Source organism: Clostridium amazonense (assembly GCF_056431285.1).
In genome coordinates, this window is sequence record NZ_JBWKMH010000031.1 from 278,027 (window position 1) to 335,697 (window position 57,671).

Consider the following 57,671-nt stretch of genomic DNA (forward strand, 5'->3'; position numbering starts at 1 on the left):
ATATCAATATTTCCATATAGGAGTGAAGCTAAAAGGTTAGAACACAAAGTTGAGAATACACAAAAACGACTAAGGTATGCAAAAAAGGTAGAAAATAATATAGGTGAAAAAATTAGTAATTTAGATTCGCTAAAAAAACAGCTAGATAAAGCTGCAAAAAAAGTTCCTACAGAAGCTAGAACTCCAGAAATAGGTTATGATATAAAAAAATTAGCAAAAAAATTTGATTTAGAATTAAATGATATAAGTTTTGGAGAAGAAAATACAACATCTAAAGATGAAGTAAATGAAGTATCAAATCAAATAAAAGATGTAGCAGATAAGATAAATGAAACAACAAAAAATAATAGTGAGACAAAAGTTCAAGATGAAAGCGAAACAATAAGCAAAGTACCTGTAAGCTTTAACATTTTAGGTGACTATGGTGAAATACTTGATTTTGTAAAAGCATTAGAAGAGCAGGAGAGATTATGTAAAGTTAGAGGAATAGCATTGTCTAATGATAAAAAATATAACATTAGTATGACTGTAGACTTTTTCTTCAGTGAATTAGATTATGATAGTGAAAAAGCAAGCTATGAATTTAATGAAGGTGATTATGGAAAAGAAAATATGTTTAAATAAATGTATAGTTGGTGGTAGGTGTGAAGTATAAAAAATCAGGTTTTACGTTAATAGAAATTATAATATCACTAGCAATAGTTATGATAACTTTTACTGCAGTAACTAGTATTTATAATGCTGTTAATAAAAATGTAGTACTAGAAAAAAGAAGGCAACACACTTCTATGTATAATAATACAATAGTTCAATCTATTCAAAATAAAGGAATAGAGTATGTAAGAAATATTAAGGATAAGAATTTAATCTATATTTACTTTGATAATAATAATGAATTATTAAGTATTATAGATGATTTAGAAAATAAGGGTAAAAAATTGGAATTTAATATTAATGAAGATAAAGAAATTTTTGAAAAACTTAAAAGCAATAAAAATGAAAAAAATTATGGTGCATGTATAAAAATAAAAGAAAATAGGAAAAGTGAAAATAATTTTTTTGAAAGCTATACATTAAATATCATAGTTTGGGATTTAAATTTAGATTTTACTCAAAGTGGACAATCTATGTCAACGTTTGAAATAGGTAGGTAAGATTTATGAAAAAGAAAGGAATGACATTAGTAGAAGTTATTATAAGTATGTCATTGTTAGCCATATGCATTTTAATGTTTTCTCTAATATTAAGATCTAATATGAAATTATTTAATATTATTGGAGGAAAATATGAAGTTAATAATAGTGCTAAATTAGCATCAAATAATATTTTAAGTACCTTAAAATACTGTGATGAAATAATAACAAGGAATGATATATTAAATAATGATGAATATAAAAATTTAGATTTCACTAAAAATACACCGAACTCTAATATGGTCTTTTACTTAGAAACAAGTTATTTAAGTGAAGTTGAAAAAAATAATGAAGAGAAGCAATTAAGATTTGTGTATGTTTTGAAAGATGATGAAAAATATAAAAATGTAAGAAATCTTTATAGATATCAACTTAAATCATTTGATAATAAAATTTTTGTATTAAATTCAAAAGCAAGAGTTATTAATGAATATGAGTTTTCTAATTACTTTAAATTAGGGGTAGATGGAAACATACAATATAAAAATAATCAAGCTATGGTCAATGACAATAAAGTTGTTGAAGTTTTAGGTGAGCTTGATAAAAAAGGAATAAATTCCATAAATCCAATTTTTAAACCTGTTATATTCAAGCCTCACATGAGTGAGGAAACAATGGTTATATATAAAGTTAATAATGGCAAAGAAGGCAGAGAAAGTTTTGAAATAGCAAAAGTAAAGGAACAATCATTAGAAATGTACAGCCAATATAATAAGCTTGAAGAAAGTTCTGTAGAAGAAATACTAATAGCTAATAATATAAAAAATGTAGAGATTAATATTAATAGTGGAGAAGCAAAAGTAGTGGTTACTGCAGGATGCAGAGAAAAAGATAAAGAAGTACAATTACTAAACAAAGTATCTATAGATAGATTTAGGAGGGATGAATAATGCGAAAAAGAAATGGTTCTGCATTAATAACCTCGTTAATAACAGTTATGATTATAGTAGTATTGGCATCATCACTTTTATCTCTAAGTTTTTCAAGTTATAAAAACACAAAGCATATTGAGGAAAATAGAAGTTTAAAGCTTATAGCACAATCAGGAATTGAAAAGTCATATGTTGCTATGAAAAACTATATAGTTGATAAACCAGAAATATTATTAAATCCTAAGAGTTTTAATCCTTCAGCAATTGGGAAAAATGGAGTTTTAACTTTTGATGAAGAAGATGGAAATATAACAAATATAGTGAAACTAGAAAGTTCACATGATAAGGTTATAACTGATTTAGAAACTGGTAAAAAATATTATTATATAAAAGTTGAATCTATTGCTAAAAACAATGAAACAGAAGAAGAAACAAAAATCATTCAATATATAGATAGGGTGGAACTTTATAATCCTTATTTTTCAAGAATGTTTAATAGTGCATTTACAGCAATATCACCATTGAATGAAAATAAAAGTTGCATAAGAAAAGACACTGGTACAAGTATAAAAAAATTTGATAAAACTTTAAATTTATATAAACAAAATAATACACAGTTATCAGGTAATATATATATTCAAGATAGTGAAATAAAATTTAAACCTGAGTACAAAAAGAATGTAAATAATGGTCTAGACTCAAAAATAAAATTTTCAGATGTAGATTTATATTTAAAAGGAAAACAATTAGATATAGATGATAGTTATGAAGTTAGTGATTTAATTAATGGAATTGCATATGAAGATAATGTCAAAACAGAAGAAAATAGACTAGGCTTTACTCAAATAAATTTAAAAGAACTTTATAATCTAAAATTTGAAGAGGTATTAAAAAAAGGATATAGAGATTATGAGGGACCAAAAGTTTTAGGTAGCAGTGATATACAAGTTTTTGATACTGATTATGAATATGTGCCATATGTACCATTTAAAATTACAGATAAAAAAGATGATAATGCAAAGAAAAAAGAGTATTTAGATATAAAAAATCCATATGTACCTAAGGATTTTGTTAAAGTTGAAAAGGATGGTAAAAACTTATTAATAAAATATAGAGCTAAGACTGAGGGGAATCAAACTATTGATTTTAATAAGCTCATAAATGGTGGAGACGCAAAGGAACCGTATAAAAAATTTGCAGGAATAATTGATGACAATCCTAAGAATAACGATGGAATATATGAACATGCAGTAGAGGAACTTAAATCAATGGGATATAAAAAGAACTATATGGAAGCATATGGACAAATATATAAAATAATATTAATTGATGGAGATTTAATAATACCATCTAACAAAATAGAAAGCTTTATAAATTATGTTGTATATTGCACAGGAACAGTTACATTTGAGGGGGAAAGTTCCTTTTATAATTCATCAGTATTTGCTAAAGATATAATATTTAAAGGTGATGAAAAAACTTCATTTCAATTTAATGGAGTAAACAGTAGTGAATCTACAAAGCATATAGTTAACAATTTAAAATATAATGTTCAAGAATTTACACCAGAATTTAAAGGTATGATTCATAAGTTTTTAATACAGAGTTTAGAAGGATATGCAGAGGCACTTGAATTTAATGTTATAAAAACAGAAGAGTAGCTTTATGAGGATATGGAGTAAATATAAGTGTATAAAAAGAGGGAAACTGCTAATTTTAGTTTCCTTCTATTTTATGTTATATGAACAATTTAGAGTTTTATAAAGAGAGGGTAATGGTATGGGGAAAAAGACAATAAAAAAGCAAATGGTAAAGGGGATACTAGGAACTTTTATCATTATAATAATAGCTGTTATTGTAATGGTTAATTTAACTGCTAATAGAATATTAGGTGACAATACTAAAAATAACTTAGAGGCTATAACAAATCAAATAGGAGAAACCATAGAGGAAAAAAACAAATCAAATGTAAATATAATTAAGTTACTAAGTGAACTAAGTTTAATAAAGAATGATCAGGTAAAAGTAGAAGAAAAGTTAAATGGATTAGAAAAATTTAAAGAGGAGTATGGTATAGAATCCATATCAATAGTTGATAAAAATGGAATAATACATTCTAAAGATAAATTAGATGGGAAAAATGTAAAAAGTGATGACTTCTTTAAAGATACTATGGAGGGAAACTTAAATATATCATCCACAGCATACTCTGATGAATTGGGAAAATACATAGTAAATTATAGTAATCCCATTAAAAATGATAAAGGTATTGTAGGGGCTTTAGTAATATCTCAAAATGCAGAAAGTATGTCAGAAGATCTTGCTAAAATAAAATATGTTAAAGATGGCAGTGTTAATATTATAAATAGAGATGGAGATATAATTTTAAGTAGTAATTTTGAAGTTGTAAAAAATGAACATAAGCAATTAACAGAAAAAATGAAGAAACTTGTATCATTGAAAAAAGAAGATGAAAATAGCAAAAGTGGTGGCGGAGAATATGAAATAGATGGTGAAAAATTATGCTTTGGATATTCTACTATAGATGGAACTGATGGGTGGACTATTTGTGTAAATAAAGGTTATGGTCAAATATTAAGAGGTTTAATTAATATGAGAAAAGTTCTATTAGTTATAACTTTAATTGCTATTATTTTAGGAACTAGTACAAGCCTTTATATTGCAAGACAATTTAATAATTATGTAAAGAGAGTAAAAGAAGAACTTGAAAGCATGGCAAGTAATGATTTTACTTTAAAAGAAAGAAAGTTTAAGAAAAGAGATGTAGTAGAAATAGAAGAAATATCTGCTGCTATAGATAACAGTAAAAAATCTGTTAGTAATATAATAAATACAATATCAGAAAGTTCTAATGTTATAAATAGACAAGCCAAGGGACTAAGTGAAGTATCCAATCAAATGTTAGAGGGTTCAGAAAATATAGCTTTATCTGTTCAAGAAGCAGCTAGAGGAAATGATTCTCAAAGTAGTGAACTAATAAGAGTTAATGAGACAATGAAAATATTTGAAGACAATATAATATCTATGAACAACGATGTAAATGTAATAGTATCAGGAAGTGAAGAAATAGAAATTCAAGTTGAAGAAAGCAATAAGGATATGATAGACTTAATGAATTCTATGCAAGACTTTAGCAGTAAATTTGATGAATTTAATACAGTTATAAATGAGGTAAATAGTAGAGTAAACTCAGTAATTGACATAACTACAGTTATAAATGAAATTGCAGAACAAACAAATTTATTAGCTTTAAATGCTGCAATTGAAGCAGCAAGAGCAGGGGACGCAGGTAGAGGATTTAGTGTTGTTGCCGAGGAAATAAGAAAACTTGCAGAACAAAGCAAAGAATCTGCAGTAGAGATAAAAAAAGTTATAGATGATGTACTTGGAGAAAGCAAAATTATGTATGATAGCACACAAGATATGAATAAAGATATGAATTCACAAAAAGAAAATGTAGATAAAGCTATAATATCATTTAAAAATATAGATAAGTTTATAGATGATATTATACCTAGAATGAAGAATATAAGTAATGTTTCTATAGATATAAGGAAGAAAAGTGAAGAAATTGGAAGTGATATAGAAAGTTCTACGGCAGTATCAGAAGAGATATCAGCATCAACAGAGGAACTAAATAGTTCATGTGAAGAAGTTTCAGAAGCTGTTAAAATTTTGTTTGACCTGACTGAAAATTTGAAAGGTGAAATATCAAGGTTTGAAGTGGAAAAAATAAACTAATTAAAAAAAGTTTGAATTAGTTGTTGACAAACTATGAATTTTTAAATAGAATAATTGGTAATAGTTAAAGAAACACAAATAAAAAAACATAATAATTAACTCATATATACCTTGAATATGGCAAGGAGTATCTACCAGAAACCAATATGAAAATTTCTGACTATGAGTAAAATATGCTTTTAAATTGCAAAATATAAAGCTAATTTTACTTATATCCATATATAGTAAAATTAGCTATTTTTTCATATTTAAGTACTTTTTAGTAAAACTACAAAGTACATACATAAAATCAATACAATAAAATGTTGAAAAGCACATAAATAAAATAATTTAAAATTATTTTAACTTTAAAAAGAAATGAACAATTTGAAAGTTATTAATTTATAAATGATTTTATAAAGTTATTCATTTCAATTAAGTGTCGGTAATATATAAAGGGTTATTAAAAGTATTTAAAAAGGAGTGGAAGTATAAATGGCAATAATATTAAAACAAGCATACACATTTGATGATGTGTTATTAGTTCCAAATAAATCAGAGGTTTTACCAAAGGACGTTAGTTTGGCAACAAACCTTACAAAAACAATAAAATTAAACATTCCACTTATGAGTGCTGGAATGGATACTGTTACAGAAGCAAAAATGGCAATTGCAATGTCTAGAGAAGGCGGTATAGGTATTATACACAAAAATATGTCTATAGAAGAGCAAGCCTTAGAAGTAGAAACAGTAAAAAGACAAGAAAATGGAGTTATAACAAATCCATTCTTTTTATATCCAGAAAACACTTTAGAAGAAGCAGACAAAGTAATGGCAAGATATAGAATATCAGGAGTTCCAATAGTTAAAGAAGATAAAACATTAGTTGGTATAATAACAAATAGAGACATGCTATTTGAAAAAGATTTTTCAAGAAAAATAGAAGAAGTTATGACAAAAGAAAATTTAATAACTGCTAAAGAAAATACTACATTAGAAGAAGCAAAACAAATATTAAAAGATCATAAAATAGAAAAATTACCACTAGTTGATGATAACTTTAAACTAAAGGGATTAATAACTATAAAAGATATAGAGAAAGTTAGAATATTTCCAAATGCAGCTAAAGATGAAAAAGGAAGACTTTTATGCGGAGCAGCTGTTGGTGTAACAAAAGACATGATGGTAAGAGTAGATGCATTAGTTAAAGCTGAAGTTGATGTTATAACAATAGATACTGCTCATGGACATTCTAAAGGTGTTATAGATGCAGTTAAGGAAGTAAAGACTAAATATCCAAACCTTCAAGTAATTGCTGGTAATGTAGCTACAGCAGAAGCAACAAAAGAACTTATAGAAGCTGGAGCTGATTGTATAAAGGTTGGAATAGGACCAGGATCTATCTGTACAACTAGAGTTGTTGCAGGTGTTGGAGTTCCACAATTAACAGCAGTTATGGATTGTGCAGAAGCAGCTAATGAATATGGTGTTCCGGTTATTGCAGATGGTGGACTTAAATATTCAGGAGATATAGTTAAGGCACTAGCAGCTGGAGCTAAAGTTTGTATGATGGGTTCAATGTTTGCAGGTTGTGAAGAAGCTCCTGGAGATACTGAAATATATCAAGGAAGAAAATACAAAGTTTATAGAGGTATGGGATCTCTTGCAGCAATGGCAGCAGGAAGTAAAGATAGATACTTCCAAGAAGATAGTAAGAAATTAGTTCCAGAAGGTGTAGAAGGAAGATTACCATTCAAAGGAGCAGTTGTAGATACAATATTCCAATTAGTTGGAGGTATACGTTCAGGAATGGGTTATTTAGGATCAGCAACATTAACTCAATTATTTGAAACTGCTAGATTTGTAGTTCAAACTTCAAATGGATTAAAAGAAAGTCATCCACATGATATTTCAATTACCAAAGAAGCGCCAAATTATAGTGTGAATTAATAAATAAATTAGCAAATATGTTTATGGTTAGAATAAAAATTTTATCCCACATAAAGTCGTACATTCTAACCATAAATTTATAAATAAAGTAAATATCGAATTATTAAACTTTTAAAAAAGTTTATATTTGTATATAATATATATGGAATATGCTACATTAAATATTGCTAAGATATTTAATAAAGAGAATTCCCAATGGAATTAATGAAGGGAGTAATGTAATGAATAGAGAATTAGTATTAGTTGTAGATTTTGGTGGACAATATAATCAACTTATAGCTAGAAGAGTAAGAGAAAATAAAGTTTATTGTGAAATAATACCTTACAGTACTTCGGCAGAAGAGATAAAGGCTAAAAATCCAAAAGGAATAATATTCACTGGTGGACCAAATAGCGTTTATGGAGAAGGTGCCCCAAGAATAGATGAAAAAATATTTGAACTTAACATACCTATACTAGGAATATGCTACGGAGCACAGCTTATGGCACATACACTAGGAGGAAATGTTAAAACAGCAGATATTAGAGAGTATGGAAAAACAGATGTAAATCTTGAGACAAATAATGAATTATTTGTTGGAATAGAAGAAAAACAATGTTGGATGAGTCACACTGACTTTATAGAGAGAGCACCAGAAAGCTTTAAGGTAATAGGACATACATCACAATGTCCAGTAGCTGCAATGTGTAACGAAGAGAAAAATCTTTATGCAGTTCAGTTCCACCCAGAAGTAGAGCATACTCTATTTGGTGCAAAAATGTTAACAAACTTCCTTTATAATGTTTGTAACGTAAAGGGTGATTGGTCAATGTCATCTTTTGCAGAGCAAAAAATAAAAGAAATAAAAGAAAAAGTTGGAGATAAAAAAGTATTATGTGCATTATCAGGTGGTGTTGATTCATCTGTAGCAGCAGTACTTGTACATAAAGCAGTAGGCAAACAACTTACTTGTGTTTTTGTAGATCATGGTCTTTTAAGAAAAGATGAAGGTGATCAAGTTGAAGAAATCTTTAGAAAAGGTTTTGATATGAACTTAATAAGAGTTAATGCTCAAGACAGATTCTTAGGAAAACTTAAAGGTGTAAGTGACCCTGAAAGAAAGAGAAAAATAATTGGAGAAGAGTTTATAAGAGTATTTGAAGAAGAATCAAATAAACTTGGAGAAATAGATTTCTTAGTTCAAGGAACTATATATGCTGACGTTGTAGAAAGTGGAACAAACACATCAGCAACAATAAAAAGTCACCACAATGTTGGAGGACTACCAGAAGATGTTAAATTCGAACTTATAGAACCACTAAGAGAATTATTTAAAGATGAAGTTAGAGCTGTTGGAGAAGAGTTAGGAATTCCACATCATTTAGTGTGGAGACAACCATTCCCAGGACCAGGACTTGCAATAAGAGTTTTAGGTGAAGTAACAGAAGATAAATTACACATAGTAAGAGAAGCAGATGCAATATTTAGAGAAGAAGTTGCACTAAATGGATTGGAAGGTAAGATATGGCAATATTTTGCTTGTTTACCTAACATACAATCTGTAGGTGTTATGGGAGATGAAAGAACATACTGTCATACAATTGCTTTAAGAGCAGTAACATCATCAGATGGAATGACATCAGATTGGGCTAGAGTACCATATGATGTATTAGATAAGGTTTCAAGAAGAATTGTTAATGAAGTTAAAGGAGTAAACAGAATTGTTTATGATATAACTTCTAAACCACCATCAACTATAGAGTGGGAATAAAATAGTCATATCAAATTAGTGTATTAACTATTTTATGATATAAGAGAATAATTTAAAAATTAAATGGATAGTAATATTTGAAAGAGTCCTTATGATATGTTTAAATGATTAAATGTATTATAAGGGCTTTTATTTAGTTGAAATGTAGTTAAAAAAATATTCATATTACTTAATTATATTAAAAGAGATTATGTTTATAAGATTACTAATCAAATTTATGAATATTTTCAAGCAAACATGTAAATAATATAAAAGAAATAAGTTGAAAAATAAAAGAACTAACTCCTATTATTAAATATTTATAAAACTAATCCCTTAAGAAGCCTCGTGTATAAATACACGAGGTTTTTTAAAGTTAAAATATAAATTTTAACAATATTAAAAAAATACTAATAAAACTGGAATAATATTAATATTTTTAAAATACAGGTAAAAAATATTAAATAATTTGTAAAAAAATCGATAATTAAATTAATAAATAATAAGAAGTGAGGACGCTTATGGAAAAGATAAAGGTGAAATTAAAAAAGTGTAAATTATCTAGTGATGGGAAAGCAATAACTAAACAATCAATATCTAAAAAATTAGTAACTATATTTACATCAATAATAATGGTTATAAGTATAAGTATGGCATGGATTGCTATATCAATCTCTGATAAGTCACATATAAATATGGCTAATCAAGATTATGAAAAATTATTAGTTGGTGCTAGTAGTGTTGTTAGAGAAAAAATAAATAATAAACTTAATGTTTTACAAAATTTATCACTTGATGATGATTTAAAGGACAAAAATACAAGTAAACAACATAAAGTTGAGATATTAGAAAAGTATGCTGAAAAAAATAATTTCATAAGATTGGGAATTACAGATACTAATGGAGATTTGTTATTTTTAGACAGTAAGGTTGATATATCAAAAAGAGAATATTTTAAAGATGTATTAAACGGGGAAGCAAGTGCTAGTGATCCAATGAAAAGTGTGAATAAATCAGATAATGGAGCAATGGTAATAGTATATGCTAGTCCAATAATGGAAGGTAATCAAGTTGTTGGAGCAATTGTTGGAGTTGCAGCTGCAAATGAGTATAGTGACATTGTAACACAAACTAATGTTGGAAAATCAGGAAGTATAACTATTTTTGATAAAAATGGAATTATTGTAGCTAATAAAGATGGTGAAGGTGTAGGAGAACCTGGAATTGTTAAAGGTTCAGCAGAAGAAGGTATGAAACTTGATGTAGAGATAGGTGAGAAAATCCTTGCTGGTGAACATGGATATGGAACATATAAAAATAGTAATAATAAGCAAATGTTTACTGTGTATGGTCCTATGGAAGGAACAACTTGGTATGTATCGTTGCAAATAGAAAAAGATGAAATTTTACATGGAATAAAGGTTATGAGAAATGCTATGGGAATAATAGCTATAATTTTCTTAATAACAGGAGTACTAATTGTATATAATCAAACAAAAAAAATGAGTGCTGTACTAAATAAAACAGTTTTACATTTAGATAATATAGCTGATGGAGATATGACTTTAAATTTTGATGAAAAAATATTAAAAAGACAAGATGAATTTGGCGATATGACAAGAGCTATGGAAAAAATGCAGAAGTCTATTAGTGGAATGATAGAAAATATAAATGGAAATACACTTAAAATAGAGAATCATGCATCAAATTTAGCACAGTTATCTAATGAGATGACAACATCATCTAATACTGTTGCAAATGCAATTCAAGATGTAGCTAAGGGAACAGATAATCAGTCAAATGATATAAATAACATAGTAGATGTACTTACTGAGTTCAATGAAAAAATAGAAGAAGTTATGACATCAACTAATGAAATTGGCGATGAAAGTAGAAAAATACATACTTTATCTAATGAAAGTAATGAAGAGATGGAAAGTGTATCAATTTCAGTTAAGAATGTAACTGTATCCTTTGAAGAATTAGTTGAAAAAGTGAACAATGTAGAAGGCAATGTTAATAAAATAAATGAAATTACAGTAATTATAAATGGAATAGCAGAGCAGACCAATTTATTAGCATTAAATGCAGCAATAGAAGCAGCAAGAGTTGGTGAAGCTGGAAAAGGATTTGCTGTAGTTGCTGATGAAATAAGAAAACTAGCAGAACAAAGTAAAATTTCAGCAGCAGATATAAATACATTACTTACTACGGTATTCAATGAAACAACTGCTATGGTTGGAATGACAGAAGTGGTTCAAGATGAAATAAAATCACAAGAAGAAATAATAAATAAAGCAATAGTATCTTTTGATAAAATAAATAATGCTGTAGAAGAAATGAAGCCTAAAATAGAAAAGAATATGGAAATAGGACAAGCAATCTTAGAAGATAAAGATGATATTATGGTTAAAATTCAAAATGCATCAGCTGTTTCAGAAGAAGTTTCAGCATCAGCTGAAGAAATTTCAGCTATAAGTGAAGAAATGGATGCATCTACTTCGGAAGTAGCTGAACATTCAAAAGTATTAGCAGAAATGACAAAAGAAATGAAAGCAGAAGTAGAAAGATTTAAGATTTAAACATTATATTTTGATTAACATTTCAGTTAGCAAAAGAGTGATTCCGAATTGGAATCACTCTTTTATATTATTTAAAATATAATATAAGTTATGGACAAGGATATAAGTTAAATTAAAAAAATTATGAGAATTCATTTATTAAATTATAGTTTACTTAATTTGGAAAATGCAAAATTAGAAAGCTAAACTGATTGAAGGATTTAAATATAGAATATTATGTAGAAATATGAAGTAATATATTATATAATTAACGATGAATGAAAAATAATTGAATATGGATAGACTTGGTTTTGAAAAATTAAAAAGGAAGTTGAATGAGATTTTCACACAGGACCGCTACTGTAATTAGGGAATACTAATTTAATTAATCCACTGAAGTGAATTTGGGAAGGAAAATTAGTATAATGATCTATAAGTCAGGAGACTTGCCAAGATTCTATAATGATACTCTTCGGTACAGAGAGATATATCATTCCTTAGAGTGTCCTTATATCCGTTAAAATTATAGTATTTTTTTATATAACGGGAGGATAAAATGAATAGATTTAATCAAAAAAAATTAACAAAACTTATGGCATTAGTATTAAGTGCTACTATCACTTTAGGATTAGTAGGATGTGGTACTAACAATTCTAAAGACACATCAAATGCATCAAATACAAAAGTATCAGCTGAAAAAGAAGCTGATAAAAAATCAAATTATCCAGTAACTATTAAAAATTATAAATATAGCAAAGAGCCAGTAGAAATGACTTTTGAAAAAGCACCAGAAAAAGTTGTTGCAGTATATCAAAATTCTATTGAAACTTTATTAGCATTAGGCTTAGAAGATAAAATAGTAGCAGCAGCAGGACTTGATCATCCTGTAAAACCAGAATATGAAGAGGCTTTCAAAAAAATTAATTATTTAGAAGAATTTACTCCATCAAAAGAAAATATTGTTATGCAAAAACCTGATTTTATATTAGGATGGTATTCATTATTTGATGAAAAGAGATTAGGAGAAGTAGATTACTGGCAACAGAATGGAACGAATACATATATGTCCTTAAATAGTGGAGTTTTAGAAAAAAGCACTATGCAAAATGAAATTGATGATATATTAAATATTGGAAAAATATTTAATGTAGAAGACAGAGCTCAAAAATTAGTTGATGAAATAACTAATAAGGTAGAAGAAGTATCAAAATCAGTTAAAGATAAAGAAAAAGTTAAAACAATGGTAATTGAATTTGGAAAAGATAATATACGTGTTTATGGGGAAAATACGTTAGCTGGAGATATGATTAATAAATTAGGTGCAGAACTTGTAAAAACAGAAGGTAAATCTATTGGAGCTGAAGACTTAATTTCTGCAAATCCAGATTGTATATTTGTAAGCTACATGGATAGAGGAGATGAAAATGTTCCAAAAGAAGCAGTAAATAAAATATTAGAAAATCCTGCATATGCAAGTTTAAGTGCAGTTAAAAATAAGAGAATTTATGCAATACCATTAGGTGATATGTATTCTAGTGGAATTAGAACTATAGATGGAATAAATGCTTTTGCTAAAGGATTATATCCTGACTTAGCAAAATAGGAGAAGTAAATGAGCAGAAAAACTTATGTAAGAGATAAGAAAAATGGCTTATTAAAAGGAACACCTATATATATAGGTGTTTCTATTATACTGTTAGTCATATTAATATTTTCAATTGGTTATGCAGTAACTTTAGGTTCTGCAAATATAAGTATAAAAGAAGTTTATAAGATAATATTTTATGAATTATTTCATATAGGAGATGGAAGTGTATTAGGTAGTGGACCTATACATGATGTTGTTTGGCTTATAAGACTTCCAAGAATAATTTTAGCAGTTGCAGTTGGAATGGGACTTGCTGTAGTTGGTATAGTAATGCAAGCAGTTGTAAAAAATCCATTAGCAGATCCATATATACTTGGAATATCATCAGGAGCATCTCTTGGAGCAACTATGGCAGTGCTTTTAGGTGTAGGAACTGCATTTGGTAGTAATGCTATAGGGATTTGTGGATTTATAGGAGCATTTTTGATATCAATATTAGTATTATTGTTATCTAACATTGGAGGCCCAACTAATTCTACAAAATTATTGTTAGGAGGGATGGCACTAAGTGCTGTTTGTAGTGCATTTTCTAATTTAATAGTATATATATCTAATAATGCAGAGGGTATGAAAACTATAACGTTTTGGCTTATGGGAAGTTTAGCAGGGGCAAAATGGAGTGACATAATATTTATTATACCTATAATATTAATAGGAACTATATTTTTTATAACACAAAGTAGAACTTTAAATTTAATGTTATTAGGTGATGAAGTATCTATAACGCTTGGAACAAATTTACATATATATAGACATGTTTATTTAATTATAACATCATTAATGATTGGAGTATTAGTTTATTCATCAGGAATGATAGGATTTGTAGGTTTAATTATTCCACACCTTGTTAGAATGATATTTGGAACTGATCATAAAAAAATAATTCCAATAGCAGCTATAGTAGGTGCAATATTTTTAACATGGGCAGATGTTTTATCAAGAATAATAGTTAAAGGAGCTGAAATACCAATAGGTATATTAATATCAGCCATAGGTGCTCCATGTTTTATTTGGTTAATGATAAAAAGAACTTATGGATTTGGAGGCAATAACCAATGAATATAAGAACAGAAGATATTAAAGTAAACATAGGAAGTTTAGATATTCTAAAAGGAATAGATATAAATGTTGATAACAAAGAGTTTGTTGGAATTATAGGGCCAAATGGAAGTGGTAAGTCAACATTTTTAAAATGTATATATAGAATATTAAAGCCAAGTAGCGGAATTGTGAAGTTAGATGATAAAAGCATAAAGGACTTAACAATAAAAGAAACTGCTAGAAAAATGGCTGTAGTTGCACAACATAATCACTATAATTTTGATTTTTCGGTAAAGGAAATCGTTCTTATGGGAAGATCACCACATAAAAAAGCTATGGAAAGAGATAATGAAGAAGATTATAAGATTATGGAAGACTCATTAAAAAGAGTAGATATGCTATCTTTTAAAGATAGGAGTTTTTCAACATTATCTGGTGGAGAACAACAAAGAATAATTCTTGCAAGAGCATTAGCACAAAAAACAGATTGTTTAATATTAGATGAACCAACAAATCATTTAGATATAAAATATCAACTTCAATTAATGTCTATTGTGAAAAGTTTAAATGTTGAAGTTATATCAGCAATTCATGATTTAAACATAGCAGCCATGTACTGTGATAAAATATATGTTTTAAAAAATGGTGAAGTAGTAGCATATGGAAATCCGAAGGAAATATTAACACCCAAGCTTATAAAAGAAGTTTATGAAGTTGATGCAATAGTTAATGAAAATAGTGAATATGGTACTATTAATATTATATATAAGCCAACGATATAAAATAAATAAACTTATAAAAAGATAGTTATTATATTATCTTTTTATAAGTTTTATTTTTTATCTATATTAGCTTAATTTATAAAAATTAAGGTATCAAACTATATAAGTAAAATATTTCATAAGTAAAATAAAAATGTATATTTACAATATTATTCCAGAACTTAAAGCAGCACTACCTAATAAAGCTGAAAGACCACACATAACTAAAGCTTCTAAGACGAATTTTGAAATCTTCTTTAAAATCATATATAACAACTCCTTTCTTAAATATCATACTTACATTTTATATAATAAATGTTTCAATTTGAAGACAATTTTTTAAAATTAAGCTATAATTATTTAAAATTATTTCCATATAAAAGGAAAAGTATACAAAATCAAAATATATTCCAAGATAATTTTGAAGATGAGATTAAATTTAAATATGAAATGAGAATAATGTTATTCCAAGAAACAGTAATTATTTAAAACGTTATTCATAAAAATTTCAAAGAAACTCTAATAAATTTGCTATTTTATTTCCAAGACTAAACGGCTATAAGTGAACTAAATTAAGAGCTATGTAATTAAATTTTAGTCTATTTTTCATAACTCTTCGTCAGTAATTCACATTAATAAAATGCCATTATTGATGCGAATTACTTCCTTGATTTATAAAAAATATACATTAAATTTTCAATTACATATTTCTAAATTTAGTTCACACGACGTCCTGTCTAGGCAGTCGCTGAACCCGTCCTTGGGTTCAGGTCTTGAAAATAAAAAACAAATTAATAAGATTTTCTAAATCAATTTTTAAAGAAATACTAATTTAAATAATCCCTGTTTCTTGATAAAAGAAAAAAGTTTTTCAATTGATAAATATATTATTTAAAATTTGAACTTGGAACCCTATATAGGGTTTCAAGCTGAAAAATACAATTATTTTTTCAGTTGGAATTCTAATTAATTTAATTGAAAATGGAAAGTTGAAAGTGAATGTAAAAATTGGATTTCTAATTTTAAAGAATGATTTTTTATATGTTTCTATTTTTAGAGATTAGGAACAAAGTGAGTAATATCAACAATAACTTTTCATTCTTCACTCTTACTTTTTAGTTGGTTTCAAATATAAAAATAGGAATATCATGTAATTTAAGTAGTATTTTTGATAAAAATGTTATTTTAAATTTGAACTTGGAACCCTATATAATAATTAATTAAAATAATAGTAAATCAATTGGCTGAAAAATATATAATAATATTAGGGAAATACTATTATATGTAAAAAAAAGGAATTACAATAATGAGGAACAAATTTAATAAGACAATATAAATTGTATTTGCTTATGTTTTTTTATGAAAATTGGAGTGAATATTATGAGAAAAACAAAAAGTGGAAATAAAAAAAATGGATATAAAAGTTCAATATCGAAACGTCTAATAATAAGTTTTACACTTATTATAGCAGTTATCAGTATAAGTTTAACTTCTTTAGTACTTGTTATATCTAAAAAAGCAATGATGGAATCTATAGGAGAAAACTATACTAAAATATTAAAATTATCTAGTGATATGGTAAATGAACAAATGATAAAGAAAATGAATACAATTGAAAATTTAGCTATGGATGAGGAAATTTCAGATTCCAAAATAGATAACAAATTTAAAGCTGAAATTTTACAAAAATATGCAAAGAATAATGGATTTATAAGAGTTGGAGTATCTGACTTGAATGGAAAGACAACGTTCAATGACTTTGAAGCTAATATTCAAAGTAGTGATTATTTAAAAAATGCACTTGATGGGAAAACTGTTATGAGTAATCCAATAGAAAATTTAAATTTGAAAGATAGTGAAAAATTAGTTGTAGTATATGCTACTCCTATTAAGGAAAATAATAAAATAATTGGAGCTATAATTGCTGTTACAGATACTAAAAAGTTATCAGATATAGCAAATTCAATAGAAATAGGTTCAACTGGAGAGATAATGATTTTTGATAATGATGGAAAACTTATAGCTCAAAATAATAAAAACAAATCAGAAATATTAATAAATAATATAAAAGAAGAAGCTAAAAAAAGTAATAACTATACAGAAATTTACAATAAGGTAATATCTAATGAAAATGGATATGTAAGAGCAAAAATTGATAATAATAAGGTTTTTGTAGCTTATGGACCTATAAAGAATACTGATTGGCATATGATAATTGGTATTGAAGAAGTTGAAATTTTAGCTAATATAGTTATGATGAGAAATATGATGGGTATACTTTTAATAAGTTTACTAGCGATAGGAGTTTTAACTATATTTGTACAAACTAAAAGAATGACTAATTCGTTAGTAAAAACAGAAAAACATTTGGATGTAATTGCAAATGGAGATATGACAAAAGAAGTTGATTTAGAAATATTAGAAAGAAGAGATGAACTAGGAAGCATAGGAAAATCATTGCAAGTGATGCAAAAATCTATTATAGAAATAGTAAGTGGTGTTAGAGGAGTAAGTATAGATGTAAATAAATACTCTGATAACTTAGCAAGCTTAGCTGAAGAAATGTCCTCATCAGCAGATACTGTTGCAGGATCAATTCAAGATGTAGCCAAAGGAACAGATGATCAATCAAGAGAAATAGTTCAAATAGTTGAGATATTGAATTATTTTAATGAACAATTAGAAGAAGTGAAAAATATTACTAATGATGTAGCAACTGAAAATCAAAATATATATTTAATGTCTAAAGATAGTAATTTAGATATGGAAAAAGTGGTTAAATCAGTTGAGAATGTAAAGCAATCATTTAGGAACTTAGAAGTTAAAGTAAATTTAGTAAGTGAAAATATAAATAAAATAGGAGTTATAACAAATGCAATAAATGATATAGCAGAGCAAACTAATTTATTAGCATTAAATGCAGCAATAGAAGCTGCAAGAGCTGGTGATGTTGGTAGAGGATTTGCAGTTGTAGCAGAGGAAATAAGAAAACTTGCTGAAGAATCAAAATCATCTTCTAAGAATATAACACTACTTTTAGATAAAATATCAAAAGGAACTATAGATATGGTTAAAACTACAGCAGTAGTAAAAGAAGAGGTAAGTATACAAATTGAAACAGTTGGTAATGCAATAAACTCATTTAGCGATATAAATAGTGCAGTTGAAAAAATGAAACCTAAGATAGAAAGAAATATTCAAGTTGAAATGGAGATACAAAAGGGAAAAGATGAAATAATAACAAGGATACAAAATGCTTCAGCTGTATCAGAGGAAGTTTCAGCATCAGCAGAGGAAATTGCAGCGATATCAGAAGAAATGAATGCATCATCTCAAAATGTAGCAGAATCAGCTAGAGAGCTTTTAAATATGATGAAAATATTAAAGGAAAATATAGAAAAATTTAAAATAGATTAATTAAAATGTTAGCCCTGTCAAATTTAGTTGACAGGGTTTTAAATTTGTTGTTTAATTATTATTAATTTAAATATAAGTAAAAAAATATATATTTTATAGTAAAAAGTTAAAAATATAAAAATAACTAAAAATTATGAAAATAATATCGAATATTATAATAAGTATTATATAGTTGAATTTTAAAATATATGAAAACAATCTCATATTTAATCTTATTCACTTAATAAAATAAGGTTAAAGCTAAAATATAATGTTGATCAAAATTGATTTAAATTTTAAAATATATAAGTTTTTCAATGAAAAATTAAAAGAAATGGTTATAAAAAGGAGGCAAGTTATGAAGGGGAAAAAAGATAAGAATATAAAATTTAAAGTAAGGAAAAATTCAATATCAAGTAAACTAATTGCAACATTTACTGCAATAATAGTTGTCATAAGTCTAATATTGTCATTTATAGCTATTTATATATCAGATAAAGGTATGGTAACTATGGTAAATGAAGATTATCAAAAGATATTAAATAGTTCTAGTGATTTAGTTATAGAAAAAATACTTAATAAAATTACAATATTAGACAATCTATCTTTAGCCAAAGAAGTTACAGACCCTAAATTAACACCAGAAGAAAAGGTTAAACAACTAGAGAAATATTCAGATTCTAATGGATTTATGAGAATTGGAATAGCGGATGTTGATGGTAATCTAGTTTTTCCAGATAGTATAGTAAATATAAAAGATAGGGATTATTTTAAAATGGCATTAGAAGGAACATCTACAGCAAATGATCCAATAAAAAGTGTTAATGAAGTAGATAATGGTATTATGATTATTCCATATGCAAGTCCAATAGTGGAAAATAAAAAAGTTGTAGGAGTTATAGTTGGAATAGCATCATCAGATGAATTTAGTCATATTATAGAAAAGATACAAATAGGAAAAACAGGCAGGGTAGCTATGTATGATTCGAAAGGAACAACTATAGCTAGTGATGACAAAAATGAAGAAATTGGTGTAGCAAATTTATCAGATAAAACTGGTAAGTTTAGTTCAGAATATGAAGAAATAATACAAAAAATGTTAAATGGGAAAAGTGGATTTGGAAGATTTAAAGAAGATGGTAAGAAAAATATTATTGTTTATAAAATGATAGAAGATGCAGATTGGATAATGTCAATAAAAATAGAAGAGTCTGAAATATTAGCAGTAAGTAAAGTAATGAAAAATACAATGGTAATATCATTAGTTGTGTGTTTAGTAATAGCAATTATTTTGATATATAGACAAACTAGTAAAATGACTAAGGTTTTAGATGATAGTGTAGAACATTTGAAATATATATCTAAAGGCGACATGACAATAAAGTTAGAAAAAAACTTATTATCTAGAAAAGATGAATTTGGAGATATGTCTAGAGCTATGAATGAAATGCAATCATCGATTAGTGATATGATTAATAGGACTAAAGAAAGTACATTGGAGCTAGAAGAACAAGCAGTAGGACTTTCTCATTTATCTAGTGAGATGGCTAGTTCATCAGATACGGTAGCAAATTCAATTCAAGATGTTGCAAAAGGTACAGGTGAGCAGTCAGAAGATATAAATAATATAGTAGACATATTATCTGAGTTTAATAATCAAGTAGAAGAAGTTATGAACTCAACAAATGAAATTGGAGATGAAAGTAATAATATACATCTGTTATCAAAAGAAAGCAATGAGGAGATGGAAAGTGTATCAACTTCAGTTAAAAATGTAAATGTATCATTTAGTGAGTTAGTTGAAAAAGTAAATAATGTAGAAGGTAATGTTAATAAGATAAATGAAATTACAGTAATTATAAATGGAATAGCAGAGCAAACGAATTTATTAGCATTAAATGCAGCAATAGAAGCTGCAAGAGTTGGAGAGGCAGGAAAAGGATTTGCGGTAGTTGCAGATGAAATAAGAAAACTTGCAGAACAAAGTAAAGTTTCAGCAGCAGATATAAATACATTACTTACTACTGTATTCAATGAAACAACTGCTATGGTTGGAATGACAGAAGTGGTTCAAGAGGAAATAAAATCACAAGAAGAAATAATAAATAAAGCAATAACATCGTTTGATAAAATAAATAATGCAGTAGAAGGTATGAAACCTAAAATAGAAAAAAATATAAATATAGGACAAGCTATTTTAAACGGAAAAGATGAAATTATGGATAGAATTCAGAGCGCGTCTTCTGTATCAGAAGAAGTTTCTGCATCTGCAGAAGAGATAGCAGCAATAAGTGAAGAAATGAATGCATCCACAGATGAGGTATCAGAACACTCTAAAATTCTTGCTAACATGACAAAGGGAATAAAGGAAGAATTAGATAGATTTAACGTGTAGGTCATAAAAGAAACTTTAAGTGAAATTTTTACTTAAAGTTTCTTTATTTATAGGAAAAGAAGTTGAAAAGTACAATTATTTTTGTTTAATTTGGGAATTCTAATTAATTTAATGGAAAGTTGAAAGTTGAAAATTGAAAATGAATGTAAAAATTAGATTTCCAATTTTAAAGAATGATTTTTTATTAAATTTGCAGAGCAAATTATTTGAAAACAATATAAAAACGTAGTTTTTAAGCATTTCTATTTTTAGATATTAGGAACAAAGTGAGTAATATCAACTATAACTTTTCACTTTTCACTCTTAACTCTTACTTGGTTCCAAATATAAAAATAAAAATGAACTGTAAGCTTAATAGTATCATTTGATAAAGAGATTATTTTGAATATTAACTTGGAACCCTATATAGGAATACAAGTCTAAACTTTAAGTTATTCATGTTTCAGTTGAGAAAGAGCAATTTGAAGTGTTATACAAAATTAACAATTAACGATGAACAATTAACAATGAATGATAAAACTGAAGTCTCAGTTTATTTGAATCAATTTTTATGATAATTTGATAAGCAAATTAGTTTGAAAACAATATAAAAACATAGTTTTTATGCAATTCTATTCATAAATATTAAGAACGAAGTGAATAATATTAACCATCATTGTTAATCGTTAACTGTTAATTGTTAATTGGTTCCAAGCATGATAATAGAATAAACTGTAAGCTTAATAATATCACTTGATAAAGGTGCTATTTAAAATTTGAACTTGGAACCCTATATGATATACTAAAAAAGATTTAAGTATAATTTGCACTAATTTAGTCATTGTAAATTAGTTAGAAATATTATTTTACGTATTGAGGAGTAAAAATATGAAAATTTTAGTAGATGCAGATGCTTGTCCAGGAAAGAAAATAATAGAAGAATTATCTAAGGAATATAATGTACAACTTATATTCTATTGTGATTTAAATCATAGGCTAGAACCAAGTTATGGTGAGGTTGTATATATGGATAGTGGGTTTCAAAGTGTGGATATGAAAATAGCCAATGAGTGTAAAAAAAGTGATATTGTTATTACACAAGATTATGGTGTTGCAGCAATGGTGCTGGCTAAAAATGCATTTGCAATAAATCCTAAAGGAAATATTTACACAAACGAAAACATAGATAAGTTATTATTTGAAAGGCATATAAGTTCAAAAGTTAGAAGAGGTGGAGGCAGAACAGCGAATCATAAAAAAAGAACAGAAGAAGATGATAAAAGGCTTTATAATAGTTTAAAAAGTATTTTAGAAAAAGCAAATTAAATTTGTCTTCTTTTTGATATTTATAGAAATTTATGTTCTATTTTATAAAAAATCAGCGAGAAAATAAACTTTTCTATTTTTTGGAATTATAGTATAATAAATTATAATATTACATGAAAATATAAATTTTTTATTTATATTTTATGAGAGAACTAGAAATTAGAAGTAAGTAACAATATTGAGGAGGAAACGTAATAGATGAATGAAATGAATATTATTACAAATTTAGAAAGTCCTCAAGAAAAAGGCAAAGATATAACTATTAGTATAGAAAATGAAGTAGAAAAAAATTTGACATATAAATTTTTAATAGGCAATGATGGAATGTGGGAAACCATAAAAGGGTTTAGCATTGATAATTTTGCAGTTTGGAAACCTATTATGGATGGAAAATACATAATAATGGTACAGGCTAAAGTTCAAGGAAGTAAAAAACCTTTTGATTATATGTCAAGGAGTGACTTTATAGTAGGAAAAAGAGAAGAAAAATTAATAAAGTCCATTGAAGTAGATAAAAATGAAGTGAAAGTTGGAGAAAAAGTAACAGTAACAGCAAATTCTAATTCAGCATCTATTATGTATAGATATTGGATAAAAGAAAATTCAAAGTGGATTTTAATTAAGGACTACACCGTAGACAATAGTTTATCTTATACACCTAAGTTTAAGGGTGATATGGAGTTTCTTGTGGAATGTAAAAGTATATACTCTAGCAATTTATTTGATGACTTTAATTCTATAAATTTTACGGTATTACCAATATCAAAGTTAGAAATAAAATCTTTAAAATGTATATCACCAGATCTTTTAGTGGATGAAGAACTTACTTTTGAAGTTGAAGCAGACTTTGATGAAAGTAGGGTTATACTATATAAGTTTTTAAAGTTTGATGATATGGGTAACGTTACATGTCTTCAAGATTATTCAACTAGACGGTTAGTAAGTTATAGAGAAAATCATAAGGGTGAATATAAAATATTATGTCTTGTAAAAGATATGTATTCACCAAATGAATATGATGATAGAGCATTAATTCATTATAAAGTATATCCATATAAACCAATTGAACTTTTAAGTTTTACAACGGATTTGAGTTCTCCACAAGTAATAAATAGCAAGATAAATTTAAAAGTAGTTGCATCTGGCGGGAGAGATTTATTATATAAATTTATTGTAGATGGAAATGAAAATTATACTACAAAATTCACCAAAGAAAATAATTTTTTATGGGAGCCAACAAAATCTGGTGAATATAATCTAGAGGTTTATATTAAGGATAGACAATGTGAAGAGAAGTATGAAGTAAAAGATTGCATAAAATTTAAAATAGAAGAAGATTATATAGATAATATAAAAATAGAAGAGATTATTTTAGATAAAAAAAATCAATTACTCATAAATGAACCGGTTGAAATAAGAGCTATTGCTAGTGGTGGAACAAGTTTAAAATATAGTTTTGTAGTTAAAAAAGATGATAAAGTAACAGAAAAAATTGATTATAGCGATAGTAATACTGTATATTTTGCACCAGAAGAAGTTGGAAAATATGAAATAGATATTAGAGTTAGAGATTCAAGATCTAAAAGAGAGTACGATGTTCATGCAATGACATATATTGATTGTTATGAATATATACCTGCTAAAATTGATTATGTCTTAACAGATAGTAAATCAAAGTATTTAATTGGTGATGAGATAACATTAGAATGTATTTGTGAAAATACATTAAATACACTTATAAAGTATAATATAAAAATAAATAATCATGATGTTGAAAAAAGCGAATATTTTGAAGAAAAAAAATTTAAATTTATACCACGTTGTGGAGGTAAATATATAGTAGATATTATGGCTAAAAATAAAGCTAGTACGGATGAATATGATTATAAAAAAACAATGATATTTAATGTACTAGAAGGAAATCCAATTTCAAATTGTAGCATAGGTTATGATAAGGATATTTTTAAATGCAATGAGGGTATAAATTTTAAAGTGAATTGTGATGGTGGAAAAGACGTTATATATGAATTTTATTTAATGGAAAAAGGTGAATGGAATTTAATACAAAGATATAGTAAAAAAGATTATTACACATTTATTCCATTTAAAAAAGGATTTTATAAAATCTTAGCATTAGTAAAAAGTACAAATAAAAAGATAGCATATGAGGATTATGATTTATTAGAATTTAAAGTCAATCAATAAAATACAGATAGATTAGTTAAGGCATATAGTTATTTATTTAGAGTTATAGAAAAAAAGCATGTGAAAACATGCTTTTTTATTTTGTATAGAATCGATTAAAAAACACAAAATTCCATATATTTAATAAATTACATATTGATATGTATAAAGATTAGAAAAAAAATGTCGAAGTTTATATAAGGAATATATTATAATTAATTTAGTAATAGTATCATGTAAAATGACTAAAATATATATAATTTTTTTTATATGGAGGTGCAATTAAATGCCAAATGGTGTAAATGGAACAAGTAATGACGGGCTAAGTTCAATGATGCAAATGATGATGGTAAGCAAAATGATGCAAGGCGGCAATAGTGAAAGTGGTGGAAGCTATAATATAGCATTTGCTAGTTTGCTAAGTGCCATGAAAGAAAAGAATTTAGCAGAAAATAAATATGAACATAATTTAAGTAATAATGGAAATAGTGGTTTAAACAATATCATGAATATGGTTTTAAGACCAAACTATAATTTAGAAGATATATTAAGTGGTAATAGTAATTTAAATTTAAATAGTGATAATAAAACTATAGAAAATGAAATAAAAAAGGCCTCTCAAAAATATGGAGTAGATGAAAAGATTATAAGAACTATAATAAAAATAGAATCAAACTTTAATCCTAATGTTACTTCATCTGCAGGAGCAAAAGGCCTTATGCAATTAATGCCAGAAAATATAAATCACTATGGTGTTAATAATCCTTATGATATAGCTGAAAACATAGATGCAGGGACAAGACATATAAAAGATTATATTCAAATGTACAATGGAAATTTACAAATGGCATTAGCTGCGTATAATTGTGGACCGGGAACAATGTCAACAAGAGGAGTTACTAGTATAAGTGATTTTCATAAATTGCCATTAGAAACTCAAAATTACATACAAAAAGTTAAAAAATATTTAGGATAGTTAATAAATGAGAGATGTAAATCTCTCTATTTTTTTGTTTTATGTTAATTTATAGCAATATAGATAAATTAAGAAAAACTTACATAAAAAACATAATATACATTCAAAAGAAAGAATAAAAAGTAAAGATGGAATTTTTAGAAAAATTTAAAAACAAATTGACTTTTTATCTGAAAATTATTATAATATTAATTAAATAAGAAAAAAGAAAGAAAAATCATCAAAAACACAAAAGAAAAAAGTAGAAAAAACTCGAAATGATATTATAAGATAATAAGAGTAAAAATCGGAATTATCAATTAATTAGATTTTAAAATAGTCTAATATTCAATAGCAATTTTATTAACAACATATACGATAGCTAAGCAATAGATTTAAAAGGACAAGCTATTAAACTTTTATTATGTTAAAATGTATATCATTTATATAAAATGCTTTATGTGTTTGAGATTGAACAATTCTTTCAGGATGAAAGGAGTGTCTTTATGAAAAAGAAAAAGTTTCAATTTCCTTCTGCCTATACTATATTGTTAACGTTAACACTAGTTATAGGTATATTAACTCATTTTGTGCCTGAGGTTATACCAGCTAAAGTATCAGATGTAGTATTAGCACCTATGAATGGTATGGTTGGTGTAAGAGATGATGCTGTTCATTCAGCAGTGCAAGAGGCTATGCAAAATGAAGGTACAGAAAAAGCACTTGAAGTTTTAAGAGAATCAGAAAACCAGTACATAAACATGTATAATGCCGGATCATTAAAAGGAGCAATAGATGTTGCGTTATGTACTATAATTATAGGTGGTTTCCTAGGTGTTGTAACTAGAACAGGAGTTCTAGATGCAGGGGTAGGGGCAATAGTAAAAAAACTAAAAGGAAAAGAAATATACTTAATACCAGTAATAATGATTTTATTATCAATTGGTGGTACTGCATGGGGAATGTGTGAGGATAGTTTAGCATTCTATGTAATTATTACAGCAACCATGATAATGGCTGGATTTGATAGTGTAACATCTGTTGCAGCTATGATATTAGGTGCAGGAACAGGAGTTTTAGGATCAACAATAAATCCATTCTGTATAGGTGCAGCAGTTGCAGGTGCAGAAGCTGTTGGAGTATCAATAAACCAAGGAACAGTAATAGGACTTGGAATAGCATTATGGTTTACAACATTAGCAATATCAATATTCTTTGTAATGAGATATGCTAAAAAAGTAAAAGCTGATCCAACTAAATCATTAATGACTGAAGAAGAACGTAAATTAGCTAAAGATCACTTTGTAAAAGAGCAAACAGAAGAACATACATTTACAACAAGAAAGAAAATATGCTTAGCATTATTTGGTTTAACTTTCTTAGTAATGGTTATTGGTGTAGTTCCATGGGAGAATTTTGGAATCAACTTCCTTGCTGAAAATACAGGAGCAATAACAGGAACATATTTAGGAGCATGGTACTTTAATGAAATAACTATATGGTTCTTAATAATGTCTATAGTAGTAGGAAAAGTTTATGGATTAAAAGAAAAAGAACTTATATCTGCATTTATGAAAGGTGCAGAAGAAATGATAGGTGTTGCATTAATAGTTGCAGTATCTAGAGGTGTATCTTTCTTAATGACAAACTCAGGACTTGATTTATTTGTTTTAGATAAAGCAGTAGGAGTATTAAATGGAGTATCAGGAATAGCATTTATAAATATAACATATATGATATTTATGGGATTAGGATTCTTAATACCATCTACATCAGGATTAGCATCTGTTACAATGCCAATCTTCGCTCCATTAGCACAAAGATTAGACATAGCACCAGAACTTGTTATATCAGCATTCTCAGCTGGATCAGGTATATTAAACCTTGTAACACCAACATCAGGAGTTATAATGGGTGGACTAGCTATAGCAAAAGTTGAATATTCTACATGGCTTAAATTTGTAGGAAAAGTATTACTTTGTATATTCATAGCAACATGTCTAATTTTATCAGTAGGAATAATGATACTATAAAATAGAAGTTTGAATGATTAGAAGAGAGAAGATAGGAATGAAAGCATAACATTTGTGTTCATTACAAATTTAGAAATAAATTTTTATAAATATCATCTCTCTTCTTTTTATACATAAAATTATAAGAAAAAGTAAGAGTGTGACTAAATATAGTAAATTTCCAAGGAAATATAAGATTTTTAGGGATAAGGAATTAGTATAATAAAAAGGAGAGAAAATAAATGAGTTTAATGGGATTAATGGGTTCTATATTTTTTACATTTATGGCAGTATTGTTATTTGGTAGAAAAAGAGTTGGAAACAGTTATATAAGATATGGAATATTAACATTTATATTTATTTTAAGTTATGGATTAACACCATCAGTTCCAGAAAAAATGCAATCACTTACAATATTTGTTGGATTTTCAACTATGCTTATTTTAATTGGATTAACATTTGGATTGTTTGTTAAATTAATAAATAAAAGTGATAAATCAGCTACAGTGCTATCTATAACAGCATCATTAGTATTGATGATACTAATGTTTAATGCAAGAGGATATTTAAATTATATGTATATCCCAGTATTAATGTATTTAATACAAGGAAAATTTAATGAAAAAATAAAGAAAGATCTTGAAAATGAGAATTTTAATTTAAGTTTTAAAGAAAGAATGAGGAGACAATAATTATGAAAGAGCAGATAAAAGCCAAAGTTCAAGAAAATAAAAATGAGATGATAAATTCTATTTGTGAGAGTGTAAGAATTCCAAGTGTTATAGGAGAATCAATTGATGGATGTCCATTTGGAAAAGATATAAATGATTCATTAGAACATACATTAAATTTATGTAAATCTTTGGGATTTAAAACTTATAGAGATAAAGAAGGTTATTATGGATATGCAGAAATAGGTGAAGGTGAAGAGCTTGTTGGAGTTTTAGGGCATTTAGATGTTGTACCAGCAGGAGATGAGGCAGCTTGGAATGTTAAACCATTTGGCGGTGAAATAATAGATGGAAAATTGTATGGAAGAGGAACTCAAGATGATAAAGGTCCAGTAATAGCTGCAATATATGGATTAAAATCACTTTTAGATTTGGGAATTAAACTTAATAAAAGAGTTAGATTTATATTTGGAACAGATGAAGAAACGCTATGGAGAGACATGGCTAAATATAATGAAAATAATGAGGAAATTCCAAGCTATGGATTTACTCCAGATAGTGTATTCCCATGTGTAAATGCAGAAAAGGGATTATTACAAGCTATATTAAAATCTGAAAAGGGTTCAGCAGTAACACTAAAAGCAGGAGAAGCATTTAATGCAGTTCCAAGTAAAGCTATTTATAATAGTATAAAATTAGAAGATGTTAAAAATGAACTAGATAAATTAGGATTTGAATATAAAGAGGAGAATGGAATAACTGTAATAGGTAAAAGCGTTCACTCACAAGCAAGTGATAAGGGAATTAATCCTATAAGTAGGTTATGTATAGCATTCAAAAATTTAGGTATATCTTCAAATGCTATAGATTTTATAGCAAATGTTATAGGTGAAGATGCAAATGCTAATAACATACTTGCAAATTGTGAAGATGTTTCAGGAAAACTTACATTTAATATAGGAAAAATAGATTTAAATGAAAAGGAAGAAAAAATATACATAGATATAAGAATACCAGTTACTGTTAAAAAAGAAGAATTAGTAAATAATTTAATTGAAAAATCAAAAGAGTTTGGTTTAGAATATGAAGAATATGATTGGACAAACCCAATCTATATAGAAAAAGATCATTTCTTAGTAAAAACGTTAAGAAAAGTTTATGAAGAAGAAACAGGACTAGATTCTACCCCACTATCATCTGGTGGCGCAACATATGCTAGAGCTATAAAAAATTGTGTAGCATTTGGAGCAATTTTCCCATATGGGTTAAAAACTGAACATCAGCCAAATGAATATGTAGTTGTAGATCACATGGTAAAGGCAACTGAAATATACGCATTAGCACTTTATGAATTAACTAGATAACATAATAAATGGGACTATATCAAAAATATTTTTGTTAAAATATAGGGTTCCAAGTTGAAAAATGAAATTACTCAAATATTAAATGAGAATAATGCTAGTAAAGGAAACAGGAATTATTTAAAACGTTATTCATAAAAATTTCAAATAAACTCTAATAAAACACAAATTAATAAGAGTTTCTAAATCAATTTTTAAAGAAATACTAATTTAAATAATTCCTGTTCCTTGATTAAAGAAAAAAGTTTTCAGATTGATAAATGTATTATTTGAAATTGGAACTTGGAACCCTATAGTATATTGAAATCCAAACTAGAAACAGGCTATTGGTATTTAAAGTTTACCAATAGCCTTATATTTTTCATTAATTTATTAACTAAGTCATTTTGATATAACTCCTTTATTATAAATTTAAATAAAAATTTGAATTCTAATTACTAAATTGGTAAAATCTAAACTTAGAGTGAAAAATAAAAGGTATATAGGAAATCAAGTTTAAAAATTGAGTTATGCATTTAAAAAATGTAAAATTAGGATTATTAATTAATAAGTGTATAAAGTAAAACATTAGCTTGAAAACTTATATGAAAGGAGTATGTTATGGAAAGATTAGATAAAGTTCTTGCTAATTTAGGATATGGTAGTAGAAAAGAAGTGAAAGCTCTTTGTAAAAAAGAAGAGGTAATAGTAAATGGTGTACCAGTAAAAGATAGTAGTATGAAGGTTGATACAGAAAATGATGTTATAGAAGTTAAGGGTGAGGTTTTAAATTATAGGGAATTTATATATTTACTTATGAATAAGCCAGATGGTGTTGTAAGTGCAACTTTTGATAATTATGATGAGACTGTTATTGATTTGTTAGATGAAGAATATAAGGCATTTAAGCCATTTCCAGTTGGAAGATTAGATAAAGATACAGTGGGCTTACTTCTTATTACAAATGATGGAGAATTAAATCATAAATTAATAGCCCCTAAAAATCATGTAGATAAGGTTTATTATGCAGAGATAGATAAATGTGTTACTAAAGATGATGCTAAAGCGTTTGAAAGAGGAATAACTTTAGATGATGGTTATTTATGCATGCCAGGAAAGTTAAATATCTTAGAGGCAGATGAAAATGGATCACGTGTAGAAGTTACAATTCAAGAAGGAAAGTTTCATCAAGTTAAGAGAATGTTTGAATCATTAGATAAAAATGTAGTTTATTTAAGAAGAATAAGCTTTGGCCCAATAAAAATAGATGAGTCTTTAGAAGAAGGCGAATTCCGTGAGTTAACAGAGGAAGAAATTAACATATTAATGAATCTAAAATAGAATAATGAAAAAAATGTCGTAAAAGATTAGTTGAAAAATAGAAATAATAGAGAAAATTCTAAAAATTTCACAAATTATCAATAAAATTAGCTTATTTTGTAATTTTTTTAACAATTTTACTTGAATGTAAGTTAAAAATATAATATAATAAAAGTGCAAAATAAATAAAGAGATATATAGCCCCCTTTTTATTTATTTCATAATAGCCCAACCCCAAGGGCTGTTATATATTTATTGCATGTAAATTATATATTTAATTTACTAAAAAACTTCTAGAATTTATTCTAGAAGTTTTTTGTTTTACATTTAGATAAAAAATTAAAATAATATCAATATTTATATACTTTTGTGTGTATAATTAGAATAAGTGAAATTATATTTTATGTTTAAGGATAAGTATGTATGTCCATAATTTTCAATGTATAAATTAAAATGATATTTTGGAACATATATATAAGAAACTAATTTGTATATTAATTTATTTGCACTTTATACTGGAGTTAAGTATAAAGTAATAAAAAAGTAAATTTAAAATAGATTTTATAACATATGATAGAATTGAATAAATTAAAGATAGTATAAGGTTTTGATGTTTTAGTAAAAACATTGTTAAGGAGGAGATTATGAATATAAGAGAAGTTTTGTTAAGCTTCATGAATGAACCAGCGTATAGACCTATGATGGTTCAAGAATTAGCTAAAATTTTTGGTATAACTAAAAGAGATATGAAAGATTTTCAAAAAATAATAGATAGTATGGTTCAAGATGGTCAAATTGCAAGTAATGAATCAGGAAGATATGGAATAACTAGCAACATGGGTTTAGTAACAGGTATATTTCAATCACATCAAAAGGGATTCGGTTTTGTAATATTGGAAGAAGATAAACCAGATATATTTATACCAGCATCAAATGTAAATACAGCAATGAATGGAGATAAAGTATTAGTTAAAATTTTAAAAAATGAAAACAATGGTAAAAAGTGTGAAGGATTTATAGAGAGTATTATTGATAGAAAAAATAAAACAGTTGTAGGATTATATCAAGACAGTAAAAGTTTTGGATTTGTAGTTCCATCAGATAATAAAATGACAAAGGATATATTTATACCAAAGGGAAAAAGAAATGGAGCTAAGACAGGTCAAATAGTTGTAGTAGAAATACTTAAATGGCCAGATGAAAATAAGAAAGCAGAAGGTAAAATTATAGAAGTTTTAGGATATAGTGATGAAAGAGGCGTAGATATCTTAACTGTAATTAGAAAGTTTAATCTTCCAGAAGAATTTCCTTTTGCAGTAGAAAAAGAAGCTGTTGAGATAGATGAAAATATCAATAAAGATGAATATAAGAGAAGAAGAGATTTAAGAGACTTAAAAATAGTTACTATTGATGGTGAGGATGCAAAAGATTTAGATGATGCAGTATCAATAGAAGTTCTTGAGAATGGAAACTATAAATTAGGAGTTCATATTGCTGATGTATCACATTATGTTAAAGAAAATTCTAATTTAGATAAAGAAGCCTTTAAAAGAGGAAATTCAGTATATTTAATTGACAGGGTTATACCTATGTTACCTAGAAAATTATCTAATGGTGTATGTAGTTTAAATCCAAGAGTAGATAGATTAACTTTAAGTTGTGTTATGGAAATAGATCATAATGGAAAAGTTGTTGATCATGAAATATTTGAATCTATAATAAAAACTAATGAGAGAATGACATATACAGATGTAACAAAGATATTAAGAGATAAAGATGAAGAAACTATAAAGAAATATGATTATTTACTTGAAGAGTTTCAAAATATGGAAAAGTTATTTAATATTTTAAATAAGAGAAGAATGGACAGAGGAACTATAGATTTTGAATTTGAAGAAGCAAAAATAATATTAGATGATAAGGGAAAACCTGTAAAGATAGAACCTTATGAAAGAGCTGTATCAAATAGAATTATAGAAGAGTTTATGCTTGTTGCAAATGAAACAGTAGCGGAGCATATGTTTTGGTTAAATGTTCCTTTTGTTTATAGAATTCATGAAGATCCAAATGAAGAAAAGCTTATGAACTTTAATGAATTTGTACACAATCTAGGATGCTTTGTAAAACATACAGGTGAAATTCATCCAAGGGTTCTTCAAGAAATTTTAGAAAAAGTAAAAGGTAAAAAAGAGGAACATGTAGTTAGTAGATTACTGCTTCGTTCCATGATGAAAGCTAGATATGCACCACAATGTACAGGTCACTTTGGATTAGCTGCTAAGTATTATTGTCACTTTACTTCACCAATTAGAAGATATGCAGATTTAACTATTCATAGAATAATTAAAGAATATTTAAATGGTGGAATTAGTGATAAGAGAGAGAAAAAACTTAATAAAATAGTAGATAAAGCATCTAATCAGGCATCAGATACAGAAAGAATAGCAATAGAAGCTGAAAGAGAAGTTGATGACTTAAAGAAAGCTGAATATATGGCAGATAAAATTGGCGAAAAATTTGAAGGGATTATTTCATCAGTTACAAATTTTGGTATATTCATAGAATTACCAAATACAGTAGAAGGTCTTGTTCATATAACTGATTTAAAAGATGATTATTATATATATGATGAAAAAAATATACAACTTATGGGTGAAAGAACTAAAAACATATACAGATTAGGTGATGATGTTAAAGTTGTATGTACTAGAGTTAGTATAGAAAATCGTGAAGTTTACTTTGAAATTGTAGAAGAAAAAGATGATGAAGAAATAGAAGAATAAATATATAAAATAAGGCATAAAATGACTCAAATAGCATTTTATTGCCTTATTTTTTATGTGGGAAATTAATTTTATTTTATATAGCCAATTGTATTTGTTGTGCATATGATAAAGTGTAGCTATATAGAGAAAAAACGATATTCTTGTATAGTTTTGTTTAAATAATAATATTTATGTAAATAAAAATATAAGGTTTGAATTATTATTTTAAACCTTATATTTAGTTAATATAGCTATAAATAAATATAAGATAAGGTGAAATATATGGCTAATAATCTTGTTTTTAATAATGTTGCATCTAGATTAATGGTTTTAGCATATGGTACTGATAATATTGGTGATAGCCATCCATTGTTGACAGATAACAGCGGAGCTTTACAAGTTAATATACAAAACACATCAGTATCAGTAACTGGAACAGTTTCTGTAGATGGAACAATACCTGTTACAGGTAATTTATCAATAACAGGAACAGTGCCAGTAACAGGAACAGTGCAAGTAGCAGAGCTAACACAAGGTACAGTAACAGTATCAGGCGGAAGCATAGTAGTTAGTAATACACCATCAGTGAATGTAGCAAATACAGTACCGGTAACAGGCACAGTACAAGTAGCAGAGTTAACACAAGGTACAGTAACAGTATCAGGTGGAAGTATAGCAATTAGTAATGCTCCATCAGTAAATGTAGCAAATACAGTACCAGTAACAGGCATAGTACAAGTAGCAGAATTAACACAAGGTACAGTAACAGTATCAGGTGGAAGTATAGCAATTAGTAATGCTCCATCAGTAAATGTAACAAATACAATACCAGTAACAGGTACAGTACAAGTAGCAAGCGGAAGCGTAGATATAACAAATACACCATCAGTAAATGTAGATAATACAGTATCAGTAACAGGTATAGTACAAGTATCACAAGTAACACAAGGTACAGTAACAGTAGCAGGTGGAAGTATAGCAATTAGTAATGCTCCATCAGTAAATGTAGCAAATACAGTACCAGTAACAGGCACAGTACAAGTAGCAAGCGGAAGTGTAGATATTACAAATACACCATCAGTAAAAGTAGATAATACAGTATCAGTAACAGGTATAGTACAAGTGTCACAATTAACACAAGGTACAGTAACAGTAGCAGGTGGAACAATAAATATTGGATACACTACAGTAAGTTCAACTATAAGTGTAACAGCAGCAAGTGGAACAGGTACAACTTTAGTTCAAGATGTATCAGCTCTTAATGATTATTCTTATTTTGTTTATAACAAAGGTAGTAATCCAGTAATTCTTCATATTGAAATTTCTCCAACAAACGTAAATGGAAACTATACAGGCTATGACCAAGCAACAGTGACAGTAGCAGGGGGGAGCTCAGCGGTAGTAATACCTTCTACAATATATGGAAACTATGCAAGATTGGCTTATAATGCAGGTCTTTTACCAGTGACATTTGATGTCTATTATGTAGGAAGATAATTAAATTAAGTAATTTTTTTAAGTAGAGAATTTTTAAATTTGGCGTATGAATTGACATTTTATTTTTATAATGACGTATAGAAAACTATACGTCATTTACCAAATTAAAAATGAGATTATTTATAAGTAATATATAAGGGGTATTTGATAATGGAAAAGAAAAAAACTGTAAGTTTAGGTATGATAGTTAAAAATGAAGAAAGATTTTTGCGAAAGTGCTTAGAAAGTGTACAGGATTTAGTTGATGAACTAATAATTGTAGATACGGGTTCAGAAGATAAAACAATAGAAATTGCAGAGTCTTTTAATGCTAAGATATATCATTATAAATGGGATAATAATTTTGCTAATGCAAGAAATGTGTATGTGGAGAATGCTACAAAAGATTGGATATTAGTATTAGATGGTGATGATGTTTTTGAAAGAGAAGATATAGAGAAATTTATAGAGATTGTAAATACATCTGAAAAAGATGGTCACTATTTTAAAACACTAAGTCTTATAAATGAAAATGATAAAAAAAACTTTTCATATAATTTAAATTTAAGACTTTTAAGGAATAATGGAAAGTATAAATATAATGGAGCTATACATGAACAAGTGATTAGTAAAGAAGGAGTCACTGATTATTCTAAATTTGTAAATGAAGATATTAGAATATATCATTTAGGGTATATTCAATCAGTTATAGATGAAAAGCAAAAAAGACAAAGAAATATGACATTAATAAATGAAGAATTAAAAAAAGATCCATTTAATCCTTTTCAAAACTTTAATATGGCAGTTGAATATTATGCAATGATTGACTTAGAAAATGCATTAAAACATTTTAATACTGCATACAATGTCATGAATCCAAGTGAAGGTTATGGCAACAAATTAATATTAAGAAGAATAATGTTATTATTTGATATGAAGAAGTATGAAGAGGCTATTAAAGGCATTGAGGAAGGAATAGGTTTTTTCCCTGATTTTACAGAGTTATATTTTTACAAAGCATTAACACTAGCAAAACAGAAAAAATATACTTTAGCAATTAAAGAATATGAAAAGTGTATAAATATGGGTGAAGCACCAATTCATTTAAGATTTATAAATGGAGCTTCTACATTTAGAGCTTATTATGAATTAGGAAATATTTATTTTAAATTAGAAGATTATGATGAAGCTATAAAAAACTTTGAAAAGTCTTTAGAATCAAATAAGGAAAATTGGGGACAATATTTTAATATTGCAAAATGTTATGATAAAGCACTTGGAAAAGAAAAAACAATAGATAAACTGAAAAGCATTTTTGATTTAAATGATGTAAATAATATGACGTTATTTATAATTATAATTACTGAACTTAAATATTATGAAGAGGCACTACAATATAGTTTAGATCAAAATCAAAAAGTAGCAACAGATATATTAATAGATGTATTATCTAAAATTTTGATATATTTAAATAAACCAGAAAGGGCATATTATCAATTAATAAGAATGCCCAAAGAATCACCTTACTTTAATGATTCAAAAGCATATATAATTCTTATAAAAATTATTACCAATAAGTTAATTTTAGATGAAGACTTTGAAGTAATTAATGATGAAAATAAAAAAGCTGCAATTAAACTTATATATGATTTATGTGCAGGAAATAAGATTGAAAAAGAATTTGATGAACCTATATTAAAGGAAAGTATAAATCTATTACAAGTTTTAATAAGGGCAAATGAATTTGAATTGTTTGAAAAGGCAGTAGAATCATTAAATTATATAAATAGCAAAAATTGTCTATTAGAATTAGCTAAATTATATGAAAGAAATGGATATACACCTATGGCTTTAGAGGAGATTATAAGGTCATTAAAGGAATTTGACAAACTTGATGAAGAGAGTATAGATATTTTATACTTTAATATATAAATTTAACATTATAAAAATATAAGTAATATATGATATTTAAAATATCAAATTATATTTGTTAGGCATATAATAATATATAGTTATATAAAAATATATAGCTATTAAATAATGATATAAGGTGAAGCATATGGCTAATACTATTGTTTTTAATGATGTGGCTTCCAAGTTGATGATTTTAGCAAATGGAATTAATGATAGTGGAGTATCAACACCTATTAAAGTAACAAGTAATGGTATAGTACAAGTAAATGTAAGTAATTCAGCAACAGTTATAGTAGGTGGATATTTTCAAACGTACACCACTTGGGATTTTACTGCAACAAGTAGTGAAGGTGTAGCTGGAACTGTTAATATTGGACAACTTAAAGATTACTCATATTTTGTATATTCTAATATAAATGAAACAGCAACATTAACTATAGAATTGACAGCAGAGCCAGGACTTCCAAATGGAACTTATACAGAAGATTTAAATTCACGAAAAGTATTAATCGATAATGGACAGGGAATACTTGAGTCTAATCTATATGGTGCATATGCAAGAGTTAGATATGAAATTCCAAGCACTGTAAGTTCTGCATTGTTTAGCATTGAATTTGTTGGACGTTCATAAAAAAGGAAAATGCCTATTAAAAAGTTATTATATAATTATTTTGTGACATATAAAATTACGTTTTATATGTCACATGTTATATTTAATATTATGAAACTATGTAGAGTTCTAATTTGAAAAATGAAATTACTCTTATTTAAGTTGAGAATTCTAATTAATTTAATTAAAAATGGAAAATTGAAAGTTGAAAGTGAATGTAAAAATTGGATTTCCAATTTTAAAGAATGATTTTTTATTAAATTTGCAGAGCAAATTAGTTAAAAACAATATAAAAATGGCAATAACCTATAAGATTAATAGTATCATTTGAGAAAGAGATTACTTTGAATTTGAGATTGGAATCATATAAATTAGACTATGTGTTATAATTATATTGTAAATTATAACTTAAAGTTGGAAATGATATAGTATATGAAGTGATTTTTTGTTAAAATATCGTTAATGAGAAATAGAATTTATGTTTTCTTATTTTAGGAAAAAGAAGGTGTAAAAATGGCTAATAAAAGAAAAGAAAATAAAACATTAGTTGAAAATAGAAAAGCAAGGCATGATTATTTTGTTGAAGAAGGAATGGAAGCTGGAATAGAGCTTGTTGGAACAGAAGTTAAATCAATAAGAGCTGGAAAAGCAAATGTTAAAGAATGTTATGCAGAAATTAGAAATGGTGAAGTGTTTATAGTTGGAATGCATATAAGTCCTTATGAACAAGGAAATATTTTTAATGTAGATCCATTAAGAGATAGAAAATTACTTCTACATAAAGAAGAAATAAGAAGGTTATCAGGACTTATTCAACAAGAAGGTCTTACATTAATTCCATTAGCACTTTATTTAAAGGATGGAAGAGTAAAGGTTAATCTTGGAGTGTGTAGAGGTAAAAAGAATTACGATAAGAGAGATGCAATGCTTGAAAAAGCACACAAGAGGGAAATTGATAGACAGTTAAAAGAAAGAATGAGATACTAAGACAAAAAAGCTTTAAAGCATAATAAATGCTTTAAGGCTTTTGTTTACTATTTTATATGAATTAAATGAAATAAAATGTTATCATCACCCCAACCTAAATCAAATGGAACATGATATCTATCAACAGTGTGTGAATTTATTAATGGATAACCATGATTATCAAAATCTGTTATAATAGCTGTATGATCAATGTCATTTCCTTTTGCATATGAGATTACATCACCAGGAGCAAGCTTATTTATAGTTATATCATCATTGGGAGAATAATTATTAACAATGTCTTTAAAAGTTCCTTTTTGTAGTAGTGTTCCTCTACCACCATAAACAAAATAATTTCTAAAGGCATCAGCATTTACCCATGCAGGAGAATAATCAGAATGGATATTGTCTTTAGTTAATGTATACCACGTAAAATCTTTTTTTAAATTTCCAGCGTTTACGTCACCTAAACATTGAGATACATAATTTGTACAATTTCCTCCAGCACCAGTAAAATTAATATATTTATTGTTATATTTATCTGTATTTTGGCTTAATGAGGGTACTCCAGAAAATTTATCAGCATACTCAATAGCTTTTAATCGATTATATGTATCAGTGGAATTAATAACAACATTTTCATAGTTTATATTTGAAAAATCAAATATTTGTTTTGTTGGAGATGGTAGTAATAATTCAGAATAATTTCCATCATAAGATTTTAAGGCATCTTCAAAGCAATCTAAATACCAATCTTTATTGATTATTAAATCATTTTTCGTATTTATAAGATCAATCATATGAAATAAATTTATTCCAAAGATATTCTCAGTAGGGTTTTCATCAGAATCATATACATATTTAAAAATCCATTCTTCATCAACTCTAAAATTCGCCCCAGTAGAAGAAATATTCATGTTTTTAAATATTACATTAGAATTAATACTTGTAAATGTTATGCCCCTTTGAGAAGCCCAATCTCTAAGATATTTTATTCGTCGAACTTCATGGTCAAGAGCATATCGTCCATCCTCAACAGAGGTATTGTATTTTGAAGCAATAGAACTAATGTTACCATTAAAAATAGATTGATTTCTAGAATTAAAGTGATTATTAATATAAGTTTCTATATGTTGAAAAGATGGTGCATTTTGTGCAAAACATACACTTGTATTGCATAAAATTACGGAAATAATAAAAAACACCACAAAGTAAATCCATAAATTAGATAGAAAAAATTTTTTCATAAATCTGCTCCTTCGATAAATTTATAAATATTTTATAAACTTGAAAATAAGATACTTTCTCAAATATTTTAAATAACTTTAAGTATTAATTTAAGAATATCTTAATTAGTAAAATTATAAGTTTAAAATGAAATTTAAAACCTATAGTATAGTATTTGAAGTTTTAAGATTTTTATTAATAATAAATATAAAAAAAAGGATTTCAATTAAAAAATTGAAATCCATTATTTATTATAACAAAGATTTTATAAAATTTTTTGCGTTTAAAATATCAATATCATCAGGATGGGTACTGGCATTTTTATGATTTTCAATTTGAGCTTTGGCATGTTCATCGCTAGGATTTGTTTTAAGTAACTCTTTATATCTTTCAGTTAATTTAGGATTAATTTTTCCTTGACATAAAAAGTGTCCGAGCAATTTATTAGAGTTATCTAAAAGAGATTCCACCTTGAGTTTTATTTTATCATAGTAGGCACCAGAATCTTTAGCCCCTAAAGTGCCAAATAGAATTACATTTTTATTAGTTAAATTTTCTAAAATTAGTTTAGAATTAGTATCACAAAGCCCCTTATCAACCCAATATCCAACTAAGATAGTATCATAATTATCACAGTTAATACTAGAATTTGATTCAAAAATATCTTTTGAGCTAGTTATTTCATCATAAATAGCATAAGCAATTTTTTTTGTATTACCAGTTAATGAAGAATATAAAACTAAACAATTCACTTTATTTCGCCACCTTTATATAATTTTGTTTATTACACTTAATTATAAACTTTTTATATAACATAAAACCTAAAATATCGGCAAGTCCCCAACCAATAGGTATAGACCACCAAATTCCACTTGCCCCTAATGATGTAGAAGAAAGAATATATGCAAGTAATACTCTTGTTCCTAAAGATACTATAGTTAAAATTATAGAGATTTTCAATAGTCCAAGGCCTCTATATAAACCATAAAACATAAACAAAAATCCTATTAAAACATAAAATATTGCAACAACAGATATATATTCTATTCCAAGTGATATAACGGAAGTTTCATGTTTATCAACAAATAATAACATTATTTGCTTTGAAAATACAAGGATTAATGTTGAAGTAATAAAGCAAAATATAATGATAGTTTTAATAGAGCTTTTTACTCCAAGTTTTATTCTGTCAATTTTTTCAGCACCTTTATTTTGAGCAACAAAAGTAGAAAATGCATTTCCAAAATCTTGTACAGGCATATATGCAATAGAATCTATTTTTACTCCTGCTGCAAAAGCTGCCATTACAGTAGAACCAAAGGTATTAACTAGACCTTGTACAATTAGTATCCCAAAATTCATAATGGATTGTTGAAGGGCAGTTAATGTAGAATATTTAATAACTGATTTTAATGTATCTTTATGAACTTTTATACATTTTCTATCAAATCTTAAAAAATCTAATTTTATATAAGTATAAATAATGCTTATAAAATCAGATACAGCTTGTGCAATTACTGTAGCTATAGCAACACCCTTAATTCCTAAATTAAACTTTATAACAAAAAGTAGGTCTAAAACTATGTTGATTATTGAAGCTATGATTAAAAAATATAAGGGGCGTTTAGAATCTCCAATGGCTCTAAGTAGAGATGTAGATAAATTATAGATATATGTAAATATTAATCCAAGTAAAATAATTATTAAATACTCTTTTGAATCATTAATAAGTTCTAAAGGCATATTAAACAATAAAAGAATAGAATCTATGAAATATAAGGAGAGTACCATTAAAAAAATAGTAATACACCCTATAAAAATAAATGATAAAAATGTAGTTTCTTTAAATTTATCAAAATCCTTAGATCCATAAAATTGAGATAGAATAATACCAACACCCATAGATAAACCAATTATAATTGAATTTATAAAGACAATTATAGCAAAAGATGAACCTACTGATGCTAATGCATCTGCTCCTATAAATTTTCCAACTACAATAGAATCAACTAAATTATATACTTGTTGAAATATATTTCCTAGAATCATAGGTAGTGCAAATTTTAAAATTCTTTTATTAATATTTCCTTCTGTCATATCAATCATAAAAATAACCTCACAAATTTATATTAAATTTATTCTATCATACAATATATGTAAAAAGAACAAATGTATTGAAATATAATTAAGATATTAAAAAGGCTTATATTTCAAAAATGTAAGGTAAATTTAATGTTATTGTATCTTTTATTTAAGGTTAAAACTGTATAATTAGAAATAAGAAAGCATTTATAAAAAAATATATAATCTTAAGAATTTCTTAATATTTATATTAATATGTTTTTAAGAATTTATGATTAATATAGATATATAAGGTTTTAATATGGAAAGAAAAATTAAAAATAATGAATAAAATAAAATATTAACTTGAAATTTTATGTAGGAATCCAAATTAAAACTTTAAGTTATTCATGTTTAAGTTGAGAATCTAATTAATTTAATTGAAAATTGAAACTGAATGTAAAAATTGGATTTCCAATTTTAAAGAATGATTTTCTATTAGATTTACAAAGCAAATTATTTAAACACAATATAAAACGTAGTTTTTATGTATTTCTATTTTAAATATTAGGAATGAAATGAGTAATATTAACCATAACTGTCAATTGTAAATTTTCAATTGTCAACTGGTTCCAAATATAAATATAGCAATAAATCGTAAGCTTAGTAGTATCATTTGAGGAAGCTATTATTTTAAATTTTAGCTTGGAACCCTATAATATTGGGGAAAAAGTTAAAATAATTTATAATTTGGAATTTATAGGATATACTATATACTTAAGGTTACATATTATGCAATAAATTCAAATAAGTTATTAACTATAAAATGCAATTAAAAAAAATCTATGAAGTTATTATTTTAGATAGATATTAAACGGATATGGGAATAGAGGTGTTATTATGGAAAGCAATATGAGGATAAAAGGTCTTACCACTGAAGAAGTAAAAATTAGAGTGTGTAAGGGTAATGTAAATACAATACCTAAGCCACCTTCTCGTACATTAGGACAAATTCTTAGAGCCAATATATTTACTAGTTATAATATGATTAATTTAAGTCTTGCAGTAGTAGTGCTTTTAGCAGGATCATTTAAAAATGCTTTTTTTGCAATAATAGTAATTGCAAATATAATAGTTGGAGCATTTCAAGAGTTAAAAGCAAAAAAAATACTTGAAAAATTATCAGTTATAAGTGAAAAAAGGGTTGAAGCATTAAGAAATGATAGTTTAAATGATATAAATGTACAAGAGATAGTTTTAGATGATATTTTAAGATTACGAGCAGGGGAACAAATATTAGTAGACTGTGAAATGGTTAAAGATAATGAAATAGAAGTAGATGAATCTATGATTACTGGTGAAACAGATCCAATACTGAAAACAAAAGGTGACAAATTGTTATCAGGAAGTTTTGTAACATCAGGAATGACGTATGCAAAAGTTATAGCAATTGGTCAAAACACATATGCAGCAAAACTTGCTAATGAAGCTAAAAAGTTTAAAGTTATAAATTCAAAGTTACAAAAAGATATAAATAAGATATTTAAAACTATTATGTGGATTGTGTTTCCAATTGCAATATTACTAATTGGAAGTCAGTTATTAAATGGAAGAGGAAGTTTAGAAGATTCTATAATGGGTGCGGTTTCAGGTGTAATTGGTATGATTCCAGAAGGACTTGTACTATTAACAAGCACAACATTTATGCTTGCAGTTATGAGACTTGCAAAGTGGAAAACTTTAGTTCAAGAATTGCCAGCAACAGAGGTATTAGCAAGGGTAGATGTTTTATGTTTAGATAAAACAGGAACTATAACTAAAGGTGATTTAAAGGTAAGTGAAATTTTAACTATAGGAAAAGAAAAAAAAGAAAAAATAGAAGAGATAATTGCAGCAATTTCACATAGTTTTAATACATCTAATCAAACAGATAAAGCAATTTTAGAGAGATTTAATGATAATCCTCATCTTAAGATAAAAAACAAGATAGCATTTTCATCTAAAAGAAAGTGGAAAGCAATAGAAGTTGAAAATGATGGTGTATGGGTTTTAGGTGCACCTGAAATGATACTTAAAGATAGGTATAGTGAGATAGCAGAAAGTGTTGAAAATGAAGCTAAAAAAGGTAATAGAGTAATTCTTTTAGCTAAGGTTAATGGGGTACTAAGTGATAACTTAGAAGGAGAAGTAACAAAAGAAGCATTAATAGTTATTGAGGATATAATAAGGGAAAATGCAGAGGAAGCTATAAAATATTTCAAGAAACAAGATGTTGGAATAAAGATAATATCAGGAGATAATCCAGTAACAGTATCAGCTATAGCTAAAAAGGTTGGAATTGAAAATGCTGAAAGTTATGTAGATGCAAAAGACTTGCCAGAAGACGAAGAAGAATTTAATAAGATGGTGGAGAAAACTTGTGTTTTTGGAAGAGTAACACCACATCAGAAGAAAAGAATAGTTCTTGGATTAAAGGCTAATAAACACACTGTTGCAATGACAGGTGATGGTGTTAATGATGTTTTAGCATTAAAAGAATCAGATTGTGGAATTGCTATGGCTGAGGGGGCAGATGCAACTAAGTCAGTAGCACAACTTGTTCTTATGAATTCAGATTTTACAGCGCTTCCACATGTAGTTTCAGAAGGAAGACAACTTATAAATAATTTAGAAAAAGTATCAGAATTGTTCTTAACTAAGACAGTATATTTTATAATATTAGCAGTGGTATTTGCTCTTATTAGATTGCCATACCCAATGATACCTATACAAATGACACTTTTAGGTAGTTTAACTATTGGTATACCATCATTCTTTTTATCAATGTCACCAAATAAAGATATGATAAAAGAAGGGTTCTTAAAAAGGGTAATGAAAGTTGCAATTCCAAATGGAGCATTAATAGGAATAAGTACAATAATTATGTTTATTATAGGACATTATACTGGAGCATCACTAGAAGAATGTAGAACACTTGCAGTAGCAACATTTGGTACATTAAGTATGGTTGTTTTATTAAAGGTAGCTACACCACTAAATTTATATAGATTAATTATAGTTGCTTCAATGAGTATATTATTTGCTATATCTTTTATGATACCTTTTGTAAGAAAGTTTTTTGTAATAGATACAATTCAAAGCCGTTATATGCTAATTATTTTTGGAATAGCATCAATCACAACAATAGTAATGATATTAATATCAAAATTTGCAAAAACTACAGTAAGGGAAAAGACAATTTCAAATTGCATAAAAAATAAAAAAGAATTAACAAGAGAAATGTAAGATAGAATAAAGCACATAATTATTTGATGTGCTTTATTTTTTATGTAAAATCCACAAGATTTCAACAACACCTTCTGTGGTAGGGATTTCAACAATACCTTTTGTAGGCGAGGTTTCAACCTTGTAAAACATTATTGTAATTTTAAAATTTAAAAATTATTATATAATTGTAGATAAGTGAGGTGTTTTATGTGGATAAAAAAATTTTAATTGTTGATGATAATGAAGATATTTGCATAACAGTAAAGGAATATTTAGAGCTATATGGTTACTCAGTAGAAACTGCTGAAAGTGCTGTAAAAGCATTAAGTATTATAAACAATCCCTTTGATTTAATTATATTAGATATAATGATGGAAGGGATGGATGGATTAGAACTTTGTAATATGATAAGAGAAAAAATAGCATGTCCAATTATATTTGTTAGTGCAAAAACATTAGAAGAAGATAAAATAGAAGCACTTTCAGTTGGGGGAGATGATTATATTACAAAACCATTCAGTTTAAAAGAATTAAAGGCTAGAGTTGAGTGTCATATAAGAAGAGAGGAAAGAATAAGAAATAAGAAAACTTATATATTAAGTTCTGGCAATGTAGTTATAGATATAAATGCAAAGGAAGTTTTATGTAATAGTGAAAAACTACAATTAACCAAAAATGAATATAAAATAGTAAAACTTTTAATTACTAATAAAAATTTAGTATTTTCAAAGGAAAAGATATTTGAAAATGTTTGGGGGTTAGATTCAGAGAGTTATCTAGACACTGTTACAGAAAGTATAAAAAATATAAGAAAAAAGATAAAAGCTATAGATAAAGATATGTCATATATTACAACTGTTTATGGCTTAGGTTATAAATGGGAGATAAAAAATGAAAAAAAATAAAACACTAAAAAGGCAATTTTATATGTTAGTACTTAAAGTATGTATGTTTACAGCTGTAGCATCTATTGCAACATACATAGCATTATTTTCATGGATAGCTATTGATAATAAAGGGAAATATGCAGATTATTATGTAAGAATTTTAGATGATATAGAAGACAGTATAAAGAATAATGAAAGTGCTATATTAGATGGAAACATAATAGATTTAAATAAATACAATAAAGATGTAAAAGGAGAAGTTGTTGATATAAATGGAAAACATTTATATGGAGAAAATAAAGTTTTAAGAAGTGATACCATAGTTATTAATAATATAAATCAAGAAGAAGTAGTTGATAATTATGTTTATAGATATGTACCAATTAGAAGCGACAATTCAATAAAAGGTGTATATGTGCTAAAAGCTCCTTTTGGATATGTAATTAATAATTTTAGTGATAGGCCAGTAACAACAATTGTATATATGGTTATGTTATTTACTCCATTAATTTATTTTGCACTATTTTTAGTGTTATTTACATCAAAATTGTATAAATATATGGCTAATAATATAAATGTTTTATTAAATGGTGCAGAAAGTGTTTCAAATGGAAACTTCAATTTCGAAATGAAGGGAATAAAGGGTGTTGAATTTAGTAAAATTCAAGATGCTTTTAATGTAATGATAAATACTATAAAAGAAAATATAGATAATTTAACAAAACTTGATAATGAGAGAAGAATGATGGTTTCATCTATAGCTCATGATATAAGAACTCCAATAACAGTTATAAAAACACAGCTTGAACTTGTGGATGATTTAAAGGATAGGAAAGATTTTAACATGAATAAGCATAGTAAAATTATAAATAAAAATTGTGATAGGATGACTATGCTAACTGATAATCTTTCATTATTATATAAAGTTGAAAATACAGATTTTTTATTGAAAAATGAAAATGTAAATTTGAAAAAGTTACTTTATGAAAAAATAACAGAAGTAAAATATGAGGCTAATAAAAATAATATAGAAGTTAATTTAGAAACAAATCTTGAAAAAGACAATTATATGTTAGATGAGTCTATGATAATTAGAGTACTTAATAATATTATTTATAATAGTTTAAGATTTACAAAAAAAGGAGAAATAAATCTTTCAGTATATAGTGAAGGTGATAAAATAAATTTTAAATGTAGCGATACAGGAAGTGGATTTAAACAAAAAGATACTGAAAAATTATTTACTGCATTTTATCAAGATGAAGACTATAAAAATCATTTTGGATTAGGTCTTTATATAGCAAAAAAGATTGTTAATAACTATAATGGACAAATAAAGGCATACAATAATTTGAGTGGTGGAGCAACTGTTGAATTTTATATAAAAGAATTAAATAACATTAAGGTTTAATAGAGGAGAAATTTTTCTTCTCTATTTTTTTTATGAATCTAAAGATATCCTTATAAAATCCTTAGATTTGTTTGTTAGTCTAGATATAGAAAGAAACGAAGGGGAGAATTACAATGAATGAATATTTTTTAGAAACTAAAAATTTAAAAAAACAATTTAAAAAGCAGGTAGCTGTTGATGATATTAATTTAAAAATAAAGGAAGGTACAATTTATGGTTTTTTAGGACCTAATGGTGCAGGAAAATCAACTACACTAAAAATGCTTACAGGACTTTTGTATCCTACATCTGGAGAAATAATTTTTAATGGACATCCATGGAATAGAAAAGATCTTAGAGATATTGGAGCACTTATAGAATCTCCAGCATTTTATGGAAATTTAACAGCAAGAGAAAATTTAAGAGTTCATACAAAACTTTTAAAACTTCCAGAAAGCAGAATAGATGAGGTTTTAGAAATTGTTGATTTAAAAGATACAGGAAAGAAAAAATCATCAGAGTTTTCATTAGGTATGAAACAAAGGCTAGGAATTGCAATAGCACTTTTAAATAATCCAAAACTTCTTATATTAGATGAACCAACTAATGGACTAGATCCTTTAGGTATACAGGATTTAAGAACTCTAATTAAGTCGTTAAAGGAAAGTGGAATAACAATTATATTATCTAGTCACATCTTATCAGAAGTAGAGCAAATAGCAGAATATATAGGAATTATATATAAAGGTAAATTAAAGTACCAAAATAAAATAAATAGAGATGAAGACTTAGAAAAATTATTTATGGAAGTTATATCTGAGTAATATTCATTGAAAGTTGAAAATTAATGTGGATTTTAAAACCTAGAGTTGGAGGAGAAATATGATAAGAATGATAGAAGCGGAGTTTTTAAAGTATAAAAATACATTTGCAAAAAAACTTGTATTTATAGCACCTATGTATGTTTTAATTTATTCAATATGGATGAATATGTATTTTTATCAGAATGTTATAAATTGGTGGAGCCTTGCTATAATGCCATTTACAATAGCAATTTTATGTGCACTTTCAGTAATTAGAGAAAAGAAAGCAGGTCAGTATAGAACATTAAAGTCTAAAGATATAAATATTAAAAATATGTGGATTTCCAAGGTAATAGCAATTGGAAGCTATACATTTTTATCTTCGTTAATGTTTATAGCAAATATATTAATAGTGAGATTAATATTTTCGGGATTAAAGTTAGATATGATAAGTGTAATTTCAGGCGTTTTAGTTATATGGATTACAACACTTTTATTAATACCAATATGTTTATTTGTGGCAGAAAAGTTCGGAACATTTTTTGCTATTGCAATAAGTGGATTAGGCGTAATTGTAGAGGTAATTGTCACAATAGGTGATAAGTGGTTTTTATGGCCATGGAGTTTAAGTATGAGGCTTATGTGTCCAATAGTTAAAATACATCCTAATGGTTGTTTATTGGAAAATGGTGATAAACTTTTAAATCCATCAGTAATACCAGTAGGGATTATAGTAGGACTTTTAGGATTTTTAGTTTTAACAATATTAACTTCAATTTGGTTTGCGAAAAAGGAGGAAAAATAAAATGCTTCAAGCAGAATGGATGAAGACTAAAAGAACAGCATTTAGATATATAGTTCTTATAACACCAATAATTTTTCCAATATTTATTTTAATGTATATATCAAGTTATAAAATGGATTACTCATGGCAAATAAGAATATATGATATATATTTCCAAACATTAGGGGTGGCACTTCCAATGATGGCATCAATATTAACAGGACTCAATATCATGGTAGAAGAAAGTGCAGGCAACTTTAGAGGTTTAATAACAGAGCCTATGGCAAGACATAAAATATATCTTAGTAAACTAACTATGCTTGTTATTATAACTATAGTGGACATGTTTATATCCACAGGTATATTACTTTTAGGAATGAAGTTTATATATAATGGAACAAATATTAGTTATGGAATTTTCTTATATGGAACATTGTTTACCATTATAGGTATATTATTCTTGTATGGTTTCTACTTAATAGTAAGTATTGCATTTGGAATAGGACCAACCATTGCAATTGGTGTAGGGGGTGGTGTTTGGGGTACATTACTTCAAACAGGACTTGGTGATAGAATATGGCAATTTATACCTTGGGCATGGTCTGGAAGATTTGAGTCCATTCCTTATGTGAAATTTGAAGACTTTATAAAGTTTAAAGGACTAGAAAACACAGAAAATATAAAAATTAGTATGAGTAACTTAGCTACACTTGAATTTAATAAAGGAATGCCTATAGCATTAATAAGCTTTGTAATAATAACAATACTTGGTGTTTTATGGTTTGAAAAGTGGGAAGGCAGAAAAACTCATGATTAGTGCTAAGTTAGAATGTATGCAAATAAATAATTTTAATAATATAGGGAAACAAGTTTTATGTGTTGCTATTTTTAGATATTAGGAACAAAGAGAGTAATAACTACCATAGCTTTTCACTCTTAATTTTTACTTGGTTCCTAACATGATAATAGAATAAACAATAAGATTAGTAGTATCATTTGATAAATATATTATTTAAAATTTTAACCTTATATAAGGAGTGTTTAGAAGTTGAAAAAAATAGTTGGAATTATATTAGTTATGATAATTAGCATGTCATTTATTGGATGTGGCATTGTTGATAAATATATAGATTATAGTAAAAAAGGAAAAGTTATTTGTACAATAAATAATGAAGATGGAACACAATTTATTTATAATGGAACAAAGTATACAGTGCTTAATGAAATTATAGATAATGAAAATATAGGTGAATGGGTGGGCTATATTCAAAAATATGTTGTTATGGATTCAAATTATAAAGTCTTAAAAGAAAAAGAGATAACATCAAAAGTCATTAAAGATTTAAAAGAAATAGCTGAGGGTGTAGAAAATAAAGCAAAATACATTGTATCATATAACAATGTTTACACTATAAAGGGAAATCAGAATTATAATAAGTTAATTGTCATTGCAAATGGAAAGCTTCATAAGGCTATACCAAGTGGAAATGTGAAAGACAATAGTTTAATTATTAAATTTGAAACAATAAATAATGAAGGAAGTAATGCTAATGATAATTTTACTATAAATCTTAATAATTGCACTCAAATTTTAAGTGGGGAAAAAACTTATCAAATAACTAACAAAACAATTGATAGTGGGAAATTAGGAGAATACTTAGGAATCATACCTAAAAGTATTACATTTGATAATAATACAAAAAAAGAAATACCTAAAAGCGAATTAATGAAAGTTGAGTTAGAGCCTAAGGAGTTATCAAAACAGCAAAGAATAACTTGGAATTATGGAAAAATATACAGCATTAAAGAAAATAACAATACAATTGCAGTATAAATAAATAATAAATATTATTTAGCAGAAATAAGTTAAAGTAAAAAATCCAGTAGATATTCTGGATTTTTTATTTTATATAAGATTTAGCAATAGCTAAAACAGTATCTAAATCATTACGATATTTAAGTATATGATTTACTAAATCCTCAGAACTAGGTTCTTTGTATCTGTGAAAAATAGAGTCTTTAATAAACAAATTTTATGTATAGGATATAGGTTAACTTATAGCAAATTTATAAAAAGTTATAGAATAGGTCTAAAACATTTAAATTTGAATATACTATTAAAGTATAAATTAATATTTTCCATAGAGATAATTTCAAGTGTTAGAAAGTATTACAATGGTGATATGTGTTGACAATACCTAATTAAAAGATTAAAATAGTAATACAATTGAATATGCAATTTGCGTTTAGACCTAATTACAACATGGGGGCGTTTTGGCTTCGACGGGGGTAAGATGGGTCTGGGAAGCGAGTCGAGGGAAGCATGTGGCCTCGTTAATAAAATATGCACTAAATGTAAACGCAGAAGATAATTTTGCATTAGCAGCTTAGTAGCTGCTCGTTCTACCTAGGAGTCCCACGACTTAGGATAGGGCGTCGATTAGTGGGGAACCGAACTTAGCAAAGCTTTGAGCTATGGACGGAATTAATGAAGCTACTGAAAAGTAAAGCCTGTCTGTAGGCGTTACTTGGAGGGAATGTTAAATTGCAGACTGCACTCGGAGATGCCCAGATTGGTCTGCTTTCGGACAGGGGTTCGATTCGTGAAAGAGTCGCCTTTGAAAGTGATTTCAAAGTGATAACTTGGCTTTATCGGTGAAGCCTTAGCACGTGACGGTGAAGGTAATACCGAGAGGTATGTGAGGAAACTCAACAGCCTTGTATCGACTTATAGGTTCCTAAAGTAATAAATTTACTAAGGAATACTAGGATAGAGGATATATAAACTATATTAAGCCTCTATAATACGCCAAGAAACTTAACTAACGACAAGTTTAAGATATAGTCAGGGCACATAGAAATATGTGAATAACCGACCCCTCGCCTCCACCATAGAAGATTAAACACATCAGAAATTTACTGATGTGTTTTTTTACGTTGTATTAATAAACTTATTATAAGATATGGGCAAATTTCATTTAGAAGGTTCAGGACATTATTATATCTTAAAATATATGTATATGAATTAAAAGATAATTTAAATACATATAATGTTATAAATTTTAAAGATGATGAAGTATAGCTTAATTTTGTTTGTGATTGTAGAAGAGGGATGGATATATATAAGAAATGTGATATTGCAATTGGAAGTGTTGCAGATGATGATGTTTTAAAAAGTATAGATATGTACTTTAAAGGACTTTGGGATGAAGAAAAAACTTTAAATGAAATTAGATATTACAAAATGAATAATTAAATTTGTTTAATAAATCAAGAAATTAAATTGTTGTAATAATATGGTATAATTTTATTAATATATTGATTCGACCTTTAAAATATGATGTATTAAAAGGGGGATAAAGATTTATGAATATTAATATTAAAGAACTATCAGATGACTTGTTTTTAACTACTGCTAGAATGATTACGGAGTTGATGAACTATCATAGAAAGTTAAATAATGCACCCAAAGAATATTGGCAGACGGATGAACAATCTAAAGGAACTCTACAATATTGGAAAGAGAAGGGGGTTATTTACAATATATTCTTAGATAATGAACCAGTAGGTTTTTTCTATGTTAGGTTTGGAGGTCAAAATGTGTCATGGTTAGAAGATATATTTATAATAGAACAACATAGGGGTATTGGTATTGGGAAATTCGCAATGCAAAAATTAGATGAATTAATGGTTGAAAAGAAAGTGGTTGCAATGTTTGTGGATGTTATACCACGAAATACAAGTGCTATAAAGTTATATAGGGAATGTGGATTCGACCATTTGAATTTAATTCAATTAAGAAAAAATTATGATAAGAAATTAGATAAACAAGATGATATAGATTTATTAGGGTTTAATTTTAAAAAATATTAGTAAATACTTTTCTAGTAAGATGCATCAAAGTAGAATTACAGAATATAGGTGAAAAGTCTATACGTTATTGGATAGAGTATATAAACTATATTAAGCCTCTATAATACGCCAAGAAACTTAACTAACTATAGTCAGGGCAGATAGAAATATGTGAATAACCGACCCCTCGTCTCCACCATAGAAGATTAAACACATCAGAAATTTACTGATGTGTTTTTTATTTTGTATTAATAAACTTATTATAAAATTCAATTTTATTTTTCAGAATTTCTTCAGTATATCTGCCATTTCTAGGGGTTAATTTTTTATAATTATCAATTATAAGTTTTGCACGTTTTCTTTTGGAATTTATTATAAGATATGGATAGATGTCATTTAAGAGGTTTAGGGCATTATTATATCTTAAAATATATGTATAACAATTCTTATGAACATCTATTTTATAGTTCTTCTTAGATTTTATTGAGCCTTTACCTAATACCGTTTTTACATATTCAAGTAATTCAAGGGTAGATGAAGTTATTGAAATACAAGGAGAGGGTAGCTGGTTAGAATGAAATCTTTCAAGCATGATACTACCTTCACCATCAATAATTCCAACAATGTATGCTTTTTCAGTTTCAGTCATGATAAAACCTCCTTTGTTTGTTAATATGGGATGTTAGATAAATTAAATTCAAATTCGTTAGAGTTTCTTTAAATAATAGTATTATCATTTGATAGATATATTATTTTGAATTTGAGCTTAGAACACTATAGTATGTTTTATAATTTATAATATAATATTAAGTGAGAGATAAAAACACAGTTCTGTTGGTAGTCAGAACCTATAATGAGTTTATAGCAGTAACCTGCCCTCCTGGGTTGTCCGTTCTCTTGAAAGATTTTATTTTCAGGAGGAAAGATTTATGTTAATATTTATAAAATTAACAGTTTTATTTGAGGAACCTTTTTGGGTAGGTGTATTTGAAGTTGAAGAAGGAGAATGCTATAAAGTTTCTAAGGTTACATTTGGTGCAGAACCAAAGGATGTAGAGGTTTTGAATTTTATATTAAGGGATTACTATAAATTAAATTTTCTTGAACAGAAAGAAAAGGAAAAAGAATGTTTAAAGACACATATAAATCCTAAGAGGTTACAGAAAAAAATAAAAAAACAATTACAATGTAATGAAATTGGTACAAAGGCTCAGATTTCATTGAAAAAGCAACATGAAATTAATAAAATGGAACGTAGAAAATTGAATAAAGAGAAAGCTGAAATTCAAGAAAAAATAAAATTTGAAAAGAAGAAAATTAAGAGGAAAGAAAAGCATAGAGGTCACTAAAAATACAATAAAGCAAGTTTAAGTTTAAGTTTATAAAAGCACATTGCAACTCATTGTAATGTGCTTTTTATAAATCTAAATAACATTAATGTAATTTATTATTATAAAATTTTAATTTATCTTCAATATAAATAATTCCACGAATACATTAAGAAATTTTCAAATGAATGAATAAATATGTAACAAAAAATTAAGTTGTTATATAACATAATTTGTTAATTTTTACATTAAAAATATGATACTATAATTAAGAATATGGAAATTAAAATAATAATTAAGAGGAATTTATAATGAAGCAAATAATCGTAAAAAATATAAATAAATCATATAAAGTACATTTAAAATCAGAAGGTGTGAGTGGAAGTATAAAAAGTATTTTTAAGCGTAGATTTATAACAACTGAGGCTGTGAAGGATATATCATTTGAAGTTAATTCTAGTGAAGTACTAGGACTAATAGGATTAAATGGAGCGGGAAAAACTACAATTATTAAAATGATATCAGGAGTTATAAAACCTGATAATGGATATATTGAAGTACTTGGAAGCAATCCATTTTTAAAGTCAAATAATTATAGGAAAAGTGTTGCATTAGTTATGGGAAATAAGGGCCAATTAGATTATGATGTGTCAATTTTAGATAATGTGTTATTATATGCATCAATATATGGAATATCAAAGAAAATTGCATTAGATAGAGTTAATGATATGGCAAATGAATTAGAGTTGTCCAATCATGATTTAAAAAAGCAAGTTAGAAGCCTTTCTTTAGGGCAAAGAATGAAGGGGGAATTAATACTATCTTTTTTACATTTACCTAAAATTATTTTTTTAGATGAACCTACATTAGGTTTGGATTTTATATCTCAAAGAAAAATTAGGAATTATATTAAAATCTATAAAGAAAAGCATGATGCTTCTATAATTTTAACAAGTCATTACATTGAAGATATTGAAGACTTATGTGAACGTATTTTAATCATTAATAAAGGACAAGAACTTTATTATGGGAGTATTGAGAAGTTAAAAGAAGAGATGCCAAATTATAAAAAGCTAAAGTTTATAACTACACCTGAAATTGTTGAAATATTAAGAAAAAGGTTTGAAAATGTAGAGTTTGCATATTACAACAATAATGTAGAGGTTAGGACAGAAGCAAAGTTAATAATGCAAATAATTCAGCTTATAACAACTTTAGATGATTATAGAGATATAACAATTGAAGAAGATAATTTAGATATTATTATTGAACAGTTATATAAAGAGAGAGGGATGTAATGAATAAAAAAGTTTATTTATTAAAAGGCTTTTTAATATTTACAATAAAAAAACTTTTAGTATATAGAGTTAGGTTAGTTAGTGATATTTTGGGGATGGTTATTATTCCAATAATTCTTAGTTATTTTTTATGGAAATCGTTAATAACAAATAATAATTTAGAAATGACTCTTGATTATATTATGATTTATATTATTATCTCTAATGTAATATTATTATTTACTCAAGTTCACTTGGAAAATGAATTTTCTAAAGATATAAAGGGTCCAAGCTTAGGACAAAAAATGCTAAGACCTATAAACTATGTAGCAAGTTTATCTTTAAAACAAATTTTATCTAGTTTATTAACTTTTACTTTTTGTTATTTACCTATCATTGTAGTAATAATATGCATAAATGGTGTTAGTATAAGTTTTACAAAAATAATGTATTCAATTCTTTTTATTATTATAGGATATATACTTAACTCAACATTTTCTATTTTAATTGGGGCTTTATCATTCTGGCTAACAGAAATTTGGGGAATTTCTGCAATTCGTAATCTTTTAACAGGATTACTTGCTGGTGCATATTTTCCGTTAGATATATTATCAGAGTCGGTAAAAAATATTATGTTAAAACTGCCATTTCCATATATGTCATATTTCCCTACGAAAATTTTAATAGAAAAACATATTAATGTTAATGAAATCTATAGTGGAGTAATAATTTCTATTATATGGATTATTGTTTTAAACATAATAACTTCTATTTTGGTCAGATTTGGATTTAAAAAATATTCATTGAATGGAGCTTAGATGTTATGAAAGTAGTATTAGAGTGTTTTAAATTTTCAATAAAGAAAAGTACTCAATATAGAGCAAATTTAATTAGTTGGGTTTTAGCAGATATATCATTATATTCTTCAGTTTTTGTAGGATATTATTTACTGTCTTTAAATATTGTAAATTTTGGAGATTATACAAAATATGAAATTCTTTTATATATATCATGTTCATTCTTAATAAATAATATTTATGCAATTTTTTTTACAGAAGGATTGGGAAGTTTTTGTGAAAATATAATAAATGGGAGATTCGATTTTGTAATAATAAAGCCAATTTCTATGATAAAATTTTATATTTTTAAATTTATAAATATTCCAGCATTGGCAAGCACACCACTTTTAATATTTCTAAATATATATTGTATGCGGTTATGTAACGGAAAGATAAGTATAATATATGTTTTTTCCATATTATTAGGTTCATTTACTATGGGAATGATGTTCTTTATATTGTTTAGTCTAACATTATTTGGAGTAAGGTCAGAGGAATTATCATCAATATTACTACAATTAATATCAGTAAGTGAAAAACCAGATACAGTTTTTCCAGAAATCATAAGGAGCTTTTTTATTTATATAATTCCAGTTTTTTTGTTTAGTGCAATTCCAGCAAGAATTGCTTTAAACAAGGTAAATACTGTAGAAATTTTGTGTGTATTTATTATACCGACAATTTATTATTTTATATTAAAGATTTTACTCAAATTTGGAATGAGGAAATATCAATCAGGAGTAGAATGATAAGTAGTTTATTATAGAAACATATAAAAATAAGTTCAAGCTTGTAAAAGCACATTTCAATTTATTGAAATGTGCTTTTACAGTATAGGGTTCCAAGTTTAAATTCAAAGTAATCTTTTTATCACATGATAATATTAATTTTGCAAATCTAATAAAAAATCATTCTTTAAAATTGGATCTCCAATTTTCCATTTTCAATTAAATTAATTAGAATTCTCAACTGAAACATGAATAACTTAAAGTTCCAACTTGGATTCCTAGATTATTTTAAATTAAAATAAATGAAAAATTTAATGTATTATGATATCTTAAAAGTAGAATGGTATTTATAAAATGATTCCGAGCTAGTCTCACTCTTGATGGTGTCCAAGTTTGGGAACTAATAATTATGAAGATGAACT

General features: G+C 26.6%; 41 protein-coding genes, 1 other RNA gene, 1 pseudogene and 2 riboswitches (1 of these 45 cut by a window edge). Of the genes and pseudogenes, 39 read left to right on the plus strand and 4 right to left on the minus strand.

Annotation, left to right across the window (positions count from 1 at the left end; genetic code table 11):
- The 25 genes from pilO to smpB all read left to right on the plus strand — a co-directional run.
- Nucleotides 1–624: the 3' portion of a type 4a pilus biogenesis protein PilO gene (pilO, locus tag AC07E4_RS13555; RefSeq protein ID WP_040329838.1), read on the plus strand. 84 nt of this gene lie to the left of the window's left edge; 624 of the gene's 708 nt are visible here — the last part of the coding sequence; its start codon lies beyond the left edge, outside the window; its stop codon occupies nucleotides 622–624.
- Nucleotides 625–644: 20 nt separating this feature from the next.
- Complete coding sequence (locus tag AC07E4_RS13560) at nucleotides 645–1,154, plus strand: type II secretion system protein (RefSeq protein WP_040329837.1); 510 nt, start codon at nucleotides 645–647, stop codon at nucleotides 1,152–1,154.
- A 5-nt stretch (nucleotides 1,155–1,159) separates the two neighbouring features.
- Nucleotides 1,160–2,083, plus strand: a complete 924-nt coding sequence (locus tag AC07E4_RS13565) for a prepilin-type N-terminal cleavage/methylation domain-containing protein (RefSeq protein WP_478216676.1) — start codon at nucleotides 1,160–1,162, stop codon at nucleotides 2,081–2,083.
- Nucleotides 2,083–3,726, plus strand: coding sequence for a hypothetical protein (locus tag AC07E4_RS13570; protein WP_478216677.1), 1,644 nt, complete (start codon nucleotides 2,083–2,085; stop codon nucleotides 3,724–3,726). The genes AC07E4_RS13565 and AC07E4_RS13570 overlap by 1 nt, the downstream gene beginning before the upstream one ends.
- Before the next feature lie 118 nt (nucleotides 3,727–3,844).
- Nucleotides 3,845–5,827, plus strand: coding sequence for a methyl-accepting chemotaxis protein (locus AC07E4_RS13575; protein WP_478216678.1), 1,983 nt, complete (start codon nucleotides 3,845–3,847; stop codon nucleotides 5,825–5,827).
- A gap of 80 nt (nucleotides 5,828–5,907) precedes the next feature.
- Nucleotides 5,908–6,010: riboswitch (purine riboswitch) on the plus strand.
- 291 nt (nucleotides 6,011–6,301) lie between these two features.
- Nucleotides 6,302–7,756 (plus strand): IMP dehydrogenase, encoded by a 1,455-nt coding sequence (gene guaB / locus AC07E4_RS13580; RefSeq protein WP_040329833.1) that lies wholly within the window; start codon nucleotides 6,302–6,304, stop codon nucleotides 7,754–7,756.
- A 221-nt stretch (nucleotides 7,757–7,977) separates the two neighbouring features.
- Nucleotides 7,978–9,507: a glutamine-hydrolyzing GMP synthase gene (gene guaA, locus AC07E4_RS13585; RefSeq protein ID WP_040329832.1), complete on the plus strand. Its 1,530-nt coding sequence runs from the start codon at nucleotides 7,978–7,980 to the stop codon at nucleotides 9,505–9,507.
- Between the two features lie 500 nt (nucleotides 9,508–10,007).
- Nucleotides 10,008–12,068 carry a methyl-accepting chemotaxis protein gene (locus AC07E4_RS13590; protein ID WP_478216679.1) on the plus strand — a complete coding sequence of 687 codons (2,061 nt, stop codon included), beginning with the start codon at nucleotides 10,008–10,010 and terminating at the stop codon, nucleotides 12,066–12,068.
- Between the two features lie 270 nt (nucleotides 12,069–12,338).
- Nucleotides 12,339–12,515: riboswitch (cobalamin riboswitch) on the plus strand.
- Between the two features lie 88 nt (nucleotides 12,516–12,603).
- A complete protein-coding gene (locus tag AC07E4_RS13595) occupies nucleotides 12,604–13,650 on the plus strand; it encodes an ABC transporter substrate-binding protein (protein ID WP_040329830.1) in 1,047 nt (348 codons plus the stop codon).
- A 9-nt stretch (nucleotides 13,651–13,659) separates the two neighbouring features.
- Nucleotides 13,660–14,754, plus strand: a complete 1,095-nt coding sequence (locus tag AC07E4_RS13600; RefSeq protein WP_430830011.1) for a FecCD family ABC transporter permease — start codon at nucleotides 13,660–13,662, stop codon at nucleotides 14,752–14,754.
- On the plus strand, nucleotides 14,751–15,518 hold the full coding sequence (locus AC07E4_RS13605; protein ID WP_040329829.1) for an ABC transporter ATP-binding protein: 768 nt from the start codon (nucleotides 14,751–14,753) through the stop codon (nucleotides 15,516–15,518). The genes AC07E4_RS13600 and AC07E4_RS13605 overlap by 4 nt, the downstream gene beginning before the upstream one ends.
- A gap of 1,359 nt (nucleotides 15,519–16,877) precedes the next feature.
- Nucleotides 16,878–18,914, plus strand: a complete 2,037-nt coding sequence (locus tag AC07E4_RS13610; protein WP_430830780.1) for a methyl-accepting chemotaxis protein — start codon at nucleotides 16,878–16,880, stop codon at nucleotides 18,912–18,914.
- A 337-nt stretch (nucleotides 18,915–19,251) separates the two neighbouring features.
- Nucleotides 19,252–21,288, plus strand: coding sequence for a methyl-accepting chemotaxis protein (locus AC07E4_RS13615; RefSeq protein ID WP_478216680.1), 2,037 nt, complete (start codon nucleotides 19,252–19,254; stop codon nucleotides 21,286–21,288).
- 867 nt (nucleotides 21,289–22,155) lie between these two features.
- Nucleotides 22,156–22,593 (plus strand): YaiI/YqxD family protein, encoded by a 438-nt coding sequence (locus AC07E4_RS13620; RefSeq protein ID WP_040329871.1) that lies wholly within the window; start codon nucleotides 22,156–22,158, stop codon nucleotides 22,591–22,593.
- 198 nt (nucleotides 22,594–22,791) lie between these two features.
- Nucleotides 22,792–24,798 carry a triple tyrosine motif-containing protein gene (locus AC07E4_RS13625; RefSeq protein ID WP_040329869.1) on the plus strand — a complete coding sequence of 669 codons (2,007 nt, stop codon included), beginning with the start codon at nucleotides 22,792–22,794 and terminating at the stop codon, nucleotides 24,796–24,798.
- A gap of 265 nt (nucleotides 24,799–25,063) precedes the next feature.
- Entirely contained in the window at nucleotides 25,064–25,753 is a 690-nt protein-coding gene (locus AC07E4_RS13630) for a lytic transglycosylase domain-containing protein (protein ID WP_040329867.1), read from the plus strand.
- Nucleotides 25,754–26,238: 485 nt separating this feature from the next.
- The gene (locus tag AC07E4_RS13635) at nucleotides 26,239–27,765 is read left to right on the plus strand and encodes a YfcC family protein (protein WP_040329866.1); all 1,527 of its coding nucleotides are present in this window, start codon (nucleotides 26,239–26,241) and stop codon (nucleotides 27,763–27,765) included.
- A gap of 221 nt (nucleotides 27,766–27,986) precedes the next feature.
- On the plus strand, nucleotides 27,987–28,436 hold the full coding sequence (locus tag AC07E4_RS13640) for a hypothetical protein (RefSeq protein WP_040329865.1): 450 nt from the start codon (nucleotides 27,987–27,989) through the stop codon (nucleotides 28,434–28,436).
- A 2-nt stretch (nucleotides 28,437–28,438) separates the two neighbouring features.
- On the plus strand, nucleotides 28,439–29,779 hold the full coding sequence (locus AC07E4_RS13645; RefSeq protein WP_478216681.1) for a M20 family metallopeptidase: 1,341 nt from the start codon (nucleotides 28,439–28,441) through the stop codon (nucleotides 29,777–29,779).
- Nucleotides 29,780–30,376: 597 nt separating this feature from the next.
- A complete protein-coding gene (locus tag AC07E4_RS13650) occupies nucleotides 30,377–31,096 on the plus strand; it encodes a pseudouridine synthase (RefSeq protein WP_478216682.1) in 720 nt (239 codons plus the stop codon).
- Between the two features lie 623 nt (nucleotides 31,097–31,719).
- Nucleotides 31,720–33,858, plus strand: coding sequence for a ribonuclease R (rnr, locus tag AC07E4_RS13655; RefSeq protein WP_478216683.1), 2,139 nt, complete (start codon nucleotides 31,720–31,722; stop codon nucleotides 33,856–33,858).
- Nucleotides 33,859–34,122: 264 nt separating this feature from the next.
- Nucleotides 34,123–35,337: a DUF6385 domain-containing protein gene (locus tag AC07E4_RS13660; protein ID WP_478216684.1), complete on the plus strand. Its 1,215-nt coding sequence runs from the start codon at nucleotides 34,123–34,125 to the stop codon at nucleotides 35,335–35,337.
- A gap of 150 nt (nucleotides 35,338–35,487) precedes the next feature.
- On the plus strand, nucleotides 35,488–37,248 hold the full coding sequence (locus AC07E4_RS13665; RefSeq protein ID WP_478216685.1) for a glycosyltransferase: 1,761 nt from the start codon (nucleotides 35,488–35,490) through the stop codon (nucleotides 37,246–37,248).
- A 127-nt stretch (nucleotides 37,249–37,375) separates the two neighbouring features.
- Nucleotides 37,376–37,861: a hypothetical protein gene (locus tag AC07E4_RS13670; protein ID WP_040329109.1), complete on the plus strand. Its 486-nt coding sequence runs from the start codon at nucleotides 37,376–37,378 to the stop codon at nucleotides 37,859–37,861.
- A 492-nt stretch (nucleotides 37,862–38,353) separates the two neighbouring features.
- The gene (gene smpB, locus AC07E4_RS13675) at nucleotides 38,354–38,827 is read left to right on the plus strand and encodes an SsrA-binding protein SmpB (protein WP_040329107.1); all 474 of its coding nucleotides are present in this window, start codon (nucleotides 38,354–38,356) and stop codon (nucleotides 38,825–38,827) included.
- Nucleotides 38,828–38,874: 47 nt separating this feature from the next.
- Here the strand turns inward: smpB and AC07E4_RS13680 are convergent, their stop codons facing one another.
- The 3 genes from AC07E4_RS13680 to AC07E4_RS13690 all read right to left on the minus strand — a co-directional run bounded on the left by AC07E4_RS13680 (nucleotide 38,875) and on the right by AC07E4_RS13690 (nucleotide 42,139).
- Nucleotides 38,875–40,053: an amidase domain-containing protein gene (locus AC07E4_RS13680; RefSeq protein WP_478216686.1), complete on the minus strand. Its 1,179-nt coding sequence runs from the start codon at nucleotides 40,051–40,053 to the stop codon at nucleotides 38,875–38,877.
- A 231-nt stretch (nucleotides 40,054–40,284) separates the two neighbouring features.
- Nucleotides 40,285–40,785 (minus strand): flavodoxin family protein BilS, encoded by a 501-nt coding sequence (gene bilS / locus AC07E4_RS13685; protein ID WP_040329104.1) that lies wholly within the window; start codon nucleotides 40,783–40,785, stop codon nucleotides 40,285–40,287.
- A gap of 1 nt (nucleotide 40,786) precedes the next feature.
- Nucleotides 40,787–42,139, minus strand: a complete 1,353-nt coding sequence (locus AC07E4_RS13690) for an MATE family efflux transporter (RefSeq protein ID WP_478216687.1) — start codon at nucleotides 42,137–42,139, stop codon at nucleotides 40,787–40,789.
- Nucleotides 42,140–42,994: 855 nt separating this feature from the next.
- Here AC07E4_RS13690 and AC07E4_RS13695 point away from each other — a divergent pair.
- The 10 genes and pseudogenes from AC07E4_RS13695 (at nucleotide 42,995) to AC07E4_RS13740 (ending at nucleotide 53,098) form a co-directional block, all read left to right on the plus strand.
- Nucleotides 42,995–45,379: a cation-translocating P-type ATPase gene (locus AC07E4_RS13695; RefSeq protein WP_051540388.1), complete on the plus strand. Its 2,385-nt coding sequence runs from the start codon at nucleotides 42,995–42,997 to the stop codon at nucleotides 45,377–45,379.
- A gap of 191 nt (nucleotides 45,380–45,570) precedes the next feature.
- A complete protein-coding gene (locus AC07E4_RS13700; protein WP_478216688.1) occupies nucleotides 45,571–46,266 on the plus strand; it encodes a response regulator transcription factor in 696 nt (231 codons plus the stop codon).
- Nucleotides 46,253–47,659: a HAMP domain-containing sensor histidine kinase gene (locus AC07E4_RS13705; RefSeq protein WP_478216689.1), complete on the plus strand. Its 1,407-nt coding sequence runs from the start codon at nucleotides 46,253–46,255 to the stop codon at nucleotides 47,657–47,659. Before AC07E4_RS13700 ends, AC07E4_RS13705 begins: the two co-directional genes overlap by 14 nt.
- Nucleotides 47,660–47,772: 113 nt before the next feature.
- Nucleotides 47,773–48,462, plus strand: coding sequence for a lantibiotic protection ABC transporter ATP-binding protein (locus AC07E4_RS13710; protein ID WP_478216690.1), 690 nt, complete (start codon nucleotides 47,773–47,775; stop codon nucleotides 48,460–48,462).
- Nucleotides 48,463–48,520: 58 nt separating this feature from the next.
- Nucleotides 48,521–49,246 (plus strand): lantibiotic immunity ABC transporter MutE/EpiE family permease subunit, encoded by a 726-nt coding sequence (locus AC07E4_RS13715; RefSeq protein ID WP_040329099.1) that lies wholly within the window; start codon nucleotides 48,521–48,523, stop codon nucleotides 49,244–49,246.
- Nucleotide 49,247: 1 nt separating this feature from the next.
- Complete coding sequence (locus AC07E4_RS13720) at nucleotides 49,248–50,042, plus strand: lantibiotic immunity ABC transporter MutG family permease subunit (RefSeq protein WP_478216691.1); 795 nt, start codon at nucleotides 49,248–49,250, stop codon at nucleotides 50,040–50,042.
- Nucleotides 50,043–50,273: 231 nt separating this feature from the next.
- On the plus strand, nucleotides 50,274–51,059 hold the full coding sequence (locus tag AC07E4_RS13725; RefSeq protein ID WP_478216692.1) for a NisI/SpaI family lantibiotic immunity lipoprotein: 786 nt from the start codon (nucleotides 50,274–50,276) through the stop codon (nucleotides 51,057–51,059).
- Between the two features lie 439 nt (nucleotides 51,060–51,498).
- Nucleotides 51,499–51,829: a transfer-messenger RNA gene (gene ssrA / locus AC07E4_RS13730) on the plus strand.
- 490 nt (nucleotides 51,830–52,319) lie between these two features.
- Nucleotides 52,320–52,481 (plus strand): annotated as a pseudogene (locus AC07E4_RS13735) (DUF3990 domain-containing protein); the annotation flags it as partial.
- A 110-nt stretch (nucleotides 52,482–52,591) separates the two neighbouring features.
- Nucleotides 52,592–53,098, plus strand: coding sequence for a GNAT family N-acetyltransferase (locus tag AC07E4_RS13740; RefSeq protein WP_478216693.1), 507 nt, complete (start codon nucleotides 52,592–52,594; stop codon nucleotides 53,096–53,098).
- 217 nt (nucleotides 53,099–53,315) lie between these two features.
- On the opposite strand, the gene AC07E4_RS13745 is transcribed toward AC07E4_RS13740, so the two are convergent.
- Entirely contained in the window at nucleotides 53,316–53,726 is a 411-nt protein-coding gene (locus AC07E4_RS13745; RefSeq protein ID WP_478216694.1) for an LAGLIDADG family homing endonuclease, read from the minus strand.
- Nucleotides 53,727–54,006: 280 nt separating this feature from the next.
- On the opposite strand from AC07E4_RS13745, the gene AC07E4_RS13750 reads away from it, so the two are divergent.
- The 4 genes from AC07E4_RS13750 (at nucleotide 54,007) to AC07E4_RS13765 (ending at nucleotide 57,270) form a co-directional block, all read left to right on the plus strand.
- Entirely contained in the window at nucleotides 54,007–54,426 is a 420-nt protein-coding gene (locus tag AC07E4_RS13750) for a YjdF family protein (protein WP_478216695.1), read from the plus strand.
- Between the two features lie 290 nt (nucleotides 54,427–54,716).
- Nucleotides 54,717–55,703, plus strand: coding sequence for an ABC transporter ATP-binding protein (locus AC07E4_RS13755; RefSeq protein ID WP_478216696.1), 987 nt, complete (start codon nucleotides 54,717–54,719; stop codon nucleotides 55,701–55,703).
- Nucleotides 55,703–56,500, plus strand: a complete 798-nt coding sequence (locus tag AC07E4_RS13760; protein ID WP_040329082.1) for an ABC transporter permease — start codon at nucleotides 55,703–55,705, stop codon at nucleotides 56,498–56,500. Before AC07E4_RS13755 ends, AC07E4_RS13760 begins: the two co-directional genes overlap by 1 nt.
- Before the next feature lie 5 nt (nucleotides 56,501–56,505).
- On the plus strand, nucleotides 56,506–57,270 hold the full coding sequence (locus tag AC07E4_RS13765; protein ID WP_478216697.1) for an ABC-2 family transporter protein: 765 nt from the start codon (nucleotides 56,506–56,508) through the stop codon (nucleotides 57,268–57,270).
- The last annotated feature ends 401 nt before the right edge of the window (nucleotides 57,271–57,671 follow it).

Excerpts from the sequence above, each read along its gene's own strand:
- AC07E4_RS13625 (WP_040329869.1), top strand. The coding sequence starts at position 22,792 with ATGAATGAAATGAATATTATTACAAATTTAGAAAGTCCTCAAGAAAAA.
- smpB (WP_040329107.1), top strand. The coding sequence starts at position 38,354 with ATGGCTAATAAAAGAAAAGAAAATAAAACATTAGTTGAAAATAGAAAA.
- AC07E4_RS13640 (WP_040329865.1), top strand. The coding sequence starts at position 27,987 with ATGAGTTTAATGGGATTAATGGGTTCTATATTTTTTACATTTATGGCA.
- AC07E4_RS13745 (WP_478216694.1), bottom strand. The coding sequence starts at position 53,726 with ATGACTGAAACTGAAAAAGCATACATTGTTGGAATTATTGATGGTGAA.
- AC07E4_RS13720 (WP_478216691.1), top strand. The coding sequence starts at position 49,248 with ATGCTTCAAGCAGAATGGATGAAGACTAAAAGAACAGCATTTAGATAT.
- AC07E4_RS13660 (WP_478216684.1), top strand. The coding sequence starts at position 34,123 with ATGGCTAATAATCTTGTTTTTAATAATGTTGCATCTAGATTAATGGTT.
- AC07E4_RS13740 (WP_478216693.1), top strand. The coding sequence starts at position 52,592 with ATGAATATTAATATTAAAGAACTATCAGATGACTTGTTTTTAACTACT.
- AC07E4_RS13575 (WP_478216678.1), top strand. The coding sequence starts at position 3,845 with ATGGGGAAAAAGACAATAAAAAAGCAAATGGTAAAGGGGATACTAGGA.
- rnr (WP_478216683.1), top strand. The coding sequence starts at position 31,720 with ATGAATATAAGAGAAGTTTTGTTAAGCTTCATGAATGAACCAGCGTAT.
- AC07E4_RS13645 (WP_478216681.1), top strand. The coding sequence starts at position 28,439 with ATGAAAGAGCAGATAAAAGCCAAAGTTCAAGAAAATAAAAATGAGATG.
- AC07E4_RS13600 (WP_430830011.1), top strand. The coding sequence starts at position 13,660 with ATGAGCAGAAAAACTTATGTAAGAGATAAGAAAAATGGCTTATTAAAA.
- AC07E4_RS13755 (WP_478216696.1), top strand. The coding sequence starts at position 54,717 with ATGAAGCAAATAATCGTAAAAAATATAAATAAATCATATAAAGTACAT.
- AC07E4_RS13705 (WP_478216689.1), top strand. The coding sequence starts at position 46,253 with ATGAAAAAAAATAAAACACTAAAAAGGCAATTTTATATGTTAGTACTT.
- AC07E4_RS13565 (WP_478216676.1), top strand. The coding sequence starts at position 1,160 with ATGAAAAAGAAAGGAATGACATTAGTAGAAGTTATTATAAGTATGTCA.
- AC07E4_RS13670 (WP_040329109.1), top strand. The coding sequence starts at position 37,376 with ATGGCTAATACTATTGTTTTTAATGATGTGGCTTCCAAGTTGATGATT.
- AC07E4_RS13590 (WP_478216679.1), top strand. The coding sequence starts at position 10,008 with ATGGAAAAGATAAAGGTGAAATTAAAAAAGTGTAAATTATCTAGTGAT.
- AC07E4_RS13760 (WP_040329082.1), top strand. The coding sequence starts at position 55,703 with ATGAATAAAAAAGTTTATTTATTAAAAGGCTTTTTAATATTTACAATA.
- guaA (WP_040329832.1), top strand. The coding sequence starts at position 7,978 with ATGAATAGAGAATTAGTATTAGTTGTAGATTTTGGTGGACAATATAAT.
- AC07E4_RS13665 (WP_478216685.1), top strand. The coding sequence starts at position 35,488 with ATGGAAAAGAAAAAAACTGTAAGTTTAGGTATGATAGTTAAAAATGAA.
- AC07E4_RS13750 (WP_478216695.1), top strand. The coding sequence starts at position 54,007 with ATGTTAATATTTATAAAATTAACAGTTTTATTTGAGGAACCTTTTTGG.
- AC07E4_RS13715 (WP_040329099.1), top strand. The coding sequence starts at position 48,521 with ATGATAAGAATGATAGAAGCGGAGTTTTTAAAGTATAAAAATACATTT.
- AC07E4_RS13630 (WP_040329867.1), top strand. The coding sequence starts at position 25,064 with ATGCCAAATGGTGTAAATGGAACAAGTAATGACGGGCTAAGTTCAATG.
- AC07E4_RS13595 (WP_040329830.1), top strand. The coding sequence starts at position 12,604 with ATGAATAGATTTAATCAAAAAAAATTAACAAAACTTATGGCATTAGTA.
- AC07E4_RS13605 (WP_040329829.1), top strand. The coding sequence starts at position 14,751 with ATGAATATAAGAACAGAAGATATTAAAGTAAACATAGGAAGTTTAGAT.
- guaB (WP_040329833.1), top strand. The coding sequence starts at position 6,302 with ATGGCAATAATATTAAAACAAGCATACACATTTGATGATGTGTTATTA.
- AC07E4_RS13620 (WP_040329871.1), top strand. The coding sequence starts at position 22,156 with ATGAAAATTTTAGTAGATGCAGATGCTTGTCCAGGAAAGAAAATAATA.
- AC07E4_RS13690 (WP_478216687.1), bottom strand. The coding sequence starts at position 42,139 with ATGATTGATATGACAGAAGGAAATATTAATAAAAGAATTTTAAAATTT.
- AC07E4_RS13695 (WP_051540388.1), top strand. The coding sequence starts at position 42,995 with ATGGAAAGCAATATGAGGATAAAAGGTCTTACCACTGAAGAAGTAAAA.
- AC07E4_RS13650 (WP_478216682.1), top strand. The coding sequence starts at position 30,377 with ATGGAAAGATTAGATAAAGTTCTTGCTAATTTAGGATATGGTAGTAGA.
- AC07E4_RS13680 (WP_478216686.1), bottom strand. The coding sequence starts at position 40,053 with ATGAAAAAATTTTTTCTATCTAATTTATGGATTTACTTTGTGGTGTTT.
- AC07E4_RS13610 (WP_430830780.1), top strand. The coding sequence starts at position 16,878 with ATGAGAAAAACAAAAAGTGGAAATAAAAAAAATGGATATAAAAGTTCA.
- AC07E4_RS13615 (WP_478216680.1), top strand. The coding sequence starts at position 19,252 with ATGAAGGGGAAAAAAGATAAGAATATAAAATTTAAAGTAAGGAAAAAT.
- AC07E4_RS13710 (WP_478216690.1), top strand. The coding sequence starts at position 47,773 with ATGAATGAATATTTTTTAGAAACTAAAAATTTAAAAAAACAATTTAAA.
- AC07E4_RS13570 (WP_478216677.1), top strand. The coding sequence starts at position 2,083 with ATGCGAAAAAGAAATGGTTCTGCATTAATAACCTCGTTAATAACAGTT.
- AC07E4_RS13765 (WP_478216697.1), top strand. The coding sequence starts at position 56,506 with ATGAAAGTAGTATTAGAGTGTTTTAAATTTTCAATAAAGAAAAGTACT.
- AC07E4_RS13635 (WP_040329866.1), top strand. The coding sequence starts at position 26,239 with ATGAAAAAGAAAAAGTTTCAATTTCCTTCTGCCTATACTATATTGTTA.